Raw genomic sequence first — 47,757 nt, forward strand, 5'->3', positions numbered from 1 at the left:
TTCCGGCTTGGCGCAGACTAGCAGCCTGGACATACACTTTGTCTCCAATGTCGCTAAGACCAGAAATCAAGCGCAAATATGCAACAAAACCCGGTATATCCAATCCTTTTTGATCATTTCCGCCCCAGACAAAAGGAATATTCAGCAAAGATACAGCATTGGCTAGTGTCCTTTTTACTGAGATAATTTCTCGAGTTTGATATTTTTTTGGAATTGCAGTTGGTGACTTGCGTACGGGCTGATACACATCAGGCCCGAAAACAGTATCCTCGCGTCTAATCCGCTGCAGATTTTTAAAAATATCGGCCTTATGCTTTAATTCGGCAATTTCGGCATCGGAAACATGAGGGAACAAACCGCTGATTTTGCTTTGGACATCAAAAGCGTTTACCTTGTCCAATTGTGCGGCGCCTGAACTCTCCCAATTATCAAAATCAGGTGTCAAATTTACGGCTAGGAAACTAGGTGATCGTTCAGCCTCGATCCTTCGAACGACCAATTCCTGATTATTTAGTTCGTCAATAAAGGGCTGAACCTGTTTAAAGACGGCTGATGGCTGACCTGCCAAGCCAGTCTGGAAATCACGAAATTTTAATAGATCGCTTGTTCTGGCAAAATAATAATTCAGTTCTTCAAAACCGCTCACCTCATCATCAAGCCAGCGCCCGTGTTTGACGAGATCCAAAATCGATTGGTTGCGAAAAATTTGGAAAGTATAACTCAAATTCTCGCCACGCTGGCCATCAGGATTTTCGAAGGGAATAATGCCAATGTTGACTGCAAAAAGAGCCTCATTGTCCGAATATTGATCGCGACTGTAGGCCCACTGGTCAACCGGAAGCATGTGATTGATAAAAATATCCGTCAAACCATCCAAGGCAGATTGGACAGAGGAAAAATTCTTTTCAGCAGCGGCTATCTGAGCAATTAAGTCGTCCGAAATAAAACGGCCTTTAAACTGAAAGGTCCTAAAGTCAGTAAAATACTGACTAACCTCGCCAATGGAAGTATTTGGCGAGAAAATCCAATGATTTTTGATTGTCAAAAAATTGCGATATTGCATATCTCTAATTTACCGTAAAAAAAAAGGCCGGAGCCTAAAATTTTTTTGAAACAGGAACTTACTTGGCATGAATGTATTGGTAACTAGATGCGGAAGCAACAGTTCTTGTACTAATCGCGTTGCCACCGGCATTGCCTTCTTTAATACGGATTGAATCACCATAAACAGCTGTCACAACAGCCACATGGCCATAAGCAGCGCTGGCACCAGCTTGGCCGCCTTGGAAGACAACAACCGAACCGATTGCAGGAGAGTGATCAACACGGAAACCTTGCGCAGCAGCTGATGATGCCCACTGATTAGCATTGCCAAGCATATTTGGTACCCAGCTAAGCATGTTCTTCACGTACCAAGTGCACTGGCCATAATAATATGTATTAGTAGTCGATGCAGCAGTTGAATAACTAGGAGTCACTGCTTTCTTGACAGCAACAGGTGCAGCTGGCGCTGCGGGTGCTTTAGCTGCTGGTGCAGCAGCACTAGCGGGAGCAGCTGGCGCTTGGCTTGCGGGTGCCTGACTTACAGGTGCCTGACTTGCCGCCGGTGCGGCTGGGGTCTTAGCTGCTGGTGCGGCGCTGACAGGTGCGGTAGTCAAAGACAATTTTTGACCGCTAGTGATAAATGTGGATCCATTGTTGTTTGCAATCAGAGTAGAGACAGAGACGTTATAACGGGTGGCGATACCATAAAGCGTGTCGCCCGCAGCAACAGTAACTGTACCATCAGCATTCTTGGGTGAAACACTTGTTGCGGCAGTTGAAGCTGCGGCTGCCGGAGCGGCAGGCGTCGCACTGTCAGGAATATTCAGAGTTTTGCCGGTCAAGATCAGATTAGGATTTTCCAAGCCGTTTGCTTTGATGATGTCGGCCGTGGTCGTCTTATACTCTTGAGCCAGTTTCCAAACGCTGTCTCCTTGCTTGACTGTGACTGTATCAGCGTTAGCCGAAACGGCACCAACCGCTAAAGCAGCCGCTGCCCCAGTTGAGACCAAAAGTACATTTTTAACAGTTTTCGTAGTCATCTATTCTCTCCAACGTGCAAAGTTTCTTTTTTCTAAAAATCTATAAGGATTTCTAAAGCACGTCCTTTAGAATAGGTGGCTTTCTTGACATTAGAATTAATACTTTTTTAAGGTTGCTTTACATTGTTACAAACATATTACATGACCTGCTGTGAATGCCTTAGGCAAGGCTTTCCCGCTTGTCAAGTTTTTCACTATAAAAAGATGGCCCACGCTGAATTCCGTAAAAAAAGGCCGCCTTAACAGAAAAAATCAACTGATTTCTGTTCACAAAGGCAGCCCATAGCTTAAAACAAAATTTAGATTTTGTTCGCCTCTTAATTGTTCCCCGCAGCCTTCACAATTTCACGAATAGTCGAAACAACTGTATTGGACGGGATGGAAAAACTCATTCCTTCGACGCTGTTGCTGCCATCACTGCTTGAAGAAATTTTCATGGAGTTAATACCAATGACACCACCAGCCATATTAATCAAAGGGCCGCCGGAATTTCCGGGATTAAGTGCAACATCCGTTTGGATGGCCGTCAAACGAACCGGATCGTCATTAATCTGCCGATCATTGGCTGAAACGATTCCCGAAGTTAATGAGTTCGCGTAATCCGACCCTAAAGGAGAGCCTAGCGCTAGAACCTGCTGGCCAGGTACAACACTGCTGGAATCGGCAAATTTGCCCGTTTGCGTCACATTTGCTGACGAAATGCGCAGCACAGCAATATCATGACTGACATTCCGTCCGACTAGGCTGGCCTTGATTCTGCGCCCATTACGGAACAATAATTCAATTTCATCAGCACCGGCCACGACATGATTATTTGTCACAACATAAGCATCACTGCCATCCTTTTCATAAACCAGGCCAGTACCTTCAGCTGCCAGTTGTGGCTGGTCGCTGGAAGAATCAGAGGAACTGCTGGATCCGCCAAAACCGCCAAACCACTGGGAAAAATAATCATTCGCCTGAGCTGAAGGGCGCTGATAGTTTTCAACTGTTACGACGGCATTTCGTACCCGGCGATAAGCCTGAGTGGCAGTCGAGCTGCTATTATTGCTCAAATTGACAACTCTTGTAATTCCAGCTTGTTTTGCGGAATTTGTCTGAACCTTATTGGATGCCGGCAGCAGATAAAATTGATAGAACAGCGTCAATACAATGACAGCGCCCACGATGGCGCTAAGCAGACCAATAAAAAAAATACGTAAACCGTGAAAATCTTTTTTCATGCTCTCATCATTATCCACAAAAATAAAATTAAAGTTAAATTTGTGAAAAATCAGTATAAAAAACCGTAGTGTTTAAATGACTTGGTCTGTCATAAAACGGTTAATAACCTGATCAACTGTTTTTTGAGTCAGCTGCCAATCGTCGTTTACGATCATCGTTGCGTCTTGTGCGAGTTCGTCAGGAATGTGCATATCTCGTTCAAAATCTGAAGAACTTGTTCTTTCAAGCACGTGTTTAGGATCATCCCCACGCGCAATTAAGCGTTTTTGCAAGCCAGTCACATCACTGACCGTGACAAACCAGATCACTGCCTGTTCTTTAATCGTCTGCCGATAAGTGATTGCCCCAATCGTGTCAACCACGAGGCTGATAATGCCCGGATGATTGGATTGCCTGGATTTACGCCAAGCACGTTCCAAGCCTTCGTATGATGAGCCATAACGATGGCCGGAATAACTGATTTCCTCGATAAAATGATTATCGTTCCAAGTCTGCGCTGTCTCAAAATAATAATCAACGCCGTCAATTTCGCCTTCTCTTGGTTCGCGGGTCGTGTGGGTAATCACACGCGGCACCCCGTATTTAACCCACAAATATCGAGCCACCGAAGTCTTGCCGGCTCCAGAGGCTCCTGTAATTACGATCACGCGATTTTCGTTTGCCATATTGATTAAAATATTACCAGCTAAAAGCAGATTTTCAATGTGAACAGACAATTTTTTCTACAAACGGTTTTCAAAAAACAGGCAGCTGTTATTCCTCAGTACCCTGTTCCATCTTCGACATAGACGCGATGTCTAGAACTTTATCAATCCAGCCATCGTAAAAACTCTTCTCATGTGTTACAAGAATCAGACTGCCATCGTAACGCTGAATGGCTTTTTTTAAAGCAATTTTAGTCGTCTCATCCAAATGGTTGGTCGGCTCATCTAAAATCAGGAAATTAGACGGTGTCAATTCCATCAAGGCTAATTTGACTTTCGTCTGCTCGCCACCGGACAAAAGGCGCATCTGTTTAGTCGCATTGTCAGCATTAATACCGGCCGCTCCCAAACGCTGGCGCAATTGACGCTGTGCTTCTAAGGGATAGACGGCCTGCATGATCTGCAAAGGCGTCTTTTTATCGTCATCCCAGATTAAATCCTGATCAAAATAATTCGTCTTGGCTGAAGGCGAAAACTTAGACTTGCCTGAAATCGGCGGCAGAATTCCTAATAAGGTCTTAATCAAGGTCGATTTTCCGGCGCCGTTGAATCCTGTGAAGACAACTTTATCACCCGCCGACATACTAAAGGTCACAGGATTTAAGACGGGTTTGCTTGGGTCATAGCCGACAACCAGCCGCTCGGCTTTTAAAGCATCTGTGGATTGAGAATCGACATAAGGGAAAGTGAATGTTGCCTTGGGATTGGTCTGGGGTGCTGAAATAATATCCATATGCGCCAGCATTTTTTCCCGTGATTTGGCCCGGCCAGTCGTCGAAGCACGCGCTTTGTTCTTTTGGATAAAGGTCTTGGTCTTTTTGATCACTTCCTGCTGTTTGTTATAGGCACGCAGCTGCTGTTCGGCTTTTTCAGTCTTTTGACGCATCGCCTGGTCAAAATTACCGCGATATTTGGTCAGCGTATTAAAAGAGACATCCAAAATGACGTTAGCAACATTGTTCAAAAAATCAAAGTCATGGCTGATAATCAAAGCCGCGCCTTCGTAATTTTGAATATAACCTTCCAGCCATTTAATGTGCGACACATCCAAATAGTTGGTCGGCTCATCTAAAATAATCACATCGTTAGATTCCAGAAGCAGTTTTGCCAGAATGATTTTGGCACGCTGTCCGCCGGACATTTCGGAAATAATATGATCACGACCGATCGCATCCAGCCCAAGGCCTGTAATGACCTGCTCGACATTATTGTCGATCGAGTAAAAGTCAGCTGCATCCAATTCATTTTGAAAGCGTGTTGCCCGTTCCAGCAGATGGTCGTCAACCGTTTCAGCGTATTTGCTGTACAAATCCGTCATTTTCTTTTCTTTGGCATACAAATCGTTATAGGCCGTATGCAAAAAATCGATCAGAGACATGCCTGAAGGAATATCTGCGTACTGATCCAAATACCCGATCTGAATGTTGTTCTTCCACTCAATCCGGCCGGCAATTGGTAAAACTGCGCCCGTCAGAATCCGGATTAGCGTTGATTTACCAGCCCCATTCTGTCCGACAATCCCGACATGTTCCCCTTTTTCCAGCGTGAATTCAGCATCTGTATATAATTTTTTATCCGCGTAGGCCATCGTTAGGCCGCTTACATCTAATAAAGCCATCAGAGATAGTCTATCATGCTAGAATAATTGCTGATATGAAAGCTCGGAAAATGCGTCCAAAAACAATCCCAGCAGCCAATGTTAAACGTGCTTATCGTTTTTATCGCGATGTTTTTGGTTTTTTACGCGACCCTAAAGACCAGACCACTTTAATTGTCGATGGCCAAGCGATCAATTTCGTCCAAAGCGATCAGCGCATCGAAAGCGAGATTATTGTTCGAGATCATTTGACACAAATCCGTGAACATTTAGCTAATAACTTTCTGGCAGAGATTGGTCAGGCAGAAGAACGTTTTAACCAAAAAATTGCCCTGAGAATTCACGATTCCGAGGGCAATATAATCGTGATTGAGGGCAATCAGGACAAGTAAATTATTTAGCTAGGGCCTGGGCAGCTGTGATAATCGCCACTTTATAGACATCTTCTTCATTAGCACCGCGCGACAAGTCAGATACCGGCGAGGCCATCCCCTGCAGGATAGGCCCGATCGCTTCAAAACCGCCCAAACGCTGAGCCACTTTATAAGCGATATTGCCTGATTCCAGGCTCGGAAAGATAAAGACGTTGGCGTGGCCGGCAACTTTGGAACCCGGCGCTTTTGACTGGGCGACTGATGGCACAAAGGCTGCATCAAACTGCAATTCGCCATCGATACTGTCAGCCAGTTCTGGCGCTTTCTCCTGCGCCAATTTAGTTGCCTGAACAACTTTATCAACCAAAGGATGTGCAGCTGATCCCTTTGTCGAAAAGCTCAGCATGGCTACTTTTGGCTCAATACCAAATACTGTGGCCGTGTGTGCGGACTGGATGGCAATCTCAGCTAAAGCCTCGGCGTCGGGGTCGATATTAATGGCCGAATCAGCAAATACATAGCGTTCGTCCCCTTTTTGCATCACAAAAGCACCGGAAATCCGTGAAACGCCGGCAGCAGTCTTGATAATCTGCAGCGCCGGGCGAACCGTATCGCTAGTCGGGTGAGCAGCTCCGGACACCATGGCATCGGCTTTACCGCTATAGACCAGCATCGTACCGAAATAATTGGCATCTTTGAGCCAGGCAGCAGCCGTTTTAGCATCTGTCTTGCCGTGACGGCGTTCTACTAATTGATCCACCAGATCATCAAATTGGTTTTCTTCAACCTCATTTTGGTCAATCACAGTCAGGCCGGCTAAATTGAAATGATATTCGGCCGCAGTCTTCTCGATGGCTTTCCTAGATCCCAAGAGAATCGGTACCAGCAGGCCGTCTTTTTCCAAGCGCACGGCTGCGCCTTGGATTCTAGGGTCCTCGCCCTCAGGAAAGACAACCCGAATGTGGCGGCCCCTAATCTTATCTGCTAGTTCCGTAAATAGTTCTGTCATATTGCCTCCAGCCTTATTATCATAGAAAACGCTTCCATATGCACGTTATTTCAACCAATTAATTGCATTTCTGCCGTGTGCCTGCAGCCAGTCATTTGTCTGGCTAAAGGGCCTGCTGCCAAAAAAGCCGCGATTAGCCGACAAACCAGACGGATGTGCCGACTGCAGAATCAAATCTTTTTCAGCGTCGATTAACGAGGCTTTTCTCCGTGCGAAATTGCCCCAGAGGATGAAGACTTTTGGCTGCGGCTCGGCACTGGCCAGCTGAATCACTGAATCTGTAAATTTCTCCCAAATCAGCCCGGCATGCGAATTAGCTTGGTGTTCTTTAACTGTTAGCACTGAATTCAAAAGCAGCACGCCTTGCTTAGCCCACGGGATTAAATCATGCGATTGCCTTGCCTGTCCCAGATCAGTCTGAATTTCTTTATGAATATTCTGCAGGCTGCTAGGTGCCGGAAAATCGTCAGGAACGCTGAAACTCAGCCCTTGTGCTTGGCCCAGCTCGTGATAAGGATCCTGGCCGACGATAATCACCTTCGTATCAGCTAAGCTTGTATCAAGCATAGCAGAGAAAATCTTGTCAGCCGGCGGGAAAACACGGTCCGGCCCTTCATAACAGTCAGCTAAAAAGTCATTGATCTGTTTAAAATACGTTTCACCTAGGACTGGCAGCAGGTGTTTGTACCAATCGGTCTTTTTTAAATTTATTAAATAATCATTCACGGTTAAAATTATAGTATGAGTCGTTATTTTTTAACCCAACAGCATGATACGCGTCAAAAAGAAAATCGCGCCTACAACGAAGATTTGACAATCGCTTTTAATATTTCCGGTAAAATCGGCAGCAAAAACGATGTCCTGTATGTTTATGACACACATGGCGTTGAACAGTCCCGTATCCGCCAGGTTTCCTATGGTATTCTGCCACGTTTTCAACTGCTCTATCACGATAAATATGTGGCCTCGATCGGCTTCAATTTTGCAGGGTTAGGAGATATTATCTTCATTCGCTACTTAAATTGGGTCGTCACAGGCGAAATTACTTCCGGCAAATACCGCATTCGCCATGGCCGGGTCAAACTGTTAGAAGTTAATCCTGTCTCATTTCCAGACGGCCTGTACTATCAATTGGACGTGACCAAAGACGCCCAAGCACCAGTCCATGTGGCGATTGCGGCCTTATTAGACCGATGGGGTGTTAAAAAAAATCGCAGCCTCCTGCAGCTGCCGACTCGCGCGACGAAATACAAATACAAAATGGCCACGAGAATCAATTAATCAATGATAATTTTTTAGATTTTTGCCCAATTCGCGCTGCATGTCGCGTTCCTTGATTGTCTGCCGTTTATCGTAATTCTTTTTACCAGTACCGATGGCAATCAGAATTTTGGCAAAACCTTTTACGAGATAAACGCGCAAAGGGACAATCGTCTTGCCGCCTTGCATCACAGCCTCGTCTAAAGCAGCAATTTCGCGTTTGTGCAGCAATAGTTTGCGCCGCCGGAGCGGATCACTATTGAACTGGTTGCCCTGCTTATAAGGCGAAATATTGGCGTTATTCAAATAGGCCTGACCGTTGCGAATTGTAACGTAAGCATCCCCAATCGTGATTTGGCCCAAGCGGACAGATTTAATTTCCGTACCAGTCAATTGGATACCAGCTTCGTAGGTCTCACCGATCAGATAGTTAAAAGAGGCTCGGCGATTATTGGCCAAGGCTTGGTCTTTTGTCTGTTTTTTAGCCATTAATGCCGGCCTCCGCGGAGACGATATTTACCTGTCGACTTGTAGGCTCCTTTTTGTGGACGCTTCTTTTGCCCTCCTTGGCTATTTTGGAAATTGTTGCCTGGGCGGTGGCTATTGTCATGATGAAAAGACCGGCGTTCAGGCTCGGCTGCCAGACGAATCTTGGTGATTGGTGCTGCTTGCGGGTTGACCAGTTTGAAATCAATTTTGCGCGTCTCTTTATTGGCATTGACAACCTGTACTTTCACTGCCAGACCAATTGTAAAAATCCGATGGCGCGTCCGGCCAATCAAAGCCTGGCGCGTCTCGTCATACTGATAGACATCATCGTCCATCGTGCTGATATGGACAAGGCCTTCAATCGTATTAGGCAAACTGATAAACAAGCCGAATTTCAAAGCCGAATTGACAACACCGTCGTATGTCTCGCCAATATGGTCCTCCATATATTCAGCGAATTTCATGTCGTTGGTGGCTCTTTCGGCATCAACTGCGCGGCGTTCTCTTTCAGAGGTATCAACACCGATTTGAGGCAGCTTGTCGCGGACGGCTTCAGTAGCTTTTGGGCCAGTGCCGAATTTGGCATAATGTTTGATCAAACGATGAACGACCAAATCCGGATAACGCCGGATTGGCGAAGTGAAATGCGTATAATATTTGGCCGCAATGCCAAAATGGCCAATTGGCTGAGGAGAATAATGGGCTTGTTTGGTCGCCCGCAGCATCATGGTCTGAATCATCATCTCTTCAGGCAAGCCGGCAACAGCTTCTAAGGCCGCCTGGAAATCTTTTGGCTTTAAATTCTTCGGATCAGCCTTAATCGGATGGCCGATTGCACGCATGAATTCAAAGAAATTGGTGACTTTATCGCCTTCAGGCACTTCATGGACACGATACAAAAAAGGTACATGCAGATGATCAAAATGCTGAGCCACGGTCTCGTTAGCAGCCAGCATAAAGGATTCAATCATACGCTCGCCAATCCCGCGATCGCGTACAACGACATCAGTCGGATGACCTTTTTTATCAACGATGATCTCAGCCTCATTGGTCTCAAATTCAATGGCACCACGAGCTGTCCGCATTTTAGCTAAAATTTTGTGCAGCCGGCCCATTTGTTCGATCATTTCAGCCAGATCAGCATATTTGGCCCGTTCGGCGCTATCACCGGCTAAAATTTTATTGATCGAATCATAGGTCATACGTGCATGTGAGCGAATGATACTGGGCTGGATTTTATGTGAAACAATTCTTCCCTGCAAATCAATTTCCATCTCGCAAGACATGGCCAAACGATCCTCATTCGGATTCAATGACGCAATGCCGTTAGAAATTTCTGTCGGCAGCATCGGAATAACGCGATCCGTCAAATAGACTGAGGTCCCGCGTTTGTAAGCCTCCTGATCCAAAGGCGTCCCTTCAGGCACGTAATTAGACACATCAGCGATATGAACACCTAAATGGTAATTGCCGTTGGGCAGCTTCCAGACAACAACCGCATCATCAATATCTTTCGTGTCAGCACCATCAATCGTGATCAGCGGCTGGTCGCGAAAATCAGGCCGGCCATCAGCTAAAGCCTGTTGTAAATCAATTGATTGCGGAATCGCCTTGGCTTGTGCTGCGGCTTCATCCGGGTAAACACTGGGGATTTTCAAGCTATAAACGATCTCAAGGATGTCAACGCCAGGCGCATCGGAACGACCGATCACTTTGGTAACAGATCCGATCAAAACGGTCGGATTGCTGCTGGTCGGAAACACACTGGTCGTTACTGTCACAGAATCGCGATCGCTTGGCGTCAGGCCTTTATTGTCGACAAGATACTTAAATTCCTGCATTTTGTCATCGCTAAAGGTAATTGTCCCGATAAACTGGCTAGGGTCCATTGGGTGCGGCAGATCGTCACGATTGACGCCCGAACGAAAAACACCCACCACCTGTTGATTGGCGTGACTGAGAATTTTTTCAACTTTGCCTTCTGGACCGCGGCCATCACGACCAGCATGAACGATTGAAGCCAGCACTTCATCGTTTTGCATGGCCAGATTCGTGTTGGCTCGGCCGATAAACAGGTCTTCTTGACCCTCATCAGTCTTAACGAAGCCGAATCCCTTGGCGTTAGCAACGAAAGTGCCGTTTATGAATTTTTCTGAAGCGAATTGGGTAGTAGGCATACTTTTCATTATATCGGTTATATGAGCAATAAAAAAACGCCATGATCCGAAGATCATGGCGGGTAGGTAGATAGATACTACCTCAGCTGGTCGCATTTATTATATCAGATTTTTTCATAAAGATGCTCATCAACCTGATTAAACAAGCGGCTAAATTCTTGGTCTGAAAGAATCGTGAGACGGTGCATCGCACGGCTGGCAACTGTATACAACAATTCACGGTCATTTTCGCCACTATAATTACGATTATCAACCTGCCATAAAATGACGGCATCAAATTCCAGACCCTTGGCCAGATAGCCCGGTATGACAATCGTACCCGGCACCAGACGCTGGTTTTCCAATGTGATCAACGTTGAGGCGGTGCCAGCTTGTAAGAGATCTTCATGGACTTCTTTAGCCTGAGCAGCAGTTTTTGTGATAATCGCCGTTGTTAATTCATCAGCCAAATTATCCTTTAGTATCTTGACTAAATTAGCCGCGGCATTGCCCTTGATAAACTGCGGTTTTTGTCCTTCACGGGCAAAAGCTTCGATATTTTCCGAATCAGTCAGCAAAGCACTCGTAAAGTCGGTAATCTGTTCGGTCGAACGATAAGTCTTCGTTAATTTGATCGTTCTCGACTTGTCCGGGTCAAACAGCTGATACATGGCGGATTCAAGGCTGCTGGCATTTGTCCGCGTGAAAATAGCTTGGTTCAAATCACCCAAAAGCGTGAACTTGGCCTTCGGGAAAGAAAACTTCAAAAATGCCAGCTGGAAGGCCGTGTAATCCTGAACTTCATCAACGAAGAGGAAACGAATCGACCGGTCACCGTGATGGCCGTTGACCAAATCAAACAAATACAGATAAATAGCCGTATCATTTAAATTCAGCTTGCCGTCTGCTAAATCAGCAGCCGAACGATCACAGGCACGAGACCACTCGTCAGGCTGAATGCCGAATTGATCCAAAGACAGCAAAGTTGGGACGGCTTTGAGAAAACCGAGGAACAACTTGTTAGGATTCATGAAAATACCACGGCGGATGCGTCGGAAAACAGGTTTTAACGCTTCGCGGACGATTTTTTTAGCCAGTTCGTTGCGCTCTTTTTTTTCGGATTCGAATTCTCGTTTGTCCGGATCACCCAGCATCAGCTCAAGATCACTAGCTGCTAGATTTTCAATCGCGATATCCACCCAGCGTTTTTTCATCTCTGAGGAAATCCGGCCCATCGTCTTGCGCAGCAGTGCTTGTTTGGTAGCCTCCAAACGTTGACTGAGCGAATAATTGCTATTGAAGGAATAATAAATTTCAGCAATTTCTTCAGATGAGAAAAAGATTTCTCCTTGAAACATGAGATTTCGAAAACTCATGCCTGAACGGCCGATATGTTCGGAATACCGGCGAACTGCCTTAAAGAAAGGCAAGCTGCCCTTAAAATCAGTCATTTTCACAGACTCAGGATCGTTTTCGCTTTCAAAACGCTCAGCTAGAGTCTGCACTTCGATTTTCGGCAGGCGGTAATTAGCATATTGATAAAAGGTCATTTGAATCATGTTGTTTTCACCCAGATCCGGCAGCACCTCATTGACATAGTCATTAAAAATCTGGTTTGGTGAAAACAAGACGACTTGTCCGGACGTGATCTTGCCGCGGTAGCGATAAAGCAGGTAAGCGATTCGCTGCAAAACAGCCGCCGTTTTTCCCGAACCAGCAGCGCCCTGAACAAATAGCAGATCGGAATCTGTGTCTCGAATGATCCGGTTCTGTTCGCGCTGAATCGTCGTCACGATCGACTTCATTTTCGTTGATGAATCCGAAGATAGAGCCTCTAAAAGCAATTTATCGCCAACCGCTTCTTCAGTATCGAATAAAGTCAAAATCACGCCATCAGCGATTTCAAACTGGCGTTTTAACTTGACGTCAGCCGTCTGCGTCCCATCAGGTGTCTGGTAATCAATCTTCCCTAAAGCGCCGTCATAATAAATAGAAGAAATCGGGGCTCGCCAATCATAAACGTAAAAATGCCCGCTTTCATCAGCAAACGACGCCAGGCCAATGTAAATTGTCTCTTTTTGAGCTGCCTGATCACTCTGATCAATAAAATCAATCCGCGCAAAATAAGGCCGGCCCTGCAGCTTTTTTAATGTCGCCATCTGAACTTCAGCCTGGGATTGATCGCGTTCGCGCTGTGCCAAAATCTGCTGCTGGGCATGGACGGATGCGCCGGTCTCAACCACCGCATTGAAGTCGGAAAACTTCACGCGAATGTCCTGCCAGCCCTTTTCAGCTTCTTTTAAATTGTCTTTAGCTCTGCTGATCCGTGTGCCGGTCTCGACGATTTTCTTGTCAAGTTCCTTTAACACCAGATCCAGATGCTGCTGTTCATTGTCTCTTATCGTATCTGTCATAAAGTCGTCATAATATTATACGCCAAAAACACTGATTAAGTAGACAGAATTGCCGGCGGTGGATTTACGCGGCGTGCTAGAATGAAATTATGACAGAACAAGGTATTAACGTATTTTTTGTCCGCCATGGACAGACCTATTTTAATTTGATGGGTCGCTTTCAAGGCTGGTCAGATATTGATCTAACTGAAAAAGGTATTGCAGACGGCAAAGCAGCCGGAATTAGGCTGGCCGGCGTACATTTTAAGGCTGCATTTTCTTCCGACCTGCCCCGTGCCTACAATACGGCCCGCTTTGTTCTAAACGCCAATCAAGCTGATTCTCCGGCTTTGCCAACAGCTGAAAAGGACTTTAGAGAAATCTTTTTCGGCAGCGCTGAAGGCTTGACCATTCAGCAAATTGTTGCTGAATATGATCACGGTTTTGATAAGACCATGCAGGCAGAAGCCGTTGGTTATGGCGACACAATCGCAAAATTTGGTTTTGACGGCCTAATGGATCTTTTTAAAAAGAACGACCCGCTGCATCTTGCTGAAGACTCAGCCGAATTCAATCAGCGTCTCACACATGGCTTGAATATGATCCGAGAGACTTTCAAGGCTGGCGATAATGTGCTCGTCGTCACACACGGCAGTCTCATGCGTGCCTTAGCAAACAAATTTCAATCAGCCGAGCTCGCTTCTCACAAACTCGATAACGGTGCGATTTCCAAACTGATTTTTGAGCCAAAAAAAGACGGTCGTGTCACGATAGCCGCCTGGAACGATACGGAAAAGATCTGGTAACAGATCTTTTTTATTGCTTTATTTTTTGAATCCGCCCATGGCGCCGTTTGATCCTTCTTCTTGCCCAGGGTTAAACCAATTGACATGCGCATTGGTCTGATTGAGACGCATGTCAAAAATGCGAAGCAGCGTTTTCGGTGCTGTCATCAAGGGATATTTTTTGCTCAAGACAGCTCGGGTGATAATCCGGTAATTGATATTGGGAAACAGACAGGAAATAATCGTCAGTGTCGGCTGTTTGCCGATGGTATTGGCCGGATCCATGACTGACACTTGGTCTTTATAGACCGTGTTTTGAACAACAACGCGATAAACATACAAATTTTCTTTATCAGCTGCGTAAACTTTGATGCCGTCAAGGCCATGAACATCGTGTGTCCCGCTACTGGTTAAATAGGGCGCATTTTGATTTTCAGTCAGTTGCAAAGGCGAAAATCCCGTCACATGGTTATTAAAATTATGTGCGGCCAGCGAATAATTGCTCTTTTGGCCTAATTGTTGGCCTTTGACTGAAGCTGCGCCTAAATTCAGCGTCTGGCTGCTATAAGGATTAACATAAATCGGCAGCAGAATGTGCTGACTAGGAATCGCCACATAACCGATTTTGTCCTCTTTTTGATCGGCATGCGGATTCCATTGAATCATTTTAAGAATCTCGGCGGCATAGGAAGGATCAGATCGTTTGACAATTTTTCCCTTGGGTTCATAGACCTTTAAAGGCTGAATACGCGCGTATAATTCTTGAAAATGCTGGTAACCGAGATAGCCTAAAGTGGACAAAAAAATAATCAGTAAAAGAGCCGGCAGCAGCCAGCGGCGAAAACGATGTTCACTTGTCCTAGCCTGCTTTTTTGCCATTACTTAAAGGTCTTCAAATACTGTTCGTAGGCCGGCTGGTCTAAGACTTTGTCGACTTCGCCGATATATTCTCGCGGTGCATCTTCGTAGGTAAAACCATGTTTGAAACGAAAAAGGCCGTCAGAAGGATCGAATTGGCCGACGCCGCCAAAATCGTATTCAGCTTTCCCTAGCGATAAACCCCATTTCGTCATCTCCCACTGCACGAGATAAGGCGCATAATGTTTGGAAAATTCCCGGTCCGATCCAGCATACATGTACCAGATCTCATCCCCGTGAGCAAAACCAATCCCCGACGCAATAACCTGGCCCTGAAAATGAGCGACAAAGATCTTCAGCAGGCCAGTCTGGGCAAACAAATCCACCATGCGGTAAAAATAGCTTTCCGGACGATAAGTAATCTGCTGATAGCCGGCCATTTTTTTATAAGTATCGTAAAAAGCGTCGACAAAATCCCGATTACATCCAGAAGTGACCTTAACGCCGTCTTTGATAGCCCGGCGGATCTGGTTGCGGTAGTCGCGTTTGAAATGTTTCATCAAATCGTCTGTGTTGGCCATGCCTTGATAGCTCATTACCATATTTTTGCGCGGCTGAATATTGCCATGCATCGTCGTGACCTGGCGGTTACGCGTCTGAAAACCAGCTGCAAGATAACGCTGATTTAAATCGTCATCATAAGCGACTTCCGGATCCATGCGCAGCAAAAAAGTATTCTTTGGCAAAGCAGCAACGGCTTCATCAACTAGGCTGGCAATTAAATCAACATTCTGAAAATCAGCAATCGGCCCGCGCGGCGAATAAGCTAAAAGCCGTCCCGGCACGGCTTCGATTGTCAAAACAGTCATGGCCGCAATCACTTCTCCCTGATCATTTTCACGATACACAAAAAGATGCCCCCAATTGGCTTTCAAGTCTGCCCAGAGAGTATCTTGTGTGGCCTGCCCGCGCCAATTCGTGCGGACAAAGCGATTATATTTATCAACTGCTTGTTTATCTGCTAAATCTAATATCATTACTTATCTATCATACCCGACATTTTCAAAGCTTCCTGCCAAGTCGGGATTTTAAATCCGGTTGCTTTGGCTTTCTTTAAATCCAGAATCGAATGGCGCGGCCGATAGGCTTTTTGCGGAAATTGTTCCGATGTGACAGGCTCAATTTCAGCCTGGCTGCCCTTTAAAATTTCTTGGGCAAACTGATACCAGCTGGCAGTACCGTCGTTGGAAAAGTTATAAATACCCGGCTCTTGACCGCTATCGACTAAATGCTGCATAAATTCAGCCAGCGATTTAGTCCAGGTCGGCCGGCCAATCTGGTCATTAACCACCGTCAGTTTCGGGTGTGTCTCAGCTAATTTCTGCATCGTATAGACGAAATTATGGCCATATTCACCATAAACCCAGCTGGTGCGGACCACATAGGCCTTAGCATGCGAAGCAAGAACAGCCTTTTCGCCAGCTAGTTTAGCCTTGCCATATTCATTTTTAGGATTGACTGAGTCTGTTTCCAAATAAGGCGTTTCTTTTTTGCCATCAAAAACATAATCCGTGGATACATAGACAAGCGTTGCGCCAAAAGCAGCCGCGGCCTGTGCCAGATTTTTAGTACCATCGACGTTCACGGCCCAATTTCGTGCTTTGCCTTCATCTTCGGCTGCATCGACTTTTGTATAAGCTGCAGCATCAAAAATCACACCGGGTGCCTGAGCCTGAACAGCTTCAAACACTGCTTGCCGGTTCGTAATATCCAGCATTTTAGAATCATAAGCAGAAAAGTCCAAATTCTGTGCTTCTAGCAGTTCATGCAGCTCGCGGCCCAATTGGCCGTTTGCACCAGTAATTAAATATCTCATAATCCAATCATAATAAAAAAAGCCGTCATTGCGGTTTTTTAAAGGAATATTATGGCTCAATCATCTGATAATCCGGATTAAGCAGGTGAAAAGATTGTTGCAAACCGTTTGTGACTGCCACTCGCCGGTCGCGGGTCACAAAAATAGCTTCCAAATCCGGCTCTTTTTCAATCATAACTAAGCCAGATTCTAGGCCGGCATAAAAAGCCAAAGTCGTCCAGATATCGCCGTCAATTGATCGCGGGCTGATAACCGTGACACTGGCTAAATCATTGGCGATTGGGTAACCGGTTTTGGAGTCAAACATGTGATGGTATTTTTTTCCATCTACTTGTAAAAAACGTTCGTAGATACCAGAAGTCACAATCGATCGAGCAGGTGTTTCCAAGCTGCCCAGAAGCTGATTACGCGCCAGATCCGGGTCTTGAATACCAACACGCCACAATCCGTCTGGGTGCTGGCTTTTCCCCATCAACAGAATATTGCCGCCCAGATCAATCACGCCGCTCTTTAATCCGTGCTGCTGCCACAAGGCTAAAACAGCGTCTGCGATATAGCCTTTGGCAATCGCACCCAAGTCAAGTTCCATACCGGCTTGCTTTAAAAAAACAGTCCGCTTGTCGTCATCCAGCTGGATCTGAGCGGGATCGATCAAAGATAGACGTTTTTGAATTTCGACCGGATCCGGCAGATTAGCACCGGAAAAACCAATTCGCCACAATTTAACGAGCGGCCCAATGGCAGCATTAAAACCTAGATTGAGTCTGCTGATGGTGTAAGCGCATTTTATCAAATCATAACTAATTTTTGAAACAGCGACCGGATGCCGGCCGGCAGCTTGGTTGATCGACATTAATTCGGATTGATCCCGATTGACGGTTAAACGGTCTTCATAATCGCGAATTAAATCGTAAGCGGCGGCTAGATCAGCCTCTTGAGCTGGCGGCAATAACGTCAGGCTGATCCGCGTCCCCAAGGCGTAATAACTTTTATGAATTATCGACAGTGGCATCTTGTTCCTTTCCAAAAGGCGGCTGGAAAACTTCCTGGGCCAAATTCATAAAATTGATTAATGGTTCGCTAGGCGCTACATCCACATCAAAAGTTCCCGAGATATCAAATTGAAAGACTTCCGGGCTTATGCTAATGACTTGCAGGTCGGCTTTTCTAACCTCTTCAGTCAACATCAAACGCGGAATCAATGTCGCTGCAAAACCAGCACAAGCCAGACTCCGTGCCGTAGAAATATGGGCCGTTTTCACAAGAATATTCGGCGCTAGATTATATTTAGCCGAGTAAGCATTCACAAGCCTTTGAAACGAGGAGCCCTCTTCTTCACTGATAAAATCCAGGCCATTAACCAGCGGCCCGATATCCTCGATACTTGGCGGCAGCTTTAAGTCTCTGGACAAACGCCTGGGCAATAATAATACCGCACCATCTGTGAACAGTCGGCAACAGGAAAATTCTTTACGGTAACCTGGTGTGACACCGATATACAGATCAATCGCATGGTTCAGCAGTGCTTCTTCTAATTCGCTGGCGGTCTTTTCAAGCAGATGCAGATGAATATGCGGATAGCGTTGATAAAACACCGGCAGGAGTTGGGGCAACACAACTGAGGATAGAGATGGCGTCACACCAATTGTTAAGCTGCCAGCTGAAACGCCAGCAAATTGCCGCAAATGATGCTGCATAGTCTCATATGATTGATTAAAACGTTTGCATTGTTCCAAAAAATACTCGCCGGCATAGGTCAAGTGCAGTGGATGACTGCTGCGGTCAAGAAGTTCGACTTGATACTTTTTTTCTTGTTTACGAATGATTTTGCTGATTGTCGGCTGGCTGATAAAAAGTGCGTCAGCGGCTTGTGAAATGCTGCCCGTGCGCTTAACAGTCTCCAAAACATCAATGATCTGGCGGTCAAATGAAAAATCTTCCATTGTCTCCTCTGATAATGATAGTGCTCATAATTATGCCCTTTTTGGCATATTTTCTCACAAAAAGAGCTATTTTGAAAGCGCTGCCACCAGGACGATAATAGAGGCAGGGAAAGTAACTGTTGTTTTTTAAACATACTTGCTCAAAAAGTCACAATTAATGTTAGCCATGATTCAGGAGGAACAAATTTGAACTTCGTCGCATTGGTTGGCACAAATGCCAGCTATTCATTCAATCGTCAGCTGCTTGCTTATATGCAGCGTCAATTTGCCAAAGAGGCGCAGATTACAATCGTCGAAATCAGCAACCTGCCCTTGTTTAGCGAAGATAAAATCCTGCCCGATGTCGTCAAACATCTACAGCACGAAATCGATCAGTCTGACGGCGTGATTATCGCCACGCCAGAATATGACCATTCAATCCCGGCAGCTCTGAAGAGCAGCATTGAGTGGCTTTCTTGGGAAATCCATCCCCTCAGAGAAAAGCCCGTCATGATTGTCGGCACCTCGTTGGGTATTCAAGGAACTTCCCGTGCCCAGCAGCATCTGCGCCAAATTCTCGATTCACCCGGTGTCGGTGCTTTTGTCATGCCTGGAGATGAAATGATGCTGGGTTTTGCCCAAAACGCCTTTGATGCACGAGGAGACCTGAAAACATCTGATAATATTAACTTTCTAAGGCAGTGCTTTACAGACTTTCTTAATTTTGTTTCAAAAATTCCAAAGAAGGAGCCATCAAAAATGGAAGATACGAAGAAAAACGCCATTCAATGGGAATCGGCTGTTTACGATGTGATTGTGCTGGGATTTGGTGCCGCTGGTGCGACTGCCGCGCGTTTTGCCGCTGATACTGGTGCCAAAGTCCTGATAGTCGATTCAGCTCCGGACGGTCACGAAGGCGGAAATACACGTTATGCCGGCCAACTTGTCCTCACCGGTTATGATTTTAAAAAAATGAAGACCTATTTCAAACAACTTTTCGGCCCGATTTCCGTCGAAGAAGACACACTTGATACTTACGTTGACGGGCTGGTTAATATGCGCGATTATTTCACCAAATATTTAGGAGTCCCAAACCCGACCAGTTACAACAAAGTTCATCGGGACCCAAATTACCAAGCGTTTGCAAACGGCCTATCGCCTGAATATCCAGAATATGAAGGCTCTGATACAGTGGACCTCACGACGGTTCACGACGGCTATTTCGACGCTTCTCTATGGAAAAACCTCCGCAAACAAGTCACAGACCGAGCTAAAGAAATTGACGTCTGGCTTGAATCACCTGCCATGCATTTGATCAGCGACCCTGACAGTCAGGCTGTTGAAGGTGTCCAAATTCAGCGCAAAGGCCAAATTGTCAATGTCCGCGCCCGCAATGGTGTCGTGATGGCTATGGGCGGGTTTGAAAACAATCAAGACGATATTCAAAACTTCATCGGTGTTCCTAAATTAAAAGTGATTGGCACATTGTACAACAAAGGCGACGGTATTCGGATGGCCCAAGAAGTTGGTGCCAAGCTCTGGCACATGAAGAGTTTTGAAGGTTACGGTTTTGATACGGGTCTCGTGTTTGATAATCCAGAGGAAGAGCGCGGCAAATTCATCCTCTCACCATGGCCGGAATTATCACACGGCAGCATTTTTGTGGCTGGTGATGACGGTGGCCGCTACCTGCGTGAAGACGAAGACGGCCGGCACGGTCATGCCTATGAACACGGCAGTTGGAAGAGCCCAACCGTTTATGAGCATCCCCACTTGATCTTTGACCAGGCTCAATTTGATAAAATCAAGGCGCAAAAAGAGCTGCCTTATCCGGATCTATTCAAACTTGTGATCCAAGCGGACAGCCTAGACGAATTAGCTGACAAAATCCAAGCCGATCGAAAAACACTGGCAGACACAGTCGCAGCCTTTAATCAATTCGCTGAAAACGGTGAAGATGCTGCCTGCCATCGTGATCCGGCATCTATGCAGGCCTTTTCTCAGACTGGCCCCTATTATGCTGCGCCAATAACCACTGCCATGCTGAACACACAAGGCGGTGCCAAGCGAAACAGCCGTGCCGAAGTACTGAATGCCAGCGATCAGCCGATTCCGCATCTTTATAGTGCCGGTGAATTCGGCGGCATTAATGCTAACCAGTACAATGGCGGCGGTAATCTGGCGGAATGCTTGATTTTTGGCAAGATTGCTGGTGAAAATGCTGCCGCTGTTAAGGGTGATCAAGTGATCGAAAGCCGAGCAGCAGCTAATACAGCGAATCTCGGCAGCAACGATCTCAGCGACGAAGAAACCTTGGATCAATACGAGACAGCTGCTAATCAATATCTCGGTATCAGCGAAGCCGGCATCGGCGGTCAAGTCGTTGTCCGTGTCACTTACATGGATAATAAGATTGCCAAAGTCGAGGTACTTAAAGAGTCTGAAAGTGAGGATGTCGGCCGTCAAGCAGTTATGCAGCTGCCTGACGAAATGGTCGAACAAAACACTTACGATGTGGACGCCGTTTCCGGTGCCTCAGCTTCCAGTCGTGCGATTAAGAGCGCTGTTAAAAATGCGTTGGATAAAATCAAGCCTGTCAATGCAGTTTAAATTCAAAATTCACGGTCAAAATAAAAAGCGGTCTCACAAACGGGATCGCTTTTTTATAATTATTGATTCTGCTGCACGGTGTTATCCGCGTAATTTTGAAGATCCTGAACATCTCTTAAAGCAGCGTCCAAATCTTTATTGCGTTCTGTCAATTGAGAGATCTGATTCTGCAGATCGGCAATTTGGCGATTTGCCTGCTCCAATGACTGCCTTGCATTTGCCACATCTTGCTGTCTAGCGTCAACTTCTTGCTGTTTTGCTTGAACTTTATTATTGCCGTCAGCAATGGCTTGCTGCGTTTCAGCAATTTTCTGCTGGAGCTGGGCCTGAAATGACGCGTTCGCATCGTTTAATTGACCTTGTAAACTGATCAATTGCGACTGCATAGCACTGACGTTGGATTGTGCTGTCTGCAAATCGTTGCGCGATTGTGTCAGCTGATTGTTAAAAACCGCCAGCTGATTAGTACTGTCCACAATTTTTCTATTCTTATCTTGAATACGATCAGCCAAGGTTGTGATATCCTGCCTGACAGCCTGAACATTTTGATGGCCGGCCCAGACAGAGTCGGCAAAAGACTTGACGCCAAAGCCGGAAAAAAGCAGCAAAGACCCTGCTCCAAAGACTAAGAGATATTTTTTGATATTTGACATAGTTCCCCAAAAAAGTTTATTTATCAGGCCTGAAGGTTTTTTGCCCAACAGGTTAAGATGTTACTAAATATCCAGAGATAATGTCAAGCGTTAATCACAAAGTCAAAAAAAAGCCCGATATTCGGGCTTTTTAACAATTATTTCAAGACTGCCTTGCTCTTCAAAGGCTGCCACCATGTTTCGTGTGTCTTATACCAATCAATGGTTTTGACAATCCCTTCGTCGAACATAATCGTTGGTTCCCAACCCAGTTCGCGCTTGATCTTGCTTGGGTCGATCGCATAACGGCGGTCATGGCCCAGACGGTCAGCGACGTACTTGATCCGGTCAGCCGATAAACCAAGATTATCCACGATCAAATGGACGATCTGATTGTTTGTCCTCTCATTGTGGCCGCCGACATTATAAATTTCACCAGGTTTGCCATTGTGCAATACGAGATCGATCGCGCGGCCATGGTCTTCGACATAGAGCCAATCACGGATGTTTTCACCGTCACCGTAAATCGGCAGCTGTTTGCCGGTCATGCCGTTTGTCACCATCAAAGGAATCAGCTTCTCAGGGAACTGGTAAGGACCGTAATTGTTCGACGTGCGCGTAATATTCACATTCAGGCCATAGGTCTCATAGAAAGCACGTACTTCCAAGTCGGCAGCGGCTTTTGAAGCCGAATATGGCGAATTAGGAGCCAGAGGCGTCTCTTCATTAAAGAAACCATTTTTGCCCAAGGTACCATAGACCTCATCAGTCGACACTTGGAGAAACTTTTTAATACCGTATTTTTTGGCTGTCTGCAGCAGATTGACAGTACCCTCGACGTTGGTCTGGACAAACAATTCTGGATGCAGAATCGAGCGGTCAACATGCGACTCAGCGGCAAAATTCACGACTGCATCAAAATCGTATGTTTTAAATAAGTAGTCAACCAGTTCAGCATTGCGGATGTTGCCATGCACGAAAATATGATGCGGATTGTCTTTGATATCGTCAAAATTGTGCAGATTGCCGGCGTAGGTCAGCAAATCAAGATCAATCAAATTATAGTCCGGATACTTGTGCAGCATATAATGGATAAAATTCGACCCGATAAAACCGGCTCCGCCTGTGACAAGAATATTCATAGCCATGTTTATATCTCTCCGTATACAAAATTATTTTCCGCATCCTTGAAAAGCGGATGATGCTGATCCTTTTCCGAGAGAATCGCATGAGAAACATCAGTCGGCCACTGAATACCAATCTCAGGGTCATCAAAAGCAATCCCACGATCTGCTTGCGGCGCATAATAACCATCGACTTTATAGACAAAATTGACATTCGGCGTCAAAGTAACAAAGCCATGAGCAAAGCCTTTTGGCACGAGCAGCTGACGGTGATTATACTCAGATAGAATGTAGCCTTCCCACTTACCATAGGTTGGACTGCCTTTACGCATATCGACTAAGCAGTCCCAGACAACACCTGTCACAACACGGACAATTTTCGTCTGTGTGTAAGGCGCCATCTGATAATGCATACCGCGTAAAACGCCGGCTTCAGCCGATAAAGATTGGTTATCCTGCGTAAAGTCGAATTTCAGACCTAGTTTTTCAAATTTTTCTTTCGTCCAAGTCTCAGTAAAAAAACCACGCTTGTCACCAAAAACGTCTGTTTCAATCAGCTTGACGTCTTGAAGCTGTGTATCAATCAATTTCACCATTTATTTCTTCTCCTGTCCGGCAATTCTTAATAAATATTGACCATAATCATTCTTTTTTAAGGGCTGAGCCAAAGCAATCAGCCGATCGACGGAAATATAACCCATGCGATAAGCGATTTCCTCTAAAGCTGCCACCTGCAGATTCTGCTGTTTTTCAATCGTCGCGATAAAATTCGATGCATCTAAAAGCGAATCATGCGTACCTGTATCAAGCCAGGCAAAACCTCGTCCCATCACTTTCACGTCTAGGTCGCCGCGCCGCAGATATTCGGCATTGATATCGGAAATTTCAATCTCACCGCGTGCTGAAGGCTGGACTTTTTTAGCAATATCGACAACATCGTTATCGTAAAAGTACAAGCCAGTCACGGCATAGTTGGATTTAGGCTTATCGGGTTTTTCAACAATCGACAAAGCATGTCCTTGTTTATCAAATTCGACCACGCCAAAACGTTCAGGATCTTTGACCTGATAACCGAAGATGGTCGCACCGGTCTTTTTGGCTTCAGCTGTCTGCAGCAAAGCTGATAAACCAGCACCATAATAAATATTGTCGCCCAAAATCAAAGCGACACTGTCTTGACCAATGAAATCTTCGCCGAGAATAAAAGCTTCAGCCAAGCCCTTAGGTTCTGGTTGAATCTTGTATTCGATATGTAAGCCGATTTGAGAACCGTCAGCAAACAATTCTTGGAACTGAGGCAGAAATTCCTCAGTCGTAATTAGAAGAATATCTTTAATTCCGGCCAGCATGAGCACAGACATCGGATAATAGATCATTGGTTTGTCATAAATTGGAACCAGCTGTTTACTCGTTGCTTTTGTGATCGGATATAAACGTGTACCTGATCCGCCGGCTAAAATAATGCCTTTCATGAGGCTCCTTTCAAAACTGTCGTCTTCTTTATCAGACTGCCAGCTTGGAGAAATCAGCGATTTTATGCTGGATTTCCTTTTCTAATTGAATATTTGCAAATGTTGTGCACAGATGATCCCCGATCAAAACATGCCGAATCATCTTCAAATAAGCCAAGAAATTCGGGTTTTCATCGACATCTTCAATAAAGTGGCTGGGATGCGTTTTCATCTCTTTTTGCCAAGTGCTGTCCTGATGCGCACGCCGATACAATAAAGGCTTGTGCAGATGATACAAAGAACCGCGCAACAGTGCTGACAGCCAGGTCGCCTGATCATGAGATTGCGGCAGGCCGTTGGAGTCCGTGGACACTTTTTGGAAGACTTCCTTTAAGAACGGGATCAATGTTTTTCTAAATGCCAAAGTGCATCCATCGCGTCTAATCAATAGATTAAACAAATTTGGAATCACTTTATAGAGCGGATCTCGCCCGCTTTCAGGAATTTTCGCCATTGGCAGAATATTCTGATTTTTTGGAATAAAACTGTAGTCGGACACCAAAGCTTCCATATCATTATTTTGGCTGAAGCAGCTTAGGTAATCCGAAACTTTATCTTCGTGCCATAGGTCATCCTGGTCAGTATAAAAAATCACGTCCGTCTTGGCCTGGCTAATCATTTGAATAAAATTCTGACGCCAGCCTTTTCTAATTGGATTGACTTTAAAGTCCCAACTTTTTTCGAGATGACGGTTGCTGATAAATTGCTTAACGATTCGAGCTGTGTCATCACTGGAACGATCATCACGAATAATGACCCGATCCGGCTGACTTTTTTGATCATAGATTGATTGCAATTGATCAGAGATAAATTGCGACCCGTTATAGGTCGCCATGATTGATGTTGCTGTTAATTTCATAACCACCCCCAATTCTCATTGTAAATTTTTCTAACAAAAGGGCAAATTGCAAGTCAGCTTTGAGAAGGGTTATTCATGGAAAAACAGCTAAAATCTGTCACACACAAACATTGCTGCAGACAGCCGAAAACCCGCTGCTAGCAACAACTTCAGTATACAAAGGATTTTGAATGAAATGCGTAAAATTAGATCATCATGAATAAAATGAAATTTTAATTTTTTTAAAAATATAAATTCGTTTAAATTGAATTAATACAAATTCTTCTATTTTTTAATTTTTATGTTTTTGACGAAATCAAGCTTCGGAGCGTAACAAGCGAGTTTCGATTTCTGCCAATAATTTGTTTGCAAGTTCTGGATAAGACAAAGAGTGGCGGTCAAGATATGCCTGAACTGATTTGATAAAGAGCGGAAAGTGGTCATTTTCGCTTGGAATAGCGGCAAAGTGGCCGCCACTAGCCCGTTTTTCCAGCTGCCAAGCACTGTCTGCATGAGCGCGGCGAACAAACAAAGCTTTTTTAATATGATACAAAGACTGCCTTAATATAGCTGCCAGCCAGGTCGGCTGGTCATGTGTCTGCGGCAGTCCATTACCGTCAATCGGTACCTCATGAAAAATATTCAGAACAGTCGGTATGATAGTTTTCCTGACAGCCATCGCACAGCCTGGACGCAAAGTCATTAAATTCGCCAAAGTAGCAGACACACGTGTCAGATTCTGATGATCCGGTTCGTCTATTGCAAACATTGTCAGCAGATTTTGTCCGGCCGGCAGGTAATCAAAGTCCGATACCAGCAACTCTGCGTCTGGGTGATTAGTAAAGATTTTCATTGACTCAGACACCTTGTCGTCATACCAAAGATCGTCCTGATCACAATAAAAAACAATATCCGTATCGGTCTGGGCTAACATATGAAGAAAGTTTTCCCGCCAGCCTAGGCGTTTTGCATTGACTTGAAAATCCCAACGACCGCCTAAATGATGCTGGGCGACGAAGTCCCGTGCCACTTGTGCCGTATTGTCCGAAGAACCATCATCAGAAATCAGTACCTTTGTCACAGGCATTTTCTGCTCATAAATTGATTGCAGCTGCTCATGGAGATATTTTTCACCGTTGTAGCTTGCGATAATTACCGTGGATGTTAGATTCATGGTCACCTCCTATTTTCATTGTATGATGGACTTTAACGAACAATTTTCGTAAATTAGCCCAAGTTAGCGAAGGGACTATGATTATGGTTTTTAAATTCTCCCATTTTGCTTATTTTGTTAAAATATGAGTGAGCAAGATGGCTTATAAAACATTAAAAACAGTTGCCTACGAGGCGCATAATGATATCAAGACAATTCAGGCCGAGTACGACCGCCGGCAGCAGAACTATGGTGTTTTCAAAACTGGCCTCTTCCCATATCTTAAAAAAGGACGCACCCTCGCCGAGGATAGCCGGGAAATCTTTCTGATTCCTTTACGAGAAATCGCAATCTCATCGGAACGGATCGAATATAATTCGGCAGAAATCAAATCACTCATGGCCCAGTTGCCAACTCAAGCCCGACAGCTTTATATCGACAACAAATTGGCTTTAGAACTGCTCAAAACCAATCAGCTGGCTGGCTTAAAGCCCTCTAGGCCTGAGGTTGCGATCGCAATGGAGCAAGCCGATACAAAATCTTTTCAGCAGATCCGTTTTGCTCCGATGGCGCGTATGTATCGCAGGCTTGTTAGAAAAGACTATCAGCGGATTGAAAGCCTCGTTGATATCCGCAAAATCTATGATCAGCTGCTAGTTGGCTTGATCGATTCTCAGCAGCTGCCGGATGGCGCCTTTTTCCGTGCCGGTCAGACGACTGTACTGGATAAAAATCGTGACAGCGCTTATGAGCTGCCGGCTGATGAAAACGGCTTGGAAAATCGTTTGCAGCATTGGCTGCAGTTTATTTCTAATAAGAATATCCCCTTTATGATTAAAGGCTTGCTGGCACATGCTTATTTCATTAATATCCGGCCTTTTTACGACGGCAATCTGCGTACAGCCCGCTACATACTGACATCATATCTGGCCAGAAAACTCGATATCATCACAGCTTTGAGCCTTGCCAGTGCTATCAGCGACAACCAGGAAAAATTTCAAAAAGCGCTGTCTGCTGTCGACGACTACCGGAATTATGCAGAAGGCAGTTTCTTTGTTTTGGATATGCTCTCGATGATTGAAGAAAAACAGCAGCAGCTGCTTGAAGAATTAAGTGCCAGCTGCCAGGCATTTCAACTGAAAAATGAAAAAATCCGTCAACAGCATGCGACGGCTGAGACGGATTATTATGTCTTAAACACGCTATTGCAGTCCGGCCTATTTGCGGCTGGCATCGACCAAGGCCTGCTGGACCGAGACATCCTCAGCCAAGCAAAAAATTATGGTTTATCAAAACGCGCTGTCGGCCTCGCCTTAAAGGACCTGACAAACAGGCAACTCATCCAGCTGGTCAAGAAAAATCCGATGCAGCACGTGTTCGAGATGAATTAGTCTTGTGACGACGACGGAAAATATCACTCATGTGCAAGCAGGCCGAAAAAGCCATGAACAGCTATATAATTAACAACAACCGAGCAAACGGCTGGTCAAATTAATGTTAGAAAGTGCCTCTTATGTCAGATAAAAAAACACTCATTTTTGCCCATCGTGGTATTCCCGCGCTAATAGCGGAAAATTCTCTCTCATCATTTCGATATGCAGTTGAGCACCATGCTGACGGCATTGAATTCGATGTCCATCTGACTAAAGACCGCATCCCCGTGATCATGCACGATGAACGTTTGGATCGTACCAGCGACAGCAGCGGTTTTATCAAAGACAAGACTTTTGCCGAATTAAGACAGAACCATTTAAAAGATGGCCAGCAGATTCCTTCTTTAAAAGAATTCTTGGAACTGGTTAATCAGCAGCCTATCCGCCTGAATTTAGAATTTAAAACGGATATGTTTCATTACGAAAACATTGAAAATATCGTCATGGACATGGTCAGCCGTTATGATTTGAAATTCCCTGTTATTTACTCTTCTTTCTATTTGAATTCACTTCGAAATGGCTACGCGATTGATCCGACAGGCCAATATTGTTTTCTGCATGCCAGATATGTGCATAACCCAGAGCATTTTATGAAAGTTAATCACCTTGCCGGCCTTCATTTAAAGCACTACCAAAAGCTCCCAGGCGGATTGCCGCAGAGAATTTGGACCGTCGATGACCCTTCAGAAGAAAAGAAACTACTGAAAAAAGGTGTTGCCGGTATTTTTACAAACAATTTTCTGCAGGCGGGCCAAGTCGCAGCCTTTTTCCAGTAAAATAAAGGTAGCAGCAAAATAATAGGAGCTTTCTCATGGAATTATTGTCCACTGACCAACAAGCCTTCAGAATCTGCCAGCTAACTGATCTGCATCTGGGCAGCCGCCCTTTTTCCGTTGAGGATCAAGAGACGCTCAAACGCATCGGCCGAGTACTAGCCAGTGAACATTTTGATCTGATTATCATCACAGGTGATTTGATTTGGGGAAATAGAATCAAGCAGCCTGAAGAAGTTTTGAGTTATTTTTATCGTATGTTTGACCAAATCGATACGCCAATTGCTGTGACCTACGGCAATCATGATACCGAGGGAGATTTTGACCGCAAGCGTCTACGCGAGCTGGAAAAGTTGATTAAGCATCCTGCCAGCAAATATGATATTTTTGTTTTTCACGATTTGGAAAATTACGTCTTAAAAGTCTTTGATCGCAATAGCCGAGAGCTGTCTCACCTGCTCTATGTCTGGGACAGCGGTGCCTACAGCAGCAATAATCGTATGGGCTTGTACGAGCCAATCAACCCTGAACAGATCCGCTGGTTTGCTCAGCTGCCTGAGCCAGTCAACCCGGATCGTGCCGATTTAGGCTTCATTCACATTCCGATCCCTGAATTTGCACAGGCACAAAACTTGATCCGTGATGGTCAGATAGCCGAAAAAGTCGGTTCACCGGAAATTAATTCCGGCCTCTTCTACAGTCTGCTGCAAAAAGAGAATTTCAAAGCCCTGTTTGCCGGCCACGATCATGACAATAATTTTACGGGCAGCTACAAGGGGATTGACCTGGTCTACGGCAACGTCAGCGGCTATAACACTTACGGCAAACTGGCGCGCGGTTATAAATTAATCGAACTGTATCCCGATCATGCGATCTATAAAAATATTCCCTTTGTCATTGATTGATTGATTTTATATATATGAAAAGACCGCTGCTAAGGGCGGTCTTTTTGTTTGGCTTCACAAGTAGATTTACTTCACAGCACCATTGACGACACCACTGATAATCTGCTTTTGTGCAAACAGGTAGAAAATCAGCACCGGCAGCGACGCCAGCATATAAGAAGCAAAGGCCAGATTGTAATTTGTGCCGAATTGCGACTGAAAAACCAACTGCGCCATCGGCAATGTGACGGCTGAATTACCGTTTCCACTCAATACAACCAATGGCAGCAGCAAGTCATTCCATGAGGCTAAGGCCGTCAGAATAGCGACCGTGGCGTGCATGGGCTTTAGCAATGGAAAAATAATTTTCCAGAAAATCTGCCAGCTGTTGGCGCCGTCCAGATAAGCAGCTTCGTCTAAGCTAACCGTGATATTTTTCAGGTAGCCGACATACAAGAGAACACTCATCGACATTTGGAAGACCAGATACATGAGTACCAGGCCGAATTTATTATCGATTCGCAGAAATGACAGCTGTTTGACCAAAGGCAGCATCAGCATGGAAAAGGGCACAAACATTGCACTCACAAGGTAATAATAAGTCCAGCGATAAAAGCGCTTATTCATGTTGCGGGCGATCGCGTAGGAAATGATCGACGTTAGCAGGACGACAACAACGACACTGCAGACCGTAATCACCAATGAATTGAAGGCCGTTTGAAAGAAATTAGTCGTGGTGATCGCGTCTATAAAATTAGCAAACTGTAAAATTTTCGGAAAACGGAAGAAGTTGGCTAGATTTGTGCCCATTTCCGATGGCTTTTTCAAAGATATAACAATCGCCATGTATAGTGGGATCAGAATCAGGACTGATAGGATCGTGACAAGAATCGTTGTTAGCCAATTAGTTTTATGAGCTGTCATAACTGTACCTCCCGTTTATTCAAAACTTTCAGCTGGAACACGGAAATCGCCACAATGATAATGAAGTAAATCACCGAATTGGCGCTTTGATAACCGAATTGATTGCCGCTGAGGCCGTTTTGATAAATCAGCATCGAGATTGAAGTCGTCGAAGAAGCCGGCCCGCCGCCAGTCAAGGACATGATTTGATCGAAGACCATCAGGAAATTTCTCATGCTGACAACCAAATTGATCGTAAAGAAAGGTGCCAACAGTGGGAATGTAATCGTCCAGAAAGTGTTCCAACTGCTGCTGCCGTCCATTTTAGCCGCTTCGTAAATATCCGTGGGAATCGTCTGCAGGCCGGAAATATAAATCAGAATGTTAAAAGCTACAGACTGCCAGGCAACCGTGATCACGATTCCGATCCAAGCGGTGCCCGCGTTTCCTAAAATACTGGAAGAAAGAAAGACCCAACCTAGTGCTTTGCCCACTGACGGCAGCATGAAAGTGAAAATGTAATTGAAAATATAACCCACGATCAAGCCGCCTAGGACATAAGGCAGAAAATAAATGCCTCTGAAGAAGGTCTTGAACTTCACATTTGAATTCAAGGCCAAGGCCAGTAGAATGCCAATCACGTTGACCACAACAGTCGTGACGACCGCAAATTTAAAGGTGAACCAGTATGAAGATAGGACCGATCCGTCCGTAAACAGACGGAAATAGTTGCTGAGGCCGATAAATCGAAATGTGCCAAAGCCTTTTGAATTCGTCAAACTGTAGACGAATCCTGTCAGCAGCGGCACCGTATCGAACAGAAAGAAAATCACGACCAGCGGCACTGTCATTAATAGAAATATTTTTTTGCGACTCATTATTCGCCATCCCCTTGTGGACCTAAAATATTCTTCAAACCACTGTTCATCTGATTAGTAAAGGTCTTGGCTTTCTCGTGATTCACCAGATAAGCCTGCAGCATGCTCGGTATTTGCAACTCAGTCGGGTACATATATTGCGGCGACATCGTGATGCGGCCTTCACGCAAATTCGGCACCACATCGCTGATTGAAGCTGGATAGGTGTTAGCCTTTTTCAGCGTTGACAAGGCAAATTGCTGCTTCAGATATTTTTCGTAAGGGCCATTCGCCAGCATATAGGTCAGCAATTTTCTCGTCGCGGCATAATGCCTCGTCTTTTTTGAAATGGAAAAGACAATATCGATCCCGGAAACACTCTTGCTAGGCTTGTTATTATTAGCAGGAAAAGTAAACATGCCAAGATTGATTTTTGGGTTAACCTGCTTGATTAACGGAATGGCCCAGTTTCCCTGCAGGTACATGTAGCTTTTGCCGTTAGCAAAGGCTGAAGTAGCGTCGTTATAGTTATAGGAAAAAACGTCTCCTTGCGAATATTGATCAAGCTGGCGCAGTTTTTGCAAAGGCCGATTATATTCGGCATCGTATTTTCCGATTGTCGCAGCCGTGATATTGAAGGCACGTGCTTTCATCAAATTACCAGCCAGAGGGTTAAAAGCCTGCTGGATCGTCCAGTCATCCTTATAGCCTAAATACAGCGGCGTTTTCCCTTCGGCTTTCAATCTTTTGCATAGAGCAATAAATTCAGGCCAAGTCTGCGGTATTTTCAATCCCGATTTTGCAAACAGCGTCTTGTTGTATAAAACACCTGAGACATTAGCTGCATATGGCACACCATGGATTTGGCTGCTTTTTTCCAAAAACTTCATATTTGCTACATATGAAGGGCTGAACTGCTTTAGAAGCGGGTCATGCGTCAGATTCCGGAAAACATCTGCTTTGGCGTAATCGACATAATACTGTTCACCGCCTAGGCCGATTAAATCCGGTACCCGGCCTTTGACCATGCGTGTTTTCAAAACTGTGTAGGCACCGCCTGGCGCAGAAAGCTCGACGTGGATATTGGGATTTTGTTTTTCAAAACCATTAATCAGGCTTTGAAATGTGGCAGTCGCTTCCGGCTTAAACACAAACAATTCAATGCTGACACCCTTCTTTTTCGGCATCCGGACAGCCCAGATCGAGAACAGAGCAACCAGAACTGCCGCAACAATGATCACCCATATGTAAATTTGACGACTTTTTTTCATGGTTACTCCTTTTTGGACGAGAACCAAATCGCTTCATAAGGCCGCAGCACAGCCTCTTTAAAACTGCCCTGCCGGCGATCCTGATAATTAGCGGCCAGAACAGCAGACTGATTAGCCAAAAATGGTGACTGCCAAGATAGGCTTTGATCGGAAAAATTCAAGATAACTGATAAATCAGCAGCAGCATCCGACCGCGTAAAGGCAAAAACGGCTTCCGGTGTATCAGGGATTTCTCGATAAACACCATCTTGTAAAACTGGATTGTCTTTTCGCAGTTGAATGATTTTTTTGTAATAGGCCAAAATAGAATCTTGATCCTGCTGGCTTTGGCTGACATTAATTTGGGAAAAGTTCGGATTGATTCCAATCCAGCTTTGGGCATCTGTAAAACCGGCACCAGCTTCTGACCCAGACCACTGGATTGGCGTCCGGGCGTTATCCCGGCTGTTCTGTCCGATACGTGCCACAATATCTTCTTGGCTGAATCCCTCAGCTGCCATCTTATTGGCATAATTCAGCGACTCGACATCGCGAAAATCCGACAAGGCCTGCCAAGGATAGTTGGTCATGCCGATTTCGTCACCTTGGAAAATATAAGGTGTACCCTGCAGAGAAAAAATCAGCGTCGCCAACAGTTTGGCACTTAAATCCCGGTATTGTGGGGAATCGTTGCCAAAACGCGAGACAATTCGTGGAAAATCGTGACTGCCTAGGAACTGTCCCGACCAGCCTTGACCATTGAGTTCAGTCTGCCAAAGGCCGATGACACGTTTAAAATCAGCCATCGTAATTGGCCGTTTGATCCAGTCACCATTACGCAAATGATCCAGATTCATTAATTGAAACTGAAAAACCATCGTCATTTCACCGGTCTGAGGGTTCGTATAACGTTTAGCCTCTTTAATATCCGCACCGCCTGTCTCGCCAACCGTCAGAATTTGCGGGTCTTTGCCATAACTGCGATTCTTTAATTCGGTCAGGTAACGGTGCGTCAAGTCGGAATCGTGAGTGATTTTCGTCTGCAGAATTTTGCCGATACCGTCAATGGCATCGAAACGAAAACCTTTGGCACCTTTAGCCATCCAAAAGTTGACCACCTCGGCCAGTTTTTCACGCACGAGCGGATTACGCCAATTCAAATCAGGCTGGCTTTTATCAAAAGAATGATAGTAATAACTTTGCCTGGCCTCATCAAACTGCCAGACCGAACCGCCAAAAGAAGCCTCGTCATCCGATCCCGAACCAGCTGCCATGTCCTTGGCATCGCGCCAAATATAAAAATCATCGTAAGGCTTAATCGAAGCACACGACTTGATGAACCAGTCATGCTGATCGGAAGTATGATTGAAAACCATGTCCAGCATGATGCCGATATGGCGGTCAGCCGCTTGAGCTGCCAAGGTTTCAAAATCGGACATTGTCCCGAACTCAGGATTGATGGCATAATAATCGGACACATCGTAACCGTTGTCGTGGTTAGGCGATTTGAAAATCGGTGTCAGCCAAATCATTGTGATGCCTAAATCGCGCAGATAATCCAATTTTTCCGTGATGCCGGGCAGATCGCCGATACCATCATGGTTGCTGTCTTTAAAACTTCGCGGATAAATCTGGTAAATCACCTGCTTATTGAGTTGCTCATTCATCGTTAAACTTCCCCCCAAAGAAAAGAATATTTGTTTTTGTAAGCGTTTTCTATTAGAATAACAACTAAAAGTATAACGATATTGATATGAATAAACTGACAAACACACTAAAAGATTTCACAAAACACGGCGGCCCGCTCACACCGCTCGTCATTTATGACCAAGATTATCCGCATGGCGGCCTGAATGTGCCCTACCATTGGCACGATGAATGGGAATGGATATGGGTCGAACAAGGCAACCTGAGTTTTACGATCGACGAGAAAAAGCTGATTGTACACGAAAATGACATCGTCCTGATTAACAGCCGTGTCCTGCATGAAATCCGTTCGATCAAAAATACGCCTTCACTGCATCACGCGATTGTCTTTTCTCCGGAAATTTTGAAAAGCAGTTATGAAGATCAAATGATGGTGGAATTGATCAAACCTTTTCTGACTGGCAAAATTGTCCTGGACACGCTGCTGCCGGCTGATCGCAATGCGAAATACCGTGCCTTAATGCAGCACATTATTACAGCACACGCTGCTGGCCAACAAGATTGGTATTTTCAGAGCAAAATTATGATTTTAGAACTGCTCGACCTTTTCTTTTCGGACCATCTCTTTCAGTCCCGTCCCGAAAAGGACCATGTCGATTTAAATGAACATTTCTTCCAAGCAGTCAGCTATATTCACGAAAATTACGCCAGAAAAATTACGATCCCTGAGTTGTCACAAATAACCGGCCTCTCTAGTGAATATTTTATTCGCAAATTCAAAAAAACTTATGACCAGACGCCGCTTGCTTACATCAATAATTTTCGGCTTTATAAAGCTGGTCAAATGCTAGCTGAAACGCACAATGACATTACTGAAATCTGTTTTGCCTGTGGATTCAACAGCGTCAGCTATTTCATTAAATTGTTCAAACATGAGCAGCATATGTCGCCTGGTAAATACCGCAAACTCTTGTCAAGGACTCAGCATATTTCAACTGAGACAGCCACTGCGAGCCGTTAGTCCATTGATGCCTATCAAAAAAGACCACAAATAGCGGTCTTTTTACTACGGAACTTTTTTAAATTTTAATTTAACGGGAAGTCAGTGCAACAATTAAACTATAAACAATACCAGCAACGACCACCAATACAACTAACCAAGAAATTAATTTTTGAGTAAAAGAATAGCCATTATGTTTTCTTGGACTCTCTTGTCGGTCGTAGCGCATCTCTTCCAGTTCGTGACTGATTTCTTGACGCAAAGGACTCGATGATTTGTCTTTTCTTTCTGCCAAGATTTTCTACTCCTTATTTATAGCCATCAATTTAGCATGTGACGATAGTCATCACTGGTTGACGTTGATAAATGATGTTTTTGCTGTGCTAAAGCTATCCTAAGTTTATCAGGATCTGCTGTGAGCGATTGTAGCTCTTTAATCATTGCGTCACCATTACCAGCATCATAGATTAAGTCAGGACTCACGTAGTCAGCAGCATGATAAGTGTTCTGAAAAGATAAGATCAGCTGCTGATGCAAGAAAGCTTTCCGTACAGCCGACAGAATTTCATTGCCATGATTAATGTCCAAATAAAAATCATTGTCAGCCCATAGCTTCGAAATAAGCGGGGCAGGAACGTTTGGATAGAGATCCACATTGTCAAAATCAGCGAAAGCCATTAATTTGCTGGACATTTCCGTCAAAGCAGCAATCGAAAAATGCATGCCGGGCAATGCTCGTACAAGTGTTTCTAATTGCTCGATCTGGTCAGAATTTGTCAAAATCAAAGCATTCGCTTTGCCTGTATTCTCACGGAGATATTGAAACAAGAAGCTGAGATAGTGAATTTTATTTAATCCTTCGCCCTGATAGCTGCTCATCATTTGTTCAAAGTCAGCCTGATTTTGAAAAATAATTTGTTTTGTACGCTGCTGATCATCATTTAAAATGACCTGCATATTGCCCGGGATCTGTTCGCCAAGCGCTTCATCCCAGAACAAAACGTCGTTGCCGGGTGTTTTTAGTGAATAAGAAAGCAGCATGGGTGTTGAAAGCGAGTTATAAAAAATGCGATCCAGCTTATAATGAGCTTCCTTTAAATAAAATAAGACAAAATCCGTCTTCGAAGGAAAAGAATAAACTTGAGCATGATAATTTAAGATAATATCACCGGTTTGATGATTTTCAATAATCGTCTCCGTGCCAGACAAACTAAAGTAGCTGGTCGCAAACCAATGGCCATTTTCGTCACAAGTTGTTTCGGCAAAGCGCCGGCCAAAACGATCATAGTGATCAATCGACTGTGTCTTGCCCTGCCGATTGAACCATGCCACCTCAGAAACAATGCGATGATTTGCCAGCGGCAGGTAATAAGTCATGTGGCCTCGTTTGACACCATCATCAAAGATATCAGCAGCATTACCATCTGCGCGAATTTCCCAAAACTTTGGTATCGGGATCTCATAGAAACTTTTCGGCTTACCCTGCAAGTCATGATTGCCAGTCGAAAAGAAGGCATAGGGAGACTGCACCTGGTCGGGCAGAAAGCCATTATCATTAATCACAATCGTCGGCTGATGAAAACCTGAAAGCTGCAAAGACGCATACAAATCCTGACTGGCTTGATTAAAATTGTCAAATAAATTAATCATGAATTGCCTCCAATAATTGCTGCCATTTCTTTTCTACTTTTGTTGTTAAAAAGTTTTCGGCAATATCATAGGATTGCTGTTGAAAAGCTTTTAAATCATCTTTCGTAAAGAGCTGGACTATCTTGTCGCTCATCTCATCAAGATTAAAGTGGAGTTCCTCGCTGCGGTCCGAAGGAATTAAGTAGCCATTTTGCTGATCTTTGATGAAGGTCTGGTTGCCATAACGGACATCAAAACCAATAATTGGCAGGCCGGACCCAATCGCTTCTAGCAAGGTTAGGCCAAAGCCTTCACTGGTTGAGGCCGATAAATAGGCTCCATAATGCTGATAAACATTAGTTAGATCCACATGGCCCTTTAAATGGATATAATCGCTTGCGCCTAATTTTTGAATCAGCTTGTTAATACGCTGCTCTTCGCCACCTTTGCCATATATATCGAAGGTCAGCTGCGGGATTTTTTCGTGTGCTTGGCTGACAGCAATCACAGCCCAATCGATATGTTTTTCTCCAGCAATACGAGAAGCTGTCATCAGGGAATAAGGCCGCCTCGCTTCTGTTGGATAAGACAAATGATCGATACTGCCAACCGGGATATCAGCAATACGGGGCTGAGTATGCATGTATTGATCAAATTGCTTGGCTAGCAATTTTTTCTGCTGGGCTGTGGCAGTAATGAAAAAATCAGTGTCAGCCGCATTTTCAAACTGGAATTCATAGAAATTATTCCATAGGACATAATCATCATTCGTACTGCCAGCATTAAAGTGGTCCGCATGAATCACAACGCCAACTTTAGCCGGCCCTTTGGCCTTCATGATGGATGGACCGATACCAGTCGAGCGGTCAATAATCAAGCTGTCATCTGCCGTCAAATGCAGACAGGAAACAAAATATTGAATCAATAATTCTTTAGAATCAATGATACGATCCGGGAAACGATAAAACGCTTGACCCTGATCATCGGTTACTTCTTCAAAAGCAACACTCCCGTTCTCATTCAGAAAACGCCGCAAATAGGCATGTGCGCGATTATCTTTAGGGGCATAATATTCCGTCAAAAAACGGCCATAACTATAATAATCTTTGCGAATCAGTTTCCCTCGAGAAACATATTCAACTCTTTCAACAAAAGACGAGCCCTGCTTTAGGTAGGCTGTGACGATTGTATTGTTGCTCTGGAATATGTAGCGGACTTGTTTCTCGCTTCTCTCCACGCTGCTAGCAGCGAATGGAAAACTAGCTTCTAATTGTGACAAGGGATAACTGCTAGGCGCAATTTCAAAATCCGAGAAGAAAGTATAAAGCCAAATAATTTCAGAATCCTGAAAACCAATGTTCTCTGTCAAATGCGCAATGTTTTCATTGAGAATCAAATCTGTAAAAATAAACTTAGCTGGTTGGTGCAACTTTCGAAAAATATTAGCTCGATAGGCCTGCGCATACTCAACACCACTGCTGGCCCAGCCAATACCGAGATTAAAACTATAAACTGTCATTTTTCTAAATGCTCCTGAACCATCAAGGCTTTGCCAATTGCGTCAATCAAACATTTTTTTGTAAAATAGCCCTTTCTCAAAAGCGGCGCAAAGTTTTCAACCTGTTTCACCATTTCTGCATATTGATTTTCAGTTAGCGCACTTACCATATCGTTCGCTTCATCTAACGAAGATGCCACCAGCCCAAGATGATTGTCTTCGATAATGCTCTGATTAGAGATACCGCGATTAACAATCACAGGAATACCAGCAGATAAATAAGCTGACAGCTTATAAGAAATATTGATCTTGGAGTAGTTCCTTTCAGCCTGATTACTGATATTTTCGCTCCATACAAGCCCGAATCCGCCCGAGAAATGCAGCAGCAGATCAGCACCGCTTTTCCAGCCGCTAAAGGAAACATGCTTGTTTTGCTCCGCATCAAAATCAGTCGGCGTATCTGCAAAAACTTCTAGTGGGCTGTCGTAGTGCCAATTCTTCACAAATGGAAAACGGTCCGGATTGCCGGCGAAATAGAATTTTTTTTCAAAATTTTTTTTAAACACATCCATGTCTTGAGGATGGTCCCACATATGCTGAATCACAGTCTGGGCAGTTAAGCCATTGTCAGCAAGCTGCTCGCGCATATTCTGACTGGGCAGAATGACGACATGGGCAAGGTTGCAGAGATCAATATAGCGTTTCATTAAATAAGCATTATTCTCAAACATCAGAGGAATAAAATCGTGCACAAAAACAACTAATTTCAATCCTTGATAGGCTCTTAATTTACGTGCCATAGCTTCCTCAAATTCAACGCCATTCCAGCTTGGAATCTGCATAACGACAAGATCGCCATAACTGACACTAGCCAGCATGCCGTCTATCCGTTTGCTCATTTCCTGCCCATGGTCACTTCGAATCGGGTATGAATAGATACCAATTTCTTTAAAACCCAATTGTTCAGCCTGTTTAGCCACCATATTTTGTGCTATTTGGGCCGTGCTGGCTTGTGATTGACCGTAAAGATTTGTAATATGAAACTTCATTATTCCCCCTTGTACCTGCTGTTTTTAATTATCTTTCTTCATAGCCATAAAATTAAGCAAAGTAAATTGAAACACTGCCATCTTTTTCTTTGACTAGGTCGCTTAACATAAAGTTTCTTAAAGCCGATAAACGAATAACTGATTTCATTTTCGCATAGGAAAGAGCTGCTTCACGCTGGTATTCAAAAATAGGATCTTTTTGTGAATATTGACGATTAACAACAGCAACTTTTAACTGCTGCAAATTATCAACTTGTTCGACCCAAGCAGTGTCGATCGCTTTCAAAATCGACATCCTCTCGAAGTGAACCAGCTGTTGGAAATCAACGAGGAACTTTTTCCGTTCCATTAATCTTTTTTTAACCAAGGGCAATAAAAGCGTGATCATCGCCTTCATGTCCTGGCTACGAAAGGCGTTGGGGCTATCTACGAAGTTGTAGTCCAAGTTGTCTAAGATAAAACGCACAATTTTCGTCTCTTGCAAGTTCTCTTTGTGAGCGAAAAAGTCTTTGAAAGCCATTTTGGCTATGAGAAGAATTTCTGCATCCAAAGATCCTTGAAAGAAAATAATTTTATTTCGAGTATCGTAAACCATGTCCCGCTGGATACGCAGATTCTCATCAAATTCTAAGGCTTGGATTCGCGTACGATGGGCCTGTTCATCTTCGTAACGCTGCGTTTTGTCTACCAAACTCCGGAACTTGTGCCTGCTGAGAATTTTTTTCGATTTCCTTCTAAAGTAATGGCGAACCCATTCAGGCCCTTGTTTGATCAGCAGATCGTCTTCTAAAGAAACAAAAAACTGGCTAAATCCTGGATCCCCTTGACGGCCAGCTCTTCCTCTGAGCTGATCGTCCACGCGCTTGCTTTTCATATGCTCAGTGGCGATCACAGCCAATCCGCCAAGCTGTGCCACACCCGGACCTAATTTAATATCAGTCCCGCGTCCTGCCATGGCGGTTGCCACCGTCACGGCACCAGCTTGCCCAGCCTCAGCGACAATTTGAGCTTCTTTAGGAATGTTATAAGCATTTAACACGTTATGAGCAATTCCCTTATCCAACAGAATGTTAGAATAAATTTCCGACATACCAACAGAACCAGTGCCCAGCAGGACCGGCTGGCCTTTTTTGTGCAAAACTTCAACTCTTTTCATTGAGTCAGCAATTTTCTCAGGCAAAGAAAGATACAAATGATCCGGCAAGTCTTGACGAATCGTGGGCTTGTTCGTTGCAATTGAAATAACCTTCATATTGTATGTTTCCAAAAATTCTTCTTGACTGATCTTAGCTGTACCCGTCATGCCAGAAATTTTTTTAAACATGCGGAACAAATTCTGGTAAGTGATTGAGGCCATAGCGCGAGTCTCAGGCGTCAATTCAACATGTTCCTTGGCTTCGATGGCTTGATGCTGGCCAGATTGCAATTTAGTACCCGGCATAACACGGCCGTCAATCGCATCTAATAATTGAACTTCTCCATGTTCAACAACATAATCCCGGTTCAGTTTCAGCAGCTCATGCGCTTTTAAAGCTAATTCGATGTGGCGGAACAAGTCTTGGTGCGGAACACTAAATAAATTATCGACATCAAAAAATCTTTCTGCCAGATCAATGCCGTGTTGGGTCAGCCAAACATTTTTTTCTTCATCATCAAGTTTAAAATCGGGGCCTTTTTTTAAAGTACGGATAAAATTGTCACTAACGGCAAATAAATTAGATTGCACTTTCGGCGCACCAGAAATAATCAAGGGTGTCTGGGCACTATCCAACAGCACAGAATCAACTTCATCAATCAAGACGTAATTAAAGGCCCGCATATATTTTTCGCTAGGAAAAGTCGACAAATTATCGATCAGATAATCAAAACCCAGCGCATAATTAGTCGTATAGACAATATCTGAGGCATAAATTTTCTTCTTGTCATCGACGGTCAGATCTTGTTCATCACTGCTGACGCCAACTGCCACAGAAAGGCCCAACCAGCGGTAAACGCGTCCCATGTCCTCTGCATCACGTTCAGCCAGATAGGCATTAGCTGTTACCAAAATCGCGCCCTGCCCGTCTAACGCATTCAGATACATGGGCATCGTAGCTGTCAAGGTCTTGCCTTCTCCAGTCTTCATCTCGGCAATATTGCCTTCGTGCAGGACAATCGCACCGAAAACTTGGACATCAAAGGGTTTCATGGATAAAACACGGTAGTCAGCTTCGCGAACAACTGCAAAAGCCTCTGGTAGAAGATCGTCCAGACTCTCTCCTTGACCCAAACGCTTTTTAAAAACAGCTGTCTGAGCTTTCAGCGCGTCATCGGATAAAGAGGCCATTTGATCCTGTAAATCGTTAATTTGTTTCAGCAGATGCTGCGGGCTGCGATGCTGGTGTTTAATTAGGCTAAAATTTCTCACAATAATAAGTCATTCGCTCCTATCCTGATTCAGTTCTGCATAAGGCAACTTTTGTAAACGCGCTTGCTTGAAAACAGTTTTTTGAATAAAACCGTCAACACCCTGCTCTAAATTAGCAAGTGACAAATAGCAGTGGCAATCTTGGTCTAAACGCAATTGATGATCTGAATCTGTCAAAATAGTCGATAGATGCTGCTGACGTTTTGATCCGATTCTTGTATATTGTTTTAAATCAGCTGGCTGAGATAAATAGTCAGCACTGATATAAGCTTGCGCATGAGCAAAAACATGGCGGTAATAAAGGGCTGCAAAGCTGGAAATGGGTCCATAAGCAATCAAATTCATCGCCGAGAGCTTGTGTTTCTGGCAAAAGTGCGAGATATATATCCGAAAATCTCGTTCATAATCACGCTGGTCTTCATCTGCGAGATAAAAGCCCGCATAAGGACGTTGATCATTAATGACTAATAGATTTTTTAAAAGGGGCAGCTGGTCGGGATCGATCTGTTGGAAAAAATTCTTAGAGGGCTCTGTAAAGAGCAGATTCAGTTGATGCAGTTGGGGATCGGCATGTGCAAAGGATGATGTCAGACGGCTGGATGATGGCATCAAAGCAGCCTCCACAGCGTCTGCTTGGGCATCTTGCACTTGTGTTTCACTAATTCTAATCTCATGAAATAATAATTCATGCAGGCCCGCCTTAATCAGTCTGACCTCATAAGAAAAAGCTTTTTCAGGATAGACAAAATCCTGCTGCTGGTCAGTAATAGTCAGCATCTCGATTTCTTCTTGCGCAATCGTATAAAAAAATATTTGCGTATACAGCGTCTTCTCCGGCCTGCTCTGAGCATCAATTTCAATATGATAGTGATGGCCTCTTTTCAATGGCGGCAGCTGCGGAACAGTTCGGTCATTCTGAAAATTAGTGATCGACTGCCAAGCGTGAATCTTAAAGCTGGCTGGCATTAATGGATTGACAAAGTCCACGCGATCAAGCGCTGAATAAGTCACGGAGCTGCCATATAGGTAATCATCGGAGTCGCCACTGGTCCAATAAATAATATGACTGATTGTGGCATTATCTGTTTTCATTCAGCGCCTCTCTGAAAATCGTGTCTTAAAATGTTGTGATACTGGCGCAAAAACCAATCATTGATAGCTGGACTATTATCATTATGGCGGCCAGGGATACCTTTGCTGATTAGTTGCGTATGCTGTTTTTGCAAAACTGATAGCAGATCATCATAAGCCGTTGAGTCATAATCATCATTCAGCATATAAGCAATCGCAATTTTCGTATGCTGAAAATCAGTCTCCAAAAATCGTCTCCAAAAACGATCGTTTAATTCCTGGCCTGCATCAAGACGTGTTTCCTTTGTTAAAGAACGCAGAATATCCAGAGAAGTCGGAAAACCGCCAGGACGAATCATTTTTTCGTTTGCAGCTATGCTGCCGATGTTGACAAGCGGTTTGCCTACGATAATCGCATCGGCATGCAGGCTGCTGCCATAATACAAAGCACCGAAGGAGCCCATTGATAGGCCGGATAAAATCAACTGCTGCTGATTAAAACCCAGTTTGGACAAGGCTGTATCAATTTGTTTCAGTACATTGCGTTCCAGTTCTCGAGAGCCTAAGTAAAAGGAGCCGCCTTCAATGCGAGGATCGGCAACCAATAGAAAAGGCGCTTTTAAGGCCTTCATCATACCGTAGCCTTCAAAACCTTCAGCACTGCGATAACCGGAGAAGTAAACATTCAAAGGCGGTTTTAAGTCACCAGGATTAAAATAAAACAAGAGTTCTTCCCTTTTGGTATCAGCATGACGCTGGCCGCCAACAACCAGCTGGCCATAACCATGACGAGACTTGCGATAATGCAAGGGCCCGATTTTAAGATGGCCGCGACCCTGAGCTTCGATAGAAAAGGCCAAAAAACTATCTTCACGATGAGACTGTAGCAGAAAAGGCTTTTGTAATTGTGCCTGGCCAATAACAACCTGTCGTTGAATATGCGAACCGCCTTTTGCTATCATGCTCACGCGCAGCTTAATCTGTACACCGCCATCCACCGCAAATGCCGGCCACAGTTCATAGTCGCTATCAGGCCCAAGCGGAATATCATAACGCCAAGTTAAAATTTGGGAGAAACGGCTGCCAAAATCTCCGGACAATTCGATGCCTAAATGTCCGTCATAATGAATCAACCCTGTATAACTATCAGCGATATCCAAACGATCAACAGACATTTTCGCACCCAATTGGCCGCCCGTAAAGTCGCGATTCAAAAGTTGATAAACCTTAATCGGATCAGACATATCAATTGCATAGGCTTCTCTTGAAAGTAATAATCGTTGTTCTTCCTTTGAAAGCGCTAAAGCGGCATCATATAAAACGTAATAAGGCGCAATACGATGAAAAAGTGTTTTTAACAGCTTTAAACTGGACATACTCGTGAATAAGTAAATGCCGAATTTTTCGTCCAGAATCGAGAGATCTACCGCCTGAGCGTCGCAAAAAAAGAACTGAATTTTTTCGCTTTTCTCGTCAAGCAGTAGAGATCGCCAATCCTCATCGCCAATCTGCAAGACTTTAACTAATTTGTTTCTTTTATTCACCCAATGCCTCCAACCAATGATTCAGCAAATTAAAATCCGTGTATTTTTCCATTTGTTTGACTGAATAAACCAGTGCTTCATTCCAATGCTGCAGACCAATAAAATAATAATCAATCGCTGCACTGAGATCTGATAGTTTTTTTAAGATCAAACCATTTTTATGGTCAGTCACATATTGAGACGCTTGCAAATTAATTTGTGGAATACCGGCACTAATGGCGGCAATTTGAGTAAACAAATCAGCCTCGGCAGCCAAATCAATTACCAATCTAACCGGTCTCAGACTCGCAATAACGGCACGCTCAGACTGAACCTTTGCCACGGAAACACGTGACAAAAATACTTGAGCCTCAGTTAGTGCCGGATCCACTGGCTGAACATCTGCCAACTGATTTTCTCCCTGCTGAAAATCCGATGCATCAGGATTAGCGTCCTGATCAGGAAAAACAATCTGAAAAATATCAGCGATTCTTTTTTTGATCCAATCGTTCAGCTCGGCCAGCTGATCATCGTCAGTTACGGCCAAAAACAGGCCTATTTGCGGATTATCCAGCATCTTGGCAAACAGCAGATCGACAATTTTGCCCGCAGAAGCGAGCGGCATCTGTTTGACCGGCATATAAATGGTCAGCATTTTCTCACGCTGGCTCTGTCCTAACTGTAATCGCGTATCGTAAGGTGTTAGTTCATATAGTTTAGCTAACTGAGCAGCTTGTTCGAGCCTCGGGAAAAAGTCCTTTATTTGTTGTTCCAGTCGCTTTAAATTGTGATTCTCATCAGCAATCAGGCCAGCCGATAATGTCATTTCTTTTTTTAGTTGTTCATCTGTTGCATCAGTCATGCGATAACGGTTGGCAAAAAAAGATAGAATCACTTTTTCAGAAGTTCTCGCTTGCCAGATCAGCTGATCTTGTTCGGGGTCGGCTGCCAGTATGATCGTATCTGCATCAGTATGCCGCTGCGAGAGGTGTTTTTTCGTAAATTCGATCACAACTTGATCTAAATTGTCATAATTCAATCGTTGGAAATCATCAGCAAAACTCGGATTAACCGTGATACTTTGTTGACCATTCGACAAAGATTCGCGAATACGCCAATTACCAGATAGGTCTAAATAATCGTGATAAACTGCTTGACCCTGTCCATCGTAGTGAAGAATACTGGAAACAAAGCCACGGCTGTCAATCAGTAGTCTTTCAACAATCAAGTCACCTTTAAAACGAACTATTTCAGAAAGTTGTCCTTCATCATTAAAAGCGACCTGGCCAATCCGACCGCGCTGATCCTGCACAACGATATTAAAAGGTGTGTAGATTTTTTCAATCTGCTCAGGCCAACTAAAATCATCAAAGGTTAGGGCACGATAAGAGTCAAAATGAGTCGCTTGAATGTCATCAAAAACAGACCAGTGCGGAATTTCAAGCAAATTCTGCGTATGCAGACTAGTAGATAGGTTAGGCGCATATTGAATCATCATCAATTCAATTGCCACATCACCCTTGCTAAAAATCTGGCACTGATGGACCGTATCGTCAAAATCAGTTGGACGAAATCCACTGTGCAGCCAAGCAGGCACGAAATAAATCATGGACGTTTCCTCCTCACCTCTGCCTCAGGAAGCGGCAGTAAAGCACTGTAATTGTATTTTTCCGTCAAAGCTTTCACCTGATCAATCACGGTCAACAACATGCTGACTAATGTAATCAGCATACCCACGTATAAACCATAGCCAGTAAAACTGGGATCACGAATACCGATCGCCAGTGGCACAGCTGATACTAAATCAATATACAAAGTGCCTACTAGAGACATTCTAATCAAATGGCGGCTAATATATTTGCGCGTTGGCCTGCCCGGTCGAATATTCCAAATATAATCACCACTCTTTTGCAGTTTTTCTGCAATATCACTAGGATTAATATTCAAAAAAGCGAAAGCATAGGACAATAAGCTCAATACGAGCAAATAAAGAATAATGCCATTAGGTTGATCTAAATTCGTATTTTTCAGCAAGGATACGATCCAAGCGGGTTCTGAGGAAAAAGAAGCCGCAAATAACAGCAAATAGCGTGCAAAAGCATAGAAAGAAATAGCAAACATAAATGGCATCGCACCTGCGGGCACCAATTTTATTGGAATATAGGTATCAGCAGAAAGCGAACTGTCAATCGTAATGTGTGCAACCGGCAACCGCAGTTCAGCTTGATACATAAAAACCATCATCATCAAAATAAACAGCATGGTGCAGGCCAACACAAAGACCAAAATAATTGAATTGAAATTAAAATTCTCAAATAAATAGTCCTCTAGGAAGTTTCTAATCTGTACAAACCAACCGCTAATCATGCCAGCAACAATCAAAGCACTTGGGCCGCCGATGCCTAGTTCGGCATTCATATCAGACAGCCAGGAAAGAAAAACAGCCCCCGTCGTCAAAAGCAGTGTGATCATGAGCGTTGCAGCAAGTGGATTTGACCAATAAAGAAACGGTGCAGGTGAAGTCTTAACCTGTTGGGCAATTACAAAGCCTTGGATCAAAGCGACCAAGATCGTAATCAACATTTTAAGCAGATGGTCACCACGCTCTGAGATGCGATCCAAGTGAAAAGCCTTAATTGAGCTCAAGGCCTGCCAAACAATCAAAGCTGACATATAGGGACCGAGCCCGATAGCCAGTAAAGAAAAACGATGTAAATTGCCACCAGTGACACTAGCCGCTAAATTCAAGGCATACTGGCTGCCGATTAATCTCGCGAGGCTGCCCCGGTCAATACCAGGAATCAAAATATTCTGGCCAATTTCAAAGACGATCAGAATTAACGCCGTCCATAGAAAACGCGATCGGAAGTCTTTGTGAAACATAATTGTTTTAAATGCTTTAATCATCAAGATAGTTAGGATAGAAAACAAAAGCCATCTAATTCAGTTAGATGACTTTTACTTTGAATAAGAGACTTTTTAATCAGCCGAATTTTTCCGGTTGCGGCGTTTTTTGCCAGCGACTAATCCAAGAGAAGCGAGTAAACCAAGATCAGCCAAAGTGGTCAGATCATTGATACTCTTACCAGTCACCGGAAGCATACCGGAAGTTTTCTTATGAGTGGCCGCTGCTGTTGGACCGTTTGAATTGGATTCTGACTGAGACTCAGGAACTGGTTCCGACGTAGATTCCGAACTAGACGTACTTGCTGACTGGGAAGCACTCGTCGATTC

The 47,757-nt window shown here is 44.3% G+C and carries 43 protein-coding genes (1 of these 43 only partly in view); 8 read left to right on the forward strand and 35 right to left on the reverse strand.

Translation table 11 applies throughout. The features are described from left to right. The 5 genes from OKIT_RS09005 to OKIT_RS09025 all read right to left on the reverse strand — a co-directional run. Window positions 1-1,063: the 5' portion of an NlpC/P60 family protein gene (locus OKIT_RS09005; protein ID WP_007747266.1), read on the reverse strand. It extends 185 nt beyond the left edge of the window; 1,063 of the gene's 1,248 nt are visible here — the first part of the coding sequence; its start codon is at window positions 1,061-1,063; the stop codon falls past the left edge of the window. Window positions 1,064-1,121: 58 nt separating this feature from the next. Beyond that, window positions 1,122-2,084, reverse strand: a complete 963-nt coding sequence (locus OKIT_RS09010) for a LysM peptidoglycan-binding domain-containing protein (protein WP_007747269.1) — start codon at window positions 2,082-2,084, stop codon at window positions 1,122-1,124. Between the two features lie 317 nt (window positions 2,085-2,401). After that, window positions 2,402-3,307, reverse strand: a complete 906-nt coding sequence (locus OKIT_RS09015) for a S1C family serine protease (RefSeq protein ID WP_007747271.1) — start codon at window positions 3,305-3,307, stop codon at window positions 2,402-2,404. A 72-nt stretch (window positions 3,308-3,379) separates the two neighbouring features. Then, window positions 3,380-3,973 carry a guanylate kinase gene (locus OKIT_RS09020; RefSeq protein WP_028291771.1) on the reverse strand — a complete coding sequence of 198 codons (594 nt, stop codon included), beginning with the start codon at window positions 3,971-3,973 and terminating at the stop codon, window positions 3,380-3,382. An 88-nt stretch (window positions 3,974-4,061) separates the two neighbouring features. Further along, a complete protein-coding gene (locus tag OKIT_RS09025) occupies window positions 4,062-5,630 on the reverse strand; it encodes an ABC-F family ATP-binding cassette domain-containing protein (protein WP_028291772.1) in 1,569 nt (522 codons plus the stop codon). Window positions 5,631-5,665: 35 nt separating this feature from the next. On the opposite strand from OKIT_RS09025, the gene OKIT_RS09030 reads away from it, so the two are divergent. After that, the gene (locus OKIT_RS09030; protein WP_007747278.1) at window positions 5,666-6,001 is read left to right on the forward strand and encodes a VOC family protein; all 336 of its coding nucleotides are present in this window, start codon (window positions 5,666-5,668) and stop codon (window positions 5,999-6,001) included. A gap of 1 nt (window position 6,002) precedes the next feature. Here OKIT_RS09030 and pta read toward each other — a convergent pair whose 3' ends face one another. Further along, complete coding sequence (gene pta / locus OKIT_RS09035) at window positions 6,003-6,992, reverse strand: phosphate acetyltransferase (protein WP_007747280.1); 990 nt, start codon at window positions 6,990-6,992, stop codon at window positions 6,003-6,005. Between the two features lie 45 nt (window positions 6,993-7,037). Further along, window positions 7,038-7,718, reverse strand: coding sequence for a uracil-DNA glycosylase (locus OKIT_RS09040; protein ID WP_007747283.1), 681 nt, complete (start codon window positions 7,716-7,718; stop codon window positions 7,038-7,040). 15 nt (window positions 7,719-7,733) lie between these two features. Here OKIT_RS09040 and OKIT_RS09045 point away from each other — a divergent pair, with 15 nt between their 5' ends. Then, complete coding sequence (locus tag OKIT_RS09045; protein WP_007747285.1) at window positions 7,734-8,273, forward strand: LURP-one-related/scramblase family protein; 540 nt, start codon at window positions 7,734-7,736, stop codon at window positions 8,271-8,273. Here OKIT_RS09045 and smpB read toward each other — a convergent pair whose 3' ends face one another. From smpB to helD, 3 genes are all read right to left on the reverse strand, one after another. Next, a complete protein-coding gene (gene smpB / locus OKIT_RS09050; RefSeq protein WP_007747291.1) occupies window positions 8,274-8,741 on the reverse strand; it encodes an SsrA-binding protein SmpB in 468 nt (155 codons plus the stop codon). Continuing rightward, window positions 8,741-10,918, reverse strand: a complete 2,178-nt coding sequence (rnr, locus tag OKIT_RS09055) for a ribonuclease R (RefSeq protein ID WP_007747293.1) — start codon at window positions 10,916-10,918, stop codon at window positions 8,741-8,743. Before rnr ends, smpB begins: the two co-directional genes overlap by 1 nt. 104 nt (window positions 10,919-11,022) lie before the next feature. After that, a complete protein-coding gene (helD, locus tag OKIT_RS09060) occupies window positions 11,023-13,311 on the reverse strand; it encodes an RNA polymerase recycling motor HelD (protein ID WP_007747295.1) in 2,289 nt (762 codons plus the stop codon). Window positions 13,312-13,400: 89 nt separating this feature from the next. Here helD and OKIT_RS09065 point away from each other — a divergent pair, with 89 nt between their 5' ends. Then, on the forward strand, window positions 13,401-14,096 hold the full coding sequence (locus OKIT_RS09065; protein WP_007747298.1) for a histidine phosphatase family protein: 696 nt from the start codon (window positions 13,401-13,403) through the stop codon (window positions 14,094-14,096). A gap of 18 nt (window positions 14,097-14,114) precedes the next feature. On the opposite strand, the gene OKIT_RS09070 is transcribed toward OKIT_RS09065, so the two are convergent. From OKIT_RS09070 to OKIT_RS09090, 5 genes are read right to left on the reverse strand one after another with little or no spacing between them, the layout of a single operon-like run. Further along, the gene (locus tag OKIT_RS09070; protein WP_007747301.1) at window positions 14,115-14,954 is read right to left on the reverse strand and encodes a class A sortase; all 840 of its coding nucleotides are present in this window, start codon (window positions 14,952-14,954) and stop codon (window positions 14,115-14,117) included. Further along, window positions 14,954-15,970, reverse strand: coding sequence for a lipid II:glycine glycyltransferase FemX (locus OKIT_RS09075; RefSeq protein ID WP_007747304.1), 1,017 nt, complete (start codon window positions 15,968-15,970; stop codon window positions 14,954-14,956). Before OKIT_RS09075 ends, OKIT_RS09070 begins: the two co-directional genes overlap by 1 nt. Next, a complete protein-coding gene (gene rfbD, locus OKIT_RS09080) occupies window positions 15,970-16,809 on the reverse strand; it encodes a dTDP-4-dehydrorhamnose reductase (protein ID WP_028291773.1) in 840 nt (279 codons plus the stop codon). The genes OKIT_RS09075 and rfbD overlap by 1 nt, the downstream gene beginning before the upstream one ends. Window positions 16,810-16,858: 49 nt before the next feature. Then, window positions 16,859-17,821 (reverse strand): FAD:protein FMN transferase, encoded by a 963-nt coding sequence (locus tag OKIT_RS09085; RefSeq protein WP_007747309.1) that lies wholly within the window; start codon window positions 17,819-17,821, stop codon window positions 16,859-16,861. Then, window positions 17,799-18,752, reverse strand: a complete 954-nt coding sequence (locus OKIT_RS09090) for a LysR family transcriptional regulator (RefSeq protein ID WP_007747312.1) — start codon at window positions 18,750-18,752, stop codon at window positions 17,799-17,801. The genes OKIT_RS09085 and OKIT_RS09090 overlap by 23 nt, the downstream gene beginning before the upstream one ends. A 186-nt stretch (window positions 18,753-18,938) precedes the next feature. Here OKIT_RS09090 and OKIT_RS09095 point away from each other — a divergent pair, with 186 nt between their 5' ends. After that, window positions 18,939-21,341, forward strand: a complete 2,403-nt coding sequence (locus tag OKIT_RS09095) for an NAD(P)H-dependent oxidoreductase (protein ID WP_007747315.1) — start codon at window positions 18,939-18,941, stop codon at window positions 21,339-21,341. Window positions 21,342-21,400: 59 nt separating this feature from the next. On the opposite strand, the gene OKIT_RS09100 is transcribed toward OKIT_RS09095, so the two are convergent. The 6 genes from OKIT_RS09100 to OKIT_RS09125 all read right to left on the reverse strand — a co-directional run bounded on the left by OKIT_RS09100 (window position 21,401) and on the right by OKIT_RS09125 (window position 26,620). Further along, a complete protein-coding gene (locus OKIT_RS09100; RefSeq protein ID WP_007747317.1) occupies window positions 21,401-21,994 on the reverse strand; it encodes a hypothetical protein in 594 nt (197 codons plus the stop codon). 137 nt (window positions 21,995-22,131) lie between these two features. Continuing rightward, entirely contained in the window at window positions 22,132-23,121 is a 990-nt protein-coding gene (rfbB, locus tag OKIT_RS09105; RefSeq protein WP_007747320.1) for a dTDP-glucose 4,6-dehydratase, read from the reverse strand. Window positions 23,122-23,123: 2 nt separating this feature from the next. Next, window positions 23,124-23,693: a dTDP-4-dehydrorhamnose 3,5-epimerase gene (gene rfbC, locus OKIT_RS09110; RefSeq protein ID WP_007747331.1), complete on the reverse strand. Its 570-nt coding sequence runs from the start codon at window positions 23,691-23,693 to the stop codon at window positions 23,124-23,126. Further along, window positions 23,694-24,569, reverse strand: coding sequence for a glucose-1-phosphate thymidylyltransferase RfbA (rfbA, locus tag OKIT_RS09115; RefSeq protein WP_007747335.1), 876 nt, complete (start codon window positions 24,567-24,569; stop codon window positions 23,694-23,696). A gap of 31 nt (window positions 24,570-24,600) precedes the next feature. Next, window positions 24,601-25,467: a glycosyltransferase gene (locus OKIT_RS09120; RefSeq protein ID WP_007747337.1), complete on the reverse strand. Its 867-nt coding sequence runs from the start codon at window positions 25,465-25,467 to the stop codon at window positions 24,601-24,603. A 295-nt stretch (window positions 25,468-25,762) separates the two neighbouring features. After that, the gene (locus OKIT_RS09125) at window positions 25,763-26,620 is read right to left on the reverse strand and encodes a glycosyltransferase (RefSeq protein WP_007747339.1); all 858 of its coding nucleotides are present in this window, start codon (window positions 26,618-26,620) and stop codon (window positions 25,763-25,765) included. Window positions 26,621-26,757: 137 nt separating this feature from the next. Here OKIT_RS09125 and OKIT_RS09130 point away from each other — a divergent pair, with 137 nt between their 5' ends. The 3 genes from OKIT_RS09130 to OKIT_RS09140 all read left to right on the forward strand — a co-directional run bounded on the left by OKIT_RS09130 (window position 26,758) and on the right by OKIT_RS09140 (window position 29,710). Further along, window positions 26,758-27,990 carry a Fic family protein gene (locus OKIT_RS09130; RefSeq protein WP_007747341.1) on the forward strand — a complete coding sequence of 411 codons (1,233 nt, stop codon included), beginning with the start codon at window positions 26,758-26,760 and terminating at the stop codon, window positions 27,988-27,990. A 122-nt stretch (window positions 27,991-28,112) separates the two neighbouring features. Further along, on the forward strand, window positions 28,113-28,808 hold the full coding sequence (locus tag OKIT_RS09135; protein WP_007747343.1) for a glycerophosphodiester phosphodiesterase family protein: 696 nt from the start codon (window positions 28,113-28,115) through the stop codon (window positions 28,806-28,808). Between the two features lie 35 nt (window positions 28,809-28,843). Next, window positions 28,844-29,710, forward strand: coding sequence for a metallophosphoesterase family protein (locus OKIT_RS09140; RefSeq protein WP_007747345.1), 867 nt, complete (start codon window positions 28,844-28,846; stop codon window positions 29,708-29,710). A gap of 66 nt (window positions 29,711-29,776) precedes the next feature. Here the strand turns inward: OKIT_RS09140 and OKIT_RS09145 are convergent, their stop codons facing one another. The 4 genes from OKIT_RS09145 to OKIT_RS09160 are packed head-to-tail and all read right to left on the reverse strand — an operon-like array spanning window position 29,777 to window position 34,366. Further along, window positions 29,777-30,613 carry a carbohydrate ABC transporter permease gene (locus tag OKIT_RS09145; RefSeq protein ID WP_007747347.1) on the reverse strand — a complete coding sequence of 279 codons (837 nt, stop codon included), beginning with the start codon at window positions 30,611-30,613 and terminating at the stop codon, window positions 29,777-29,779. Next, the gene (locus OKIT_RS09150; protein WP_007747349.1) at window positions 30,610-31,470 is read right to left on the reverse strand and encodes a carbohydrate ABC transporter permease; all 861 of its coding nucleotides are present in this window, start codon (window positions 31,468-31,470) and stop codon (window positions 30,610-30,612) included. Before OKIT_RS09150 ends, OKIT_RS09145 begins: the two co-directional genes overlap by 4 nt. Further along, window positions 31,470-32,720, reverse strand: coding sequence for an ABC transporter substrate-binding protein (locus tag OKIT_RS09155; RefSeq protein ID WP_007747350.1), 1,251 nt, complete (start codon window positions 32,718-32,720; stop codon window positions 31,470-31,472). The genes OKIT_RS09150 and OKIT_RS09155 overlap by 1 nt, the downstream gene beginning before the upstream one ends. Before the next feature lie 2 nt (window positions 32,721-32,722). Further along, window positions 32,723-34,366, reverse strand: a complete 1,644-nt coding sequence (locus OKIT_RS09160; RefSeq protein ID WP_007747353.1) for an alpha-glucosidase — start codon at window positions 34,364-34,366, stop codon at window positions 32,723-32,725. Window positions 34,367-34,452: 86 nt separating this feature from the next. On the opposite strand from OKIT_RS09160, the gene OKIT_RS09165 reads away from it, so the two are divergent. Then, on the forward strand, window positions 34,453-35,367 hold the full coding sequence (locus OKIT_RS09165; RefSeq protein ID WP_007747356.1) for a helix-turn-helix transcriptional regulator: 915 nt from the start codon (window positions 34,453-34,455) through the stop codon (window positions 35,365-35,367). Window positions 35,368-35,437: 70 nt separating this feature from the next. Here the strand turns inward: OKIT_RS09165 and OKIT_RS09170 are convergent, their stop codons facing one another. From OKIT_RS09170 to OKIT_RS09725, 10 genes are all read right to left on the reverse strand, one after another. After that, window positions 35,438-35,641 carry a hypothetical protein gene (locus OKIT_RS09170; protein ID WP_007747359.1) on the reverse strand — a complete coding sequence of 68 codons (204 nt, stop codon included), beginning with the start codon at window positions 35,639-35,641 and terminating at the stop codon, window positions 35,438-35,440. Window positions 35,642-35,667: 26 nt separating this feature from the next. Then, window positions 35,668-36,996, reverse strand: coding sequence for an accessory Sec system glycosylation chaperone GtfB (gene gtfB, locus OKIT_RS09175; protein ID WP_007747361.1), 1,329 nt, complete (start codon window positions 36,994-36,996; stop codon window positions 35,668-35,670). Continuing rightward, complete coding sequence (gtfA, locus tag OKIT_RS09180) at window positions 36,989-38,494, reverse strand: accessory Sec system glycosyltransferase GtfA (protein ID WP_007747363.1); 1,506 nt, start codon at window positions 38,492-38,494, stop codon at window positions 36,989-36,991. The genes gtfB and gtfA overlap by 8 nt, the downstream gene beginning before the upstream one ends. Next, complete coding sequence (locus OKIT_RS09185) at window positions 38,491-39,522, reverse strand: sugar transferase (RefSeq protein ID WP_007747365.1); 1,032 nt, start codon at window positions 39,520-39,522, stop codon at window positions 38,491-38,493. The genes gtfA and OKIT_RS09185 overlap by 4 nt, the downstream gene beginning before the upstream one ends. Before the next feature lie 52 nt (window positions 39,523-39,574). Further along, the gene (secA2, locus tag OKIT_RS09190; protein ID WP_007747367.1) at window positions 39,575-41,929 is read right to left on the reverse strand and encodes an accessory Sec system translocase SecA2; all 2,355 of its coding nucleotides are present in this window, start codon (window positions 41,927-41,929) and stop codon (window positions 39,575-39,577) included. Between the two features lie 9 nt (window positions 41,930-41,938). Then, window positions 41,939-43,021, reverse strand: a complete 1,083-nt coding sequence (asp3, locus tag OKIT_RS09195; RefSeq protein ID WP_007747370.1) for an accessory Sec system protein Asp3 — start codon at window positions 43,019-43,021, stop codon at window positions 41,939-41,941. Continuing rightward, a complete protein-coding gene (gene asp2, locus OKIT_RS09200; RefSeq protein ID WP_007747373.1) occupies window positions 43,018-44,544 on the reverse strand; it encodes an accessory Sec system protein Asp2 in 1,527 nt (508 codons plus the stop codon). Before asp2 ends, asp3 begins: the two co-directional genes overlap by 4 nt. After that, a complete protein-coding gene (asp1, locus tag OKIT_RS09205) occupies window positions 44,537-46,132 on the reverse strand; it encodes an accessory Sec system protein Asp1 (protein WP_007747376.1) in 1,596 nt (531 codons plus the stop codon). Before asp1 ends, asp2 begins: the two co-directional genes overlap by 8 nt. Continuing rightward, window positions 46,129-47,430, reverse strand: a complete 1,302-nt coding sequence (gene secY2 / locus OKIT_RS09210) for an accessory Sec system protein translocase subunit SecY2 (RefSeq protein ID WP_007747378.1) — start codon at window positions 47,428-47,430, stop codon at window positions 46,129-46,131. Before secY2 ends, asp1 begins: the two co-directional genes overlap by 4 nt. A gap of 72 nt (window positions 47,431-47,502) precedes the next feature. Then, window positions 47,503-47,757, reverse strand: a 255-nt coding sequence (locus OKIT_RS09725) for an LPXTG cell wall anchor domain-containing protein (RefSeq protein WP_007747380.1), incomplete at its 5' end; no start/stop codon positions are given.

Origin of the sequence: Oenococcus kitaharae DSM 17330 (genome assembly GCF_000241055.1) — a bacterium.
GTDB classification, from domain to species: Bacteria; Bacillota; Bacilli; order Lactobacillales; family Lactobacillaceae; genus Oenococcus; species Oenococcus kitaharae.

Bases quoted from the DNA above. Each gene is read 5' to 3' on its own strand.
- OKIT_RS09140 (WP_007747345.1), top strand. From the start codon at position 28,844: ATGGAATTATTGTCCACTGACCAACAAGCCTTCAGAATCTGCCAGCTA.
- OKIT_RS09155 (WP_007747350.1), bottom strand. From the start codon at position 32,720: ATGAAAAAAAGTCGTCAAATTTACATATGGGTGATCATTGTTGCGGCA.
- OKIT_RS09135 (WP_007747343.1), top strand. From the start codon at position 28,113: ATGTCAGATAAAAAAACACTCATTTTTGCCCATCGTGGTATTCCCGCG.
- OKIT_RS09025 (WP_028291772.1), bottom strand. From the start codon at position 5,630: ATGGCTTTATTAGATGTAAGCGGCCTAACGATGGCCTACGCGGATAAA.
- asp3 (WP_007747370.1), bottom strand. From the start codon at position 43,021: ATGAAAACAGATAATGCCACAATCAGTCATATTATTTATTGGACCAGT.
- gtfA (WP_007747363.1), bottom strand. From the start codon at position 38,494: ATGACAGTTTATAGTTTTAATCTCGGTATTGGCTGGGCCAGCAGTGGT.
- OKIT_RS09075 (WP_007747304.1), bottom strand. From the start codon at position 15,970: ATGATATTAGATTTAGCAGATAAACAAGCAGTTGATAAATATAATCGC.
- gtfB (WP_007747361.1), bottom strand. From the start codon at position 36,996: ATGATTAATTTATTTGACAATTTTAATCAAGCCAGTCAGGATTTGTAT.
- pta (WP_007747280.1), bottom strand. From the start codon at position 6,992: ATGACAGAACTATTTACGGAACTAGCAGATAAGATTAGGGGCCGCCAC.
- OKIT_RS09020 (WP_028291771.1), bottom strand. From the start codon at position 3,973: ATGGCAAACGAAAATCGCGTGATCGTAATTACAGGAGCCTCTGGAGCC.
- rfbA (WP_007747335.1), bottom strand. From the start codon at position 24,569: ATGAAAGGCATTATTTTAGCCGGCGGATCAGGTACACGTTTATATCCG.
- rfbD (WP_028291773.1), bottom strand. From the start codon at position 16,809: ATGAGATATTTAATTACTGGTGCAAACGGCCAATTGGGCCGCGAGCTG.
- OKIT_RS09165 (WP_007747356.1), top strand. From the start codon at position 34,453: ATGAATAAACTGACAAACACACTAAAAGATTTCACAAAACACGGCGGC.
- OKIT_RS09145 (WP_007747347.1), bottom strand. From the start codon at position 30,613: ATGACAGCTCATAAAACTAATTGGCTAACAACGATTCTTGTCACGATC.
- secY2 (WP_007747378.1), bottom strand. From the start codon at position 47,430: ATGATTAAAGCATTTAAAACAATTATGTTTCACAAAGACTTCCGATCG.
- OKIT_RS09120 (WP_007747337.1), bottom strand. From the start codon at position 25,467: ATGAAATTAACAGCAACATCAATCATGGCGACCTATAACGGGTCGCAA.
- OKIT_RS09130 (WP_007747341.1), top strand. From the start codon at position 26,758: ATGGCTTATAAAACATTAAAAACAGTTGCCTACGAGGCGCATAATGAT.
- OKIT_RS09010 (WP_007747269.1), bottom strand. From the start codon at position 2,084: ATGACTACGAAAACTGTTAAAAATGTACTTTTGGTCTCAACTGGGGCA.
- OKIT_RS09125 (WP_007747339.1), bottom strand. From the start codon at position 26,620: ATGAATCTAACATCCACGGTAATTATCGCAAGCTACAACGGTGAAAAA.
- OKIT_RS09100 (WP_007747317.1), bottom strand. From the start codon at position 21,994: ATGTCAAATATCAAAAAATATCTCTTAGTCTTTGGAGCAGGGTCTTTG.
- OKIT_RS09185 (WP_007747365.1), bottom strand. From the start codon at position 39,522: ATGAAGTTTCATATTACAAATCTTTACGGTCAATCACAAGCCAGCACG.
- asp1 (WP_007747376.1), bottom strand. From the start codon at position 46,132: ATGATTTATTTCGTGCCTGCTTGGCTGCACAGTGGATTTCGTCCAACT.
- OKIT_RS09160 (WP_007747353.1), bottom strand. From the start codon at position 34,366: ATGAATGAGCAACTCAATAAGCAGGTGATTTACCAGATTTATCCGCGA.
- OKIT_RS09015 (WP_007747271.1), bottom strand. From the start codon at position 3,307: ATGAAAAAAGATTTTCACGGTTTACGTATTTTTTTTATTGGTCTGCTT.
- rfbB (WP_007747320.1), bottom strand. From the start codon at position 23,121: ATGGCTATGAATATTCTTGTCACAGGCGGAGCCGGTTTTATCGGGTCG.
- OKIT_RS09045 (WP_007747285.1), top strand. From the start codon at position 7,734: ATGAGTCGTTATTTTTTAACCCAACAGCATGATACGCGTCAAAAAGAA.
- OKIT_RS09085 (WP_007747309.1), bottom strand. From the start codon at position 17,821: ATGCCACTGTCGATAATTCATAAAAGTTATTACGCCTTGGGGACGCGG.
- smpB (WP_007747291.1), bottom strand. From the start codon at position 8,741: ATGGCTAAAAAACAGACAAAAGACCAAGCCTTGGCCAATAATCGCCGA.
- helD (WP_007747295.1), bottom strand. From the start codon at position 13,311: ATGACAGATACGATAAGAGACAATGAACAGCAGCATCTGGATCTGGTG.
- OKIT_RS09070 (WP_007747301.1), bottom strand. From the start codon at position 14,954: ATGGCAAAAAAGCAGGCTAGGACAAGTGAACATCGTTTTCGCCGCTGG.
- OKIT_RS09030 (WP_007747278.1), top strand. From the start codon at position 5,666: ATGAAAGCTCGGAAAATGCGTCCAAAAACAATCCCAGCAGCCAATGTT.
- OKIT_RS09090 (WP_007747312.1), bottom strand. From the start codon at position 18,752: ATGGAAGATTTTTCATTTGACCGCCAGATCATTGATGTTTTGGAGACT.
- rnr (WP_007747293.1), bottom strand. From the start codon at position 10,918: ATGCCTACTACCCAATTCGCTTCAGAAAAATTCATAAACGGCACTTTC.
- OKIT_RS09150 (WP_007747349.1), bottom strand. From the start codon at position 31,470: ATGAGTCGCAAAAAAATATTTCTATTAATGACAGTGCCGCTGGTCGTG.
- rfbC (WP_007747331.1), bottom strand. From the start codon at position 23,693: ATGGTGAAATTGATTGATACACAGCTTCAAGACGTCAAGCTGATTGAA.
- OKIT_RS09065 (WP_007747298.1), top strand. From the start codon at position 13,401: ATGACAGAACAAGGTATTAACGTATTTTTTGTCCGCCATGGACAGACC.